Origin of the sequence: Streptosporangium sp. DT93, from assembly GCF_049844535.1 — a bacterium.
GTDB lineage: Bacteria > Actinomycetota > Actinomycetes > Streptosporangiales > Streptosporangiaceae > Streptosporangium.
Map to the genome: position 1 here is coordinate 254004 of NZ_JBNCLF010000005.1, position 56616 is coordinate 310619.

Annotated in this window: 50 protein-coding genes (2 of these 50 running past the window's edge); 26 read left to right on the forward strand and 24 right to left on the reverse strand. The window is 71.2% G+C overall.

The features are described 5' to 3' along the window. The 3 genes from ACLQ2R_RS13825 to ACLQ2R_RS13835 all read left to right on the forward strand — a co-directional run. Positions 1–247, forward strand: the final stretch of a protein-coding gene (locus ACLQ2R_RS13825; protein ID WP_425959873.1) for a hypothetical protein. 743 nt of this gene lie to the left of the window's left edge; only the last 247 of its 990 coding nucleotides appear in the window; the start codon falls outside the window, past its left edge; its stop codon occupies positions 245–247. A gap of 282 nt (positions 248–529) precedes the next feature. Next, the gene (locus ACLQ2R_RS13830) at positions 530–1447 is read left to right on the forward strand and encodes an ATP-binding cassette domain-containing protein (RefSeq protein ID WP_425959874.1); all 918 of its coding nucleotides are present in this window, start codon (positions 530–532) and stop codon (positions 1445–1447) included. Then, positions 1444–2400, forward strand: coding sequence for an ABC transporter permease subunit (locus ACLQ2R_RS13835; protein WP_425959875.1), 957 nt, complete (start codon positions 1444–1446; stop codon positions 2398–2400). Before ACLQ2R_RS13830 ends, ACLQ2R_RS13835 begins: the two co-directional genes overlap by 4 nt. 155 nt (positions 2401–2555) lie before the next feature. Here the strand turns inward: ACLQ2R_RS13835 and ACLQ2R_RS13840 are convergent, their stop codons facing one another. Together ACLQ2R_RS13840 and ACLQ2R_RS13845 are read right to left on the reverse strand one after the other, a co-directional pair. After that, positions 2556–3110 (reverse strand): hypothetical protein, encoded by a 555-nt coding sequence (locus ACLQ2R_RS13840; protein WP_425959876.1) that lies wholly within the window; start codon positions 3108–3110, stop codon positions 2556–2558. Then, complete coding sequence (locus tag ACLQ2R_RS13845) at positions 3107–3481, reverse strand: hypothetical protein (RefSeq protein ID WP_425959877.1); 375 nt, start codon at positions 3479–3481, stop codon at positions 3107–3109. Before ACLQ2R_RS13845 ends, ACLQ2R_RS13840 begins: the two co-directional genes overlap by 4 nt. Positions 3482–3769: 288 nt before the next feature. Here ACLQ2R_RS13845 and ACLQ2R_RS13850 point away from each other — a divergent pair, with 288 nt between their 5' ends. The 3 genes from ACLQ2R_RS13850 (at position 3770) to ACLQ2R_RS13860 (ending at position 5118) form a co-directional block, all read left to right on the forward strand. After that, positions 3770–4435 carry a maleylpyruvate isomerase family mycothiol-dependent enzyme gene (locus ACLQ2R_RS13850; RefSeq protein WP_425960046.1) on the forward strand — a complete coding sequence of 222 codons (666 nt, stop codon included), beginning with the start codon at positions 3770–3772 and terminating at the stop codon, positions 4433–4435. Positions 4436–4583: 148 nt separating this feature from the next. Then, positions 4584–4808 carry a hypothetical protein gene (locus ACLQ2R_RS13855; RefSeq protein ID WP_425959878.1) on the forward strand — a complete coding sequence of 75 codons (225 nt, stop codon included), beginning with the start codon at positions 4584–4586 and terminating at the stop codon, positions 4806–4808. Continuing rightward, on the forward strand, positions 4798–5118 hold the full coding sequence (locus ACLQ2R_RS13860) for a type II toxin-antitoxin system PemK/MazF family toxin (RefSeq protein ID WP_425959879.1): 321 nt from the start codon (positions 4798–4800) through the stop codon (positions 5116–5118). Before ACLQ2R_RS13855 ends, ACLQ2R_RS13860 begins: the two co-directional genes overlap by 11 nt. Positions 5119–5235: 117 nt before the next feature. Here the strand turns inward: ACLQ2R_RS13860 and ACLQ2R_RS13865 are convergent, their stop codons facing one another. After that, positions 5236–6666 (reverse strand): pyridoxal phosphate-dependent decarboxylase family protein, encoded by a 1431-nt coding sequence (locus ACLQ2R_RS13865; protein WP_425959880.1) that lies wholly within the window; start codon positions 6664–6666, stop codon positions 5236–5238. Positions 6667–7057: 391 nt separating this feature from the next. On the opposite strand from ACLQ2R_RS13865, the gene ACLQ2R_RS13870 reads away from it, so the two are divergent. Next, complete coding sequence (locus tag ACLQ2R_RS13870) at positions 7058–8314, forward strand: hypothetical protein (RefSeq protein WP_425959881.1); 1257 nt, start codon at positions 7058–7060, stop codon at positions 8312–8314. A 157-nt stretch (positions 8315–8471) separates the two neighbouring features. Here ACLQ2R_RS13870 and ACLQ2R_RS13875 read toward each other — a convergent pair whose 3' ends face one another. Genes ACLQ2R_RS13875 through ACLQ2R_RS13890 form a run of 4 tightly spaced genes read right to left on the reverse strand, consistent with a single transcriptional unit; the run spans position 8472 to position 12665 of the window. Then, on the reverse strand, positions 8472–9473 hold the full coding sequence (locus ACLQ2R_RS13875) for a LacI family DNA-binding transcriptional regulator (RefSeq protein ID WP_425959882.1): 1002 nt from the start codon (positions 9471–9473) through the stop codon (positions 8472–8474). A 53-nt stretch (positions 9474–9526) separates the two neighbouring features. Next, the gene (locus tag ACLQ2R_RS13880; protein WP_425959883.1) at positions 9527–10444 is read right to left on the reverse strand and encodes a carbohydrate ABC transporter permease; all 918 of its coding nucleotides are present in this window, start codon (positions 10442–10444) and stop codon (positions 9527–9529) included. Beyond that, positions 10444–11346 (reverse strand): carbohydrate ABC transporter permease, encoded by a 903-nt coding sequence (locus ACLQ2R_RS13885; RefSeq protein ID WP_386246020.1) that lies wholly within the window; start codon positions 11344–11346, stop codon positions 10444–10446. The genes ACLQ2R_RS13880 and ACLQ2R_RS13885 overlap by 1 nt, the downstream gene beginning before the upstream one ends. Further along, the gene (locus ACLQ2R_RS13890) at positions 11343–12665 is read right to left on the reverse strand and encodes an ABC transporter substrate-binding protein (protein ID WP_425959884.1); all 1323 of its coding nucleotides are present in this window, start codon (positions 12663–12665) and stop codon (positions 11343–11345) included. Before ACLQ2R_RS13890 ends, ACLQ2R_RS13885 begins: the two co-directional genes overlap by 4 nt. Before the next feature lie 357 nt (positions 12666–13022). Between ACLQ2R_RS13890 and ACLQ2R_RS13895 the strand changes: the two genes are divergently transcribed. Further along, positions 13023–15167 (forward strand): beta-galactosidase, encoded by a 2145-nt coding sequence (locus tag ACLQ2R_RS13895; RefSeq protein WP_425959885.1) that lies wholly within the window; start codon positions 13023–13025, stop codon positions 15165–15167. A 92-nt stretch (positions 15168–15259) separates the two neighbouring features. Beyond that, positions 15260–16786, forward strand: a complete 1527-nt coding sequence (locus ACLQ2R_RS13900; RefSeq protein ID WP_425959886.1) for a glycosyl hydrolase 53 family protein — start codon at positions 15260–15262, stop codon at positions 16784–16786. Between the two features lie 269 nt (positions 16787–17055). Here the strand turns inward: ACLQ2R_RS13900 and ACLQ2R_RS13905 are convergent, their stop codons facing one another. The 3 genes from ACLQ2R_RS13905 to ACLQ2R_RS13915 all read right to left on the reverse strand — a co-directional run bounded on the left by ACLQ2R_RS13905 (position 17056) and on the right by ACLQ2R_RS13915 (position 20215). Beyond that, complete coding sequence (locus tag ACLQ2R_RS13905; RefSeq protein ID WP_425959887.1) at positions 17056–18483, reverse strand: RICIN domain-containing protein; 1428 nt, start codon at positions 18481–18483, stop codon at positions 17056–17058. 266 nt (positions 18484–18749) lie between these two features. Then, positions 18750–19613 carry an NAD(+)/NADH kinase gene (locus ACLQ2R_RS13910; RefSeq protein ID WP_425959888.1) on the reverse strand — a complete coding sequence of 288 codons (864 nt, stop codon included), beginning with the start codon at positions 19611–19613 and terminating at the stop codon, positions 18750–18752. A gap of 134 nt (positions 19614–19747) precedes the next feature. Continuing rightward, entirely contained in the window at positions 19748–20215 is a 468-nt protein-coding gene (locus ACLQ2R_RS13915; RefSeq protein WP_425959889.1) for a hypothetical protein, read from the reverse strand. Positions 20216–20651: 436 nt separating this feature from the next. Between ACLQ2R_RS13915 and ACLQ2R_RS13920 the strand changes: the two genes are divergently transcribed. From ACLQ2R_RS13920 to ACLQ2R_RS13935, 4 genes are all read left to right on the forward strand, one after another. Next, positions 20652–21467 carry a sulfotransferase family protein gene (locus ACLQ2R_RS13920; protein WP_425959890.1) on the forward strand — a complete coding sequence of 272 codons (816 nt, stop codon included), beginning with the start codon at positions 20652–20654 and terminating at the stop codon, positions 21465–21467. Further along, on the forward strand, positions 21464–22660 hold the full coding sequence (locus ACLQ2R_RS13925) for a glycosyltransferase family 4 protein (RefSeq protein ID WP_425959891.1): 1197 nt from the start codon (positions 21464–21466) through the stop codon (positions 22658–22660). The genes ACLQ2R_RS13920 and ACLQ2R_RS13925 overlap by 4 nt, the downstream gene beginning before the upstream one ends. A 532-nt stretch (positions 22661–23192) precedes the next feature. Beyond that, on the forward strand, positions 23193–24587 hold the full coding sequence (locus tag ACLQ2R_RS13930; RefSeq protein WP_425959892.1) for a family 2B encapsulin nanocompartment shell protein: 1395 nt from the start codon (positions 23193–23195) through the stop codon (positions 24585–24587). A 40-nt stretch (positions 24588–24627) separates the two neighbouring features. Next, the gene (locus ACLQ2R_RS13935) at positions 24628–25677 is read left to right on the forward strand and encodes a family 2 encapsulin nanocompartment cargo protein polyprenyl transferase (protein ID WP_425959893.1); all 1050 of its coding nucleotides are present in this window, start codon (positions 24628–24630) and stop codon (positions 25675–25677) included. A 220-nt stretch (positions 25678–25897) separates the two neighbouring features. On the opposite strand, the gene ACLQ2R_RS13940 is transcribed toward ACLQ2R_RS13935, so the two are convergent. Beyond that, positions 25898–27085, reverse strand: coding sequence for an acyl-CoA dehydrogenase family protein (locus ACLQ2R_RS13940; protein WP_425959894.1), 1188 nt, complete (start codon positions 27083–27085; stop codon positions 25898–25900). 219 nt (positions 27086–27304) lie between these two features. After that, on the reverse strand, positions 27305–28042 hold the full coding sequence (locus tag ACLQ2R_RS13945; RefSeq protein WP_425959895.1) for a hypothetical protein: 738 nt from the start codon (positions 28040–28042) through the stop codon (positions 27305–27307). A 375-nt stretch (positions 28043–28417) separates the two neighbouring features. Here ACLQ2R_RS13945 and ACLQ2R_RS13950 point away from each other — a divergent pair, with 375 nt between their 5' ends. From ACLQ2R_RS13950 to hrpA, 7 genes are all read left to right on the forward strand, one after another. Continuing rightward, a complete protein-coding gene (locus ACLQ2R_RS13950; protein ID WP_425959896.1) occupies positions 28418–30055 on the forward strand; it encodes an ABC-F family ATP-binding cassette domain-containing protein in 1638 nt (545 codons plus the stop codon). Between the two features lie 214 nt (positions 30056–30269). Continuing rightward, positions 30270–31250, forward strand: coding sequence for a LacI family DNA-binding transcriptional regulator (locus ACLQ2R_RS13955; protein ID WP_425959897.1), 981 nt, complete (start codon positions 30270–30272; stop codon positions 31248–31250). A gap of 263 nt (positions 31251–31513) precedes the next feature. After that, positions 31514–32062, forward strand: a complete 549-nt coding sequence (locus ACLQ2R_RS13960) for a hypothetical protein (RefSeq protein WP_425959898.1) — start codon at positions 31514–31516, stop codon at positions 32060–32062. A 283-nt stretch (positions 32063–32345) separates the two neighbouring features. Next, a complete protein-coding gene (locus ACLQ2R_RS13965; protein WP_425959899.1) occupies positions 32346–33158 on the forward strand; it encodes a hypothetical protein in 813 nt (270 codons plus the stop codon). A gap of 138 nt (positions 33159–33296) precedes the next feature. Then, positions 33297–34055, forward strand: a complete 759-nt coding sequence (gene ppgK / locus ACLQ2R_RS13970; RefSeq protein WP_425959900.1) for a polyphosphate--glucose phosphotransferase — start codon at positions 33297–33299, stop codon at positions 34053–34055. Between the two features lie 416 nt (positions 34056–34471). Then, positions 34472–36775 (forward strand): glycoside hydrolase family 6 protein, encoded by a 2304-nt coding sequence (locus ACLQ2R_RS13975; protein WP_425959901.1) that lies wholly within the window; start codon positions 34472–34474, stop codon positions 36773–36775. A gap of 367 nt (positions 36776–37142) precedes the next feature. Further along, positions 37143–41039 carry an ATP-dependent RNA helicase HrpA gene (hrpA, locus tag ACLQ2R_RS13980; protein WP_425959902.1) on the forward strand — a complete coding sequence of 1299 codons (3897 nt, stop codon included), beginning with the start codon at positions 37143–37145 and terminating at the stop codon, positions 41037–41039. A 70-nt stretch (positions 41040–41109) separates the two neighbouring features. Here hrpA and ACLQ2R_RS13985 read toward each other — a convergent pair whose 3' ends face one another. Then, positions 41110–41733 carry a Uma2 family endonuclease gene (locus tag ACLQ2R_RS13985; RefSeq protein WP_425959903.1) on the reverse strand — a complete coding sequence of 208 codons (624 nt, stop codon included), beginning with the start codon at positions 41731–41733 and terminating at the stop codon, positions 41110–41112. Between the two features lie 119 nt (positions 41734–41852). On the opposite strand from ACLQ2R_RS13985, the gene ACLQ2R_RS13990 reads away from it, so the two are divergent. After that, complete coding sequence (locus ACLQ2R_RS13990) at positions 41853–42506, forward strand: HAD family hydrolase (RefSeq protein WP_425959904.1); 654 nt, start codon at positions 41853–41855, stop codon at positions 42504–42506. A gap of 48 nt (positions 42507–42554) precedes the next feature. Here the strand turns inward: ACLQ2R_RS13990 and ACLQ2R_RS13995 are convergent, their stop codons facing one another. From ACLQ2R_RS13995 to ACLQ2R_RS14020, 6 genes are all read right to left on the reverse strand, one after another. Next, positions 42555–43595 (reverse strand): pectate lyase family protein, encoded by a 1041-nt coding sequence (locus tag ACLQ2R_RS13995; RefSeq protein ID WP_425959905.1) that lies wholly within the window; start codon positions 43593–43595, stop codon positions 42555–42557. A 129-nt stretch (positions 43596–43724) separates the two neighbouring features. Next, positions 43725–44795: a pectate lyase family protein gene (locus tag ACLQ2R_RS14000; RefSeq protein ID WP_425959906.1), complete on the reverse strand. Its 1071-nt coding sequence runs from the start codon at positions 44793–44795 to the stop codon at positions 43725–43727. 11 nt (positions 44796–44806) lie between these two features. Then, positions 44807–45916: a pectate lyase family protein gene (locus ACLQ2R_RS14005; RefSeq protein ID WP_425959907.1), complete on the reverse strand. Its 1110-nt coding sequence runs from the start codon at positions 45914–45916 to the stop codon at positions 44807–44809. A gap of 617 nt (positions 45917–46533) precedes the next feature. Continuing rightward, a complete protein-coding gene (locus tag ACLQ2R_RS14010; RefSeq protein WP_425959908.1) occupies positions 46534–46863 on the reverse strand; it encodes a DUF5709 domain-containing protein in 330 nt (109 codons plus the stop codon). Positions 46864–46937: 74 nt separating this feature from the next. Beyond that, the gene (locus tag ACLQ2R_RS14015; RefSeq protein ID WP_425959909.1) at positions 46938–47432 is read right to left on the reverse strand and encodes an NUDIX domain-containing protein; all 495 of its coding nucleotides are present in this window, start codon (positions 47430–47432) and stop codon (positions 46938–46940) included. An 89-nt stretch (positions 47433–47521) separates the two neighbouring features. Then, positions 47522–48088 carry a GNAT family N-acetyltransferase gene (locus tag ACLQ2R_RS14020; RefSeq protein ID WP_425959910.1) on the reverse strand — a complete coding sequence of 189 codons (567 nt, stop codon included), beginning with the start codon at positions 48086–48088 and terminating at the stop codon, positions 47522–47524. A 180-nt stretch (positions 48089–48268) separates the two neighbouring features. Here ACLQ2R_RS14020 and ACLQ2R_RS14025 point away from each other — a divergent pair, with 180 nt between their 5' ends. Further along, entirely contained in the window at positions 48269–48727 is a 459-nt protein-coding gene (locus ACLQ2R_RS14025; protein ID WP_425959911.1) for a MarR family winged helix-turn-helix transcriptional regulator, read from the forward strand. Positions 48728–48766: 39 nt separating this feature from the next. Here ACLQ2R_RS14025 and ACLQ2R_RS14030 read toward each other — a convergent pair whose 3' ends face one another. Then, positions 48767–49639 (reverse strand): hypothetical protein, encoded by an 873-nt coding sequence (locus ACLQ2R_RS14030; protein WP_425959912.1) that lies wholly within the window; start codon positions 49637–49639, stop codon positions 48767–48769. Between the two features lie 315 nt (positions 49640–49954). Between ACLQ2R_RS14030 and ACLQ2R_RS14035 the strand changes: the two genes are divergently transcribed. After that, positions 49955–50998, forward strand: coding sequence for a hypothetical protein (locus tag ACLQ2R_RS14035; RefSeq protein ID WP_425959913.1), 1044 nt, complete (start codon positions 49955–49957; stop codon positions 50996–50998). Between the two features lie 140 nt (positions 50999–51138). On the opposite strand, the gene ACLQ2R_RS14040 is transcribed toward ACLQ2R_RS14035, so the two are convergent. Both ACLQ2R_RS14040 and ACLQ2R_RS14045 read right to left on the reverse strand, forming a co-directional pair. Next, on the reverse strand, positions 51139–52311 hold the full coding sequence (locus tag ACLQ2R_RS14040) for an alkaline phosphatase PhoX (protein WP_425959914.1): 1173 nt from the start codon (positions 52309–52311) through the stop codon (positions 51139–51141). 181 nt (positions 52312–52492) lie between these two features. After that, positions 52493–52843, reverse strand: coding sequence for a hypothetical protein (locus tag ACLQ2R_RS14045; RefSeq protein WP_425959915.1), 351 nt, complete (start codon positions 52841–52843; stop codon positions 52493–52495). 231 nt (positions 52844–53074) lie between these two features. On the opposite strand from ACLQ2R_RS14045, the gene ACLQ2R_RS14050 reads away from it, so the two are divergent. Together ACLQ2R_RS14050 and ACLQ2R_RS14055 are read left to right on the forward strand one after the other, a co-directional pair. Continuing rightward, the gene (locus tag ACLQ2R_RS14050) at positions 53075–53956 is read left to right on the forward strand and encodes a helix-turn-helix domain-containing protein (RefSeq protein WP_425959916.1); all 882 of its coding nucleotides are present in this window, start codon (positions 53075–53077) and stop codon (positions 53954–53956) included. A 5-nt stretch (positions 53957–53961) separates the two neighbouring features. Continuing rightward, the gene (locus ACLQ2R_RS14055) at positions 53962–54204 is read left to right on the forward strand and encodes a DUF397 domain-containing protein (RefSeq protein WP_425960047.1); all 243 of its coding nucleotides are present in this window, start codon (positions 53962–53964) and stop codon (positions 54202–54204) included. A 104-nt stretch (positions 54205–54308) separates the two neighbouring features. On the opposite strand, the gene ACLQ2R_RS14060 is transcribed toward ACLQ2R_RS14055, so the two are convergent. Together ACLQ2R_RS14060 and ACLQ2R_RS14065 are read right to left on the reverse strand one after the other, a co-directional pair. Then, positions 54309–54524: a hypothetical protein gene (locus tag ACLQ2R_RS14060; RefSeq protein ID WP_425959917.1), complete on the reverse strand. Its 216-nt coding sequence runs from the start codon at positions 54522–54524 to the stop codon at positions 54309–54311. Positions 54525–54705: 181 nt separating this feature from the next. Continuing rightward, positions 54706–56439 (reverse strand): ABC transporter ATP-binding protein, encoded by a 1734-nt coding sequence (locus ACLQ2R_RS14065; protein ID WP_425959918.1) that lies wholly within the window; start codon positions 56437–56439, stop codon positions 54706–54708. A gap of 123 nt (positions 56440–56562) precedes the next feature. Here ACLQ2R_RS14065 and ACLQ2R_RS14070 point away from each other — a divergent pair, with 123 nt between their 5' ends. Next, positions 56563–56616, forward strand: partial view of a MarR family winged helix-turn-helix transcriptional regulator gene (locus tag ACLQ2R_RS14070; RefSeq protein ID WP_425959919.1) — the 5' end (the start) only. 363 nt of this gene lie beyond the right edge of the window; only the first 54 of its 417 coding nucleotides appear in the window; its start codon is at positions 56563–56565; the stop codon falls past the right edge of the window.

A 56616-nucleotide genomic window follows, 5' to 3' on the forward strand; every position in this document is an offset into this window, starting at 1 on the left:
TGGCAGGACGGTCGTCTTTCTGATCATTTCCGTCCCGCCCGGGAACCCCGGGGGATTCGGCGAGGAGCGCACGAAGGAGAAGCCCGTCGGCGACGACTGGATCGTCTGGGAGGCGGAGGAGAACGCGAAGGGGGTCATCCGCCTACTCGTCACCGAAGAGCGCCACGACAGGAACCCCGTCTACGGCGGCCCGCGCGACGACGTCGTCATCGACCGGCCGGATCACCACCATCCGGAACCGACCTGACGGGAATCCGCCGCGCGGTTCCGCGGCCCGCCCGTCCGGCAGGTCGCGGAGCCACCGGCGCGGTGGCCCAGCATGGACCCGTCGGCGCGGTGACCGGGCCATCCGTGGTTCGAGCCGACGGCGGGGGCGCGTACCCGGCGCCGAAGCCCGGAGCGCGTGGCCGGAACCGGTGCCCGGAGCACGCGGTCCGAGCGCCCGGCCCGGGAACGGGGGGATAACCCGAAGGCATCCCGGCGGCGCTCCCGGTGGTGCCGTACGACCGGCCGGACGATCGTTGACAGGGTGATCGAAACCCAAGAACTGACCAAACGGTACGGGGGCCGGGCCGTGGTCGAGGACCTGTCCTTCAGCGTCCGGGCGGGCCGGGTCACCGGTTTCCTCGGACCCAACGGGGCGGGCAAGTCCACGACCATGCGGCTGATCCTCGGCCTGGACCACCCCGACTCCGGCCGGGCGACCATCTCCGGCCGCCCCTACCGCGAACTGGCCGCGCCCCTGCGCGCCGTCGGTGCTCTCCTCGACGCCAAGGCCGTCCACCCCGGCCGCAGCGCCTACGACCACCTGCTGCATCTCGCCAGGTCGCAGGCCCTGCCGCGCACCCGGGTCCAGGAGGTCCTGGAGATCGTCGGGCTCGGCCAGGTGGCGCGCAGGCGGGCGGGCGGGTTCTCCCTGGGCATGGGACAGCGGCTCGGCGTCGCCGCCGCCCTGCTCGGCGACCCCGGGGTCCTCGTCCTGGACGAGCCGGTCAACGGCCTCGACCCCGAGGGGGTCGTCTGGATCAGGGAACTCATGAGGAAGATGGCCGCCGAGGGCCGCACCGTCTTCGTCTCCAGCCACCTGATGAACGAGATGGCCGTCACCGCCGACCACGTGATCGTGATCGGCCGGGGCAGGGTCATCGCCGACTGCGGCATGGACGAGCTCCTCAGGCGCGACCCCAGGAGGTCGGTGCTGGTCCGTACCCCCGACGCCGGGCGGCTCGGCGCGCTGGTCGCCGCCGCGGGCGGCGACGTGACCGTCGGCGAGGACGGGGCGCTCTCGGTGGCCCGCATGGAGTCCGCGCGGATCAGCGAGCTGGCCCTGGACGCCGGGATCGTCCTGCACGAACTCACCCCCAGGCACGCCTCGCTGGAGGACGCCTTCATGGAACTCACCAGGGACAGCGTCGAGTACGCCGACGGCGACAGGAGCAGGGCATGACCACGACGACCCCGTCCACCACACCCGACGGCCCCGGCGGGTCCACCGGTTCCACCACGTCCGAGGGCCCCGGCCGGTCCACGCGTTCCACCACGTCCGACGCCGCAGGCCGGTCCGGCGAGTTCACCGGTTCCACCGGGACCGGCGCGCGCGCCGGGTTCGGCCACCTGATGGCCTCGGAGTGGGCGAAGATCCGCTCCGTCAGGTCCACCGTCTGGTCGCTGATCGTCATGATCGTGCTCACCGTCGGCTTCACCGTGCTGATGGCCGCGATCACGGTGATGAACTGGGCGACCGCGTCGGCGGCCCGGAAGTGGCAGATGGTGGGCGACCCGCTCACGCTGCTCGTCCAGCCCGGCGTCTCCTCCGGCCGGCTCGCGGTCTGCGTCCTCGGCGTGATGGTGATCGCCGGCGAGTACTCCACCGGGTCGATCCGGTCGAGCCTGCTGGCCGTGCCGGGCCGTACCCCGATGCTCGCCGCCAAGGCCGCCGTCCTCGGCCTGCTGGTCTTCGTGGTCACCGAGCTGATCGTCCTGCCGTCGTTCCTGATCGGGGCCGCGATCCTCGGTGAGCGGGTGGACGTCTCCCTCGCCGACCCCGAGGTGCTGCGCGCGGTGACGGGCGCCGGCCTCTACCTGGCCCTGCAGGCCCTGTTCGCGCTCGCCGTCGGCACGCTGCTGCGGCACACCGCCGCGGCGATCACCTGCGTCCTGGCCCTGGTGCTGGTGGTGCCCAACCTCCTCGTCATGCTGCCCGGCGAGGTGGGCAGGGCCGTCTACTCCTTCTTCCCCACCGTGGCGGGCCAGGCGATCCTCGTCGGCGACGCCCAGCAGGCAGCGTCCCCGGCGCCCCTGGCCTCCCTTTCCCCCTGGGCGGGGATCGCGGTCCTCGCGCTGTGGACCGCCGCGCTGCTGGCACTGGCCGCCCACCTGCTCAGGCGCCGCGACGCCTGAACCCGGGCGCCGCCCCCGTACGCGGGGCACACGGGCGGCCGGAGAACCTCAGCGCGGCGACGCGCGACGTCATCCTGCCGCCCTGCTCCCGGCGCGACAGGGCCCGGGCAGGACGATCCGGACACGATGTATCTCCGGGGAGGGCGGGATGAGGGTCAACTGTTTCGGATCATCTTGTCGCCGCCGAGGGCGAGGAGCAGGAACATGTCGAACTGATGCAGGTTCACCTTGTCCATCCGCCGGATCGCGTCGATTCCCGCTCGGGCGGTGTTGACATGGCCGAGCGCTCCGGAACGTGTGGCATCGAACGAAGGGTCGTAGTCGGCTCCGTGCCGGGCCTCCTGGAGCTCGCCGAAGGCACTGGCCAGGACGTCGAGGTCCGGCGGAACCGTTCCCGTGACGGGATCGATCAGGAGAAGCCTCACCACGGTGGGAGGCGTGCGGTTGGACGCGATCTCCTCCACCCACCGGGCCGCCTTCTTGAAGTTGCCGTGGGCGTACCACCGGCCGATGGCCTGCTGATGCTCCACCGGCCCGCTTCTGGTCGCCCGTCGTGCACCGTGCTGCACAAGCTCGTAGAAGAGCGCGTAGTACGCGGTGGACGTCGCGCGCCGGAGATAAGCCGTACGAGGGCGGCCGCGTCCCGCGGTGCGGCCGGCGAGCGTGTCGGCGAGATGGAGATGGTCCTCGGCCTTGAAATCTCGCCTCATCGACCGTCCTGCCGGTCTTCACCGAGAGCCCGGTCGATGTCGATCGTGTTGTCGCTTTCCGCCATCTCGTCGGTGCTCTCCCGATCCTTGAACTCCTGCTCGGTGAAGAGCGTGACGTACACGTGTTCGCTCAGGTTCTTCTCGGCCGCGAGCCGGTTCACCTGCCTGCGAAGCGTGTGCGTCAGATCAGCGGGCCAGCCGCCTTCGCCCGCTCCCTCCACAACGATCAGGGCTTTGAGCGCCGACTCCCCGTCCGCGTCCAGGTAGGGCTCGACGGACACCTTCCTGATCGATGACGGGCCGGGAACCTCCACCTGGCATACCGCTCGCGCCAGTTCTTCCAACACTTCGCCCCGGCGGTCAATGCTCATAACGCCCATCCTCGCACCCCCAGGCATGATCGACGCGTAGGACGCCCGGTGCTCATGCTGCCACGCCCGGTAACCGTTCGCCGGTCGTTCCCGTCGTCACGGGCTCTGCCGGACGGCATCGGGGACGGTGTATACGTTCATCGTCCGCCCGGTCGCCTCCGCGCGCGGTCACCCGTAGAAAAACAGCTCGCGGGCGACGATTCCGCCTCGCGGAGGGAGTCCTGTCCATGACCGTTCTCACCGACCGCCGAGAGGACCCTCGTGACCCACGACAGGACACCGTCCGACATGACCGCCCCGGAACCGGAGCCGGACTCCCGCCGCGCGTCCGGCCTCTGGCCGCTGGTCCACGCCGAGCGGGAGGCCCTGGCGGCCGACCTGGCGGATCTGGCCGACGAGCGGTGGGCGACGCCGTCCCTGTGCACCGGGCTGACCGTGCGCGAGGTGCTGGCGCACCTCACCTCGGGGGCGAGCCTCACCCCGCTGCGGTGGATGGCGGGCGTGATCCGCTGCCGGTTCGACTTCGACAGGCAGAACGCCATGCGGCTCGCCGAGGAGCTGGGCGCGACCGGGGCCGAGACGCACGACAGGTTCCGCCGCGTCGTCACGAGCACGACCAAGCCCCCCATCCCGGTCGTGGCGATGCTGGGTGAGACGGTCCTGCACGCGGAGGACATCCGGCGGCCGCTGGGCATCCGCCGCGACTACCCCATCGGGACCCTCACCCGCCTGGCCGAGTACTACCGGGGCAGCGACTTCGTCGTCCTCGCCAAGGGACGGATCAGCGGCCTGCGGCTCGCCGCCGACGACGGCCCCTTCGCGACCGGCTCCGGTCCGCTCGTGTCCGGCGCCACCCTGGCGCTCATGATGGCCATGACCGGGCGGATGGCGTACTGCGACGACCTCGACGGCGACGGCGTCGCGATCCTGCGCGAGCGCGGTGAGATGAAATGACCGGAAGCCCGCAATCCGGGCGGCGCTGACCGGTCGGGCGCTCCGCAGGGTCTCTTTCGCCGACCACCCGTCACACAGGGTGTTCTGGTGCTCACGGAATTCGGTCGAAGGCCTGCGCGACGCCTCGTCGTACAGTGAGGATATGGCCATGTTGACTGTCGACCTCGACGCCAGAGCGGAGAAGGCTCTGAACGAGCTGACCGCTGACGGCCGTTCCGCGAACGAAGCGGTTCGCGAAGCCCTTGTCATCGCCCAGCGACTCCATCGGATGGAGGAGGCGCGGATCGCGGCCGAGCGGCTGGCGAAGGATCCCGCCGACAAGGCCGAAGCTGAAGCGATCATGAAGGACACGGAGCACCTGCGTGCGTGGTGACGTGTACCGGCTGCGCGCTCCTCGTGACGCGGTGGCCCACGAGCAACGAGGCGAGCGCTACGCCGTGATCCTCCAGTCGGATTTCCTTTCCCACCTCTCCACCGTTCTCGTCGCGCCGACCTCGGCCAGCGCACCCCCGGCGCCCTTCCGCCCCGAGGTCGAGCTGCTCGGCAAACAGAGCCGGGTCATGGTCGAGCAGGCCGTTGCCGTCGCACCGCACCGTCTGGGTGACTTCGCCGGTCGCCTGAACCCCGCCGAGATCGGAGAGATCGACGAGGCTCCTCACACCGTCTTCGGGTTGCTCAGTTGAGCGAAGGCCGGAAGCGTGGGTCCGTCTTTCACCGTGGTCCGAGGCTCTGCGGGAAAAGGGATCATGACGGGAGGCGGACACCCACGAGCCGGAGCCGTTCGGCCGAGGACGGGCGGCTCACGGACGAGAGGCGATCTCCTGGAGGGTCTTCGCGATCCGTTCCACGTCGGCCCCGGTGGTGCGCCAGTTGCTGAACGCGGCGCGCAGGGCGGGCACCCCGTCCAGGACGGTCGTCGTCAGGAACGCCTCGCCCGATTCGGTGATCGCGCGGGCCACCTCCGCGATCCGGGCGGGGGAGGGGGAGCCGGTGAGGGTGAAGCAGACCACGTTGAGCCGTACCGGCGCCAGCAGGCGGTAGGCGGGCATCGCGGCGATCCGCTCACCGAGGTCGGTGGCGAGGGTGACGCAGTCGCGGACGATCCCCGCGTGCCCCTCGCGCCCGTACGCGGCCAGCGTGAACCAGGCCGGCAGGGCGCGCAGGCGGCGGGAGTTCTCCGGGGTCAGGTGCACGAAGTCGGGCTCGGGGTCCTCGCCCAGCGGGCCGAGGTAGGCGGCCGCGTTCTGGAAGACGCGGGTCTGCAGGTCGCGGCGGCGGGTGAACTGGACCGCGCTGTCGTAGGGCACGTTCAGCCACTTGTGCAGGTCCACGCAGACCGAGTCGGCCTCGCCCAGGCCCGCGACCAGGTGGGCGTGTCCGGCCGACAGCGCGGCGAAGGCCCCGAACGCGGCGTCCACGTGCAGCCAGAACGGGTACCGCTCGCGCAGGGCGGCGATCGCGCGCAGGTCGTCGAAGTCGACGGTGTTGACCGTTCCGGCGTTGGCGACCACGATCGCCGGGGTGCCGTCGAGGCGCTCCAGCTCCCGGGCGAGCAGGCCGACGTCCACCGCCTCCCGTCCCGGCAGGAGGCCGACGTGCCGGATCGCCGAGCGCCCCAGCCCGAGCACGGACAGCGCCTTGGCGATGCTGGAGTGCGGGCTTCCCGACAGCACCGTCACCGGCCCGAGCGCGACCACGCCCTCCTCGGCGACCGACACGCCGCGCCGCTCGCCCAGCCACTCCCTGGCGATCGCCAGGCCCGCCAGGTTGGACATGGTCGCGCCGCTGACGAACGTCCCCCGGTGCTCCGGCGGCAGGCCGAAGAGATCGCGCAGCCAGGTGACCGTCTCCCGTTCCAGGTCCGGGGCGAGGGAGTCCAGCCCCGAGGTGGGGTTCTGGTCGAGCGTGCCGGTCAGCCAGTCGCCCGCCAGCGCCGCGGGTGTCGCGCCGCCCGTGACGAACCCCAGGTAGCGCGGGCCGGGACCGGACGCGAAGCCCGGCTCCCAGCGCGCCGCGAACACCCCCATCGCCTCCTCCAGGCCGATCCCGGCCTCGGGAAGGGGTTCGGGGGAAGGTCGCACCGGCGCCCGCGCGGCCGGCCGGTCGTCCAGGCCGCCCAGGATGCGCACGGCGTACGCGCGCACGGCCTCCATCAGCTCCGGCGTGCGGGCGCGGTCGATCTCCAGGGGCGTACGGGTGCGCGGGACGGCCGCGGCGGGGCTGGCGTTCATATCTCGACCCTAGGAGGGGGGCGTGTCCGCTTCCTGGTCCAATCACGACAAAGTGGCCTGGTAGGCACCGAGGCGCAGCCGGGAGGCCGATGGACGTCCGCACCCGCCGGGAGGTCGCGGAACCGGCAGGGCGGGGGTGGGCGACCGGTGCCCGCAGGTCCGGTCGGGCCGGGGCGGGTGCCACCATCCCTGGCTCGGTGCCGCCCTCTGACTCGGTGCCGCTCTCCGGCTCGGTGCCGCCCTCTGACTCAGCGCCGTCCCTGACTCGGTGCCGTCGCAACTGTGGTCGCTTCTGTCACGCCGGTAGGCACCTGTTTCGCGAACAAGAGGCCGAAATTCTGGAATGATCGCCGGATATCCTGTCGGACATCAGAATGACGGACAGTGACAGATGCCCCCCATCGATGACATCACCGCCTTCGCCTCGGCCCAGCCGGTCCTGACGGCCATCGCCGGAGTGTTCGCGCTCCTTCTCCTGGTCGCGGCGTACTTCGTGTTCCGCGCCGTCCAGCGCGCGGCGGTCCGCTTCTACCACCGGCACGTCGCGCCCCGCCCCGCGGAGGACATCCTCACCATCGTCGCCGCCAGCATCGCGACCGGCGTCTCCGCGCAGGGCATGTGGCGCTTCTCCGGGGACGTGCTCGGCTTCGACGGCCCGCTGCGGCTGCTGCTCTTCGCCTTCATCGAGGTCGCCGTCATCACCAGCGCGGTCCGGGCCCGCCGCAACATGCGGGAGAACTTCTCGGCCGGCATCGACGGCGTCGCCGTGTGGGCGCTGACCGGACTGACCGCGGTGCTGTCGAGCATGGACGCCCGCAGCGTCGCCGAGGCCGTCTTCCGTCTCGCGGCGCCCCTGGTGGCGGCGTGGCTGTGGGAGCGCGGCATGGCGATCGAACGCCACCGCATCACCGGCCGTGCCCGCATCAACTGGAGGATCACCCCGGAGCGGGCGCTGGTCCGCGTCGGGCTGGCCGAGGTCAGCGACCGTACGGCGAGCGAGGTCGACGCGCACCGCAGGCTGACCCGGGTCGCGCTGGCCGCCAAGCGTGCCCGCGCGCTGCGCGCCTCCGGGGCGTCCGAGCGGAAGATGCGCTCTGCCCTGACCAAGCTGGACCGTGCCATGGACCGGGCGGTGGAGCATACCGGGCTGGCGGTCGACTCCGCGCGCCAGGAGGCCCTGCTCTCCCAGATCGGCGCCCTCTACAACACCTCCGCGCTGATCGACCTGAAGCCGCCCGTGCCGTGGAGCCCGGAGGCCGGGCAGCCGGGGGCGCGCGCCGCCGTGGCCGCCGGACCGGCGGGAGCGCGTTCGGCGGTCGACGACGACGAGGACGAGTTCCAGGTGCTGGACGTCCCGCCGCCGGTCGTCGACACCGCGCAGCGCGCGGCCCTGCTGCGGGCCGCCCGGGAGTACTGGGACAAGCAGATCGAGCGGAGGTTCGTGCCCCGGGCCACCGACATCGCGCACGAGACCGGGGTCTCGCTGGCCAGCGCCCGCGAGTACCGGGCACTGTGGAAGCTGGAGCCCAAGGCTCACGCGCTGCTGGAGGCGGCCTTCCACGAGCACGGGATCGTCGACACCGGCACCTTCCCGGCCATCGAGACCGAGCACGTGCTGACCGTCAACGGCTCCTCGCCCACCCGCTGAACCGTTCCGCCGGAGCCGTCCGACGGAGCCGCTCGCCGGACCCGTCAGACGGACCCGCCTGACGGGGGTTCCTGCCGAACTCGCCCGCAACCTGCCGAACTCGCCCGCAACCTGACAGGCTCGGCCTCCGTACCGGGCGGCCGGGCCCGTCCGCGGGTCAGGTCGACTCGCGGACGATCAGGTCGGTGGGCAGTATCACCGGCTCCACCCGCTCGGCGCCGTCGATCAGGGCCAGCAGCAGGCGGACGGTCTCCTCGGCGACCCGCTCCAGGGGCTGCCTGATCGTGGTGAGCGGCGGGTGGGTGGAGAGCGCCACCGCCGAGTCGTCGAAGCCGCCCACCGCGACGTCCTCGGGCACCCGCCGCCCGGCGGCGCGCAGCGCCGACAGCGCGCCCGCGGCCATCAGGTCGGAGGCGACGAACACCGCGTCGAGGTCGGGCGCACGTTCCAGCAGGCGGGCCATGGCGCGCTCCCCGCCGAGCTGGGTGTAGTCGCCGTGCTCGATGAGCCTCCTGCTCGCCTTCCGCCCCAGGACGTCGCCGAAGCCCTCCAGCCGCAGCGCGCCGCCGGGGGTGTCGAGCGGGCCGGTGATGGTGGCGATCCGCCTGCGGCCCCGCTCGACCAGGTAGCGGGTCATCTGCCGGGCACCCTCGCGGTCGTCGGCCGCCGCGTACGGGATCACGCTCTCCCGCCCGATGACGGCGCCCTGGGCGACGGCGGGCACCGAGATGTCCACCAGCGCGTCCACCAGCTTGTCGCCGGCGTGGGGGGAGACCAGGAACACCCCGTCGGCGTGGCCGCCGCGCACGTAGCGGACCACCCGGTCGCGGTCGCCGTCGTTCCCGGCGATCATCATCACCAGCGACACGTCCCGCTCGGCGAGCCGCCGGGTGGCGGTGCGCAGCAGCACGCTGTAGGTGGGGTCCTCGAACAGTCTCTCCTGCGGTTCCGACAGGACCATCACCACCGAGCCGGTCCGCTGGGTGACCAGGCTGCGGGCGGCGCGGTTGACGATGTACCCGGTCTCGGCGATGGCCCGCCTGACGGCGGCGTGCGAGGCCGGGCTGACGTAGCGGTCGTCGTTGAGGACCCGGGAGACCGTTCCCCGGGAGACCCCCGCCACCGCCGCGACGTCGTGAATGGTCGGACGCTTCGCCATGGTGTCATTGTCCCCTCGCCAGGCGGTCCGCCGACCGCCGGGCGCCTCGGTCGTCAGGCTTTCACGGCCCCGCCGGCCAGGTCGGTCCGCCAGTAGCGTTGCATGGTCAGGAAGAGCGCGATCAGCGGGATGATCGACAGCAGGGTGCCGGTGAGGATCAGGTTGTACAGCGAGGGCTGGTTGGCCCCGGCGGCCAGCAGCGTGTAGAGGCCCACGGTCAGCGGGAACCGCTGGTCGTCGCCCAGCATGATGAACGGCAGCAGGAAGTTGTTCCAGATCGCGACGAACTGGAACAGGAAGACGGTCACCATGCCCGGCAGCATCAGCGGCAGGGCCACCCGCCGCAGCAGCAGCAGGTGCCCGGCGCCGTCGATGCGTCCCGCCTCCAGCAGGACGTCCGGGACGGCCGCCCCCGCGTAGACGCGCGCGAGATAGATGCCGTACGGGCTCAGGATCTGCGGCAGCAGGACCGACCAGTAGGTGTCGGCGAGCCCGACCCGGGCGAACAGCAGGTACTGCGGGATGGCCAGCACCACCGACGGCACCAGGACACCGCCGAGCAGCAGGTTGAAGATGACGTTCCGGCCGGGGAAGCGGTACTTGGCCAGGGCGTAGCCGGAGACCGCGGAGACGGCGGTGGACAGCAGGGCGCCGCCTCCGGCGTACAGCAGCGTGTTGAGCATCCACAGCCAGAACACGCCGTCGCGGTAGGCGGCCAGGTCGGCGAGGTTGGACAGCAGGCCGGTGCCGGGCGCGAAGGTCGGGGTGGAGAACAGCTCCGCCTTGGACTTGGTGGCGGCCACCAGCACCCAGCCGACCGGCAGCAGGCAGTACAGCGCGCCCAGCAGCAGGATCGCGGTCGGGACGATGCCGACCGGCCGTCGCCCGGGCGGGGCGGCGCGGTGGGGTGCGGCCGCCCTTCCCGGCCGCCCGGGCCTCCCGGGCCTCTCGGGCAGGGTGGTCGCGGCCATCAGCCCTCCCCTCCGAAGGCGCGGTCCCGGACCAGGCGCAGGAAGCCGAACGACAGGACGAGGGAGATCGCCGCGATGACGATCGAGGTGGCGGCGGCCGAGTAGAGGTCGCCGGTGACGAAGGCGTCGCGGTAGACCTTCATGAGCGGGCTCCAGGTCGAGCTGATCGTGTTCGTCAGGGGCCGCAGGGTGGTCGGCTCGGTGAACACCTGGACGGTGGCGATGATGGAGAACACCGTGGTCAGGATGATCGCGGGCAGCAGGATCGGGATCTTGATCCGGAGCGCCACCTGCAGCTCGCTCGCCCCGTCCATCCTGGCGGCCTCGTAGTAGCTCCTGGGCACGGCCCGCAGCGCGGTGTAGAGCACCAGCATGTTGAAGCCGACGCCGCCCCAGACCGCCACGTTGGCCATGGAGAAGACCACCGCTCCGGTGCCGAGCAGGTCGACGTCGAGCACCTGGCGGATCGGGCTGAGGCTCGGCAGGTACAGAAAGCCCCAGATCAGGGTGGCCGCCACGCCCGGCACCGCGTACGGCAGGAAGACGGAGATCCTGGAGAAGCGGGCCAGGCGCACGTGCGCGGAGTCCAGCAGCAGCGCGAACAGCAGGGCCAGGCCGAGCATGACGGCGAGCACCAGCAGGCCGTAGCCCAGCACGCGCAGCCAGCCCGCCCACAGCTCGCCGTCGCGCAGGGTCGCGGTGTAGTTGTCGAGACCCGCGTAGACCTCGCGGCGCGACCCCTTGCCCAGGCCCAGCCCGGACACCTTGGTGCGGCGCAGGCTCAGGTAGGCGGTGTAGGCGACGGGGACGGCCATGAAGAGCGTGAACAGCGCCAGGGCGGGGGCGAGGAAGAGGTAGGGGACGGCGCTCGCGGTGCGGGCGCCGCCGTGCGGACGTGTCATGGGGCGATCTGGAATCCGGACTTCTGCATGTCGGCGACCGTCGCCTCCTGCATCTTCCCGACGGCGTCGGAGAAGACCGACCCGTCCTGGAGGGCCTTGTCGAAGGCGTCCTTGAAGGCGTTGTACGTCACGTTGACGTTGGGCCCGAAGGTGAACCCGCGCGCGGTGGCGGAGATCGCGGCGGCCTGCTGCCAGAAGTCGGGCTGGTTCGAGAAGTACTCCGGGGCCTCGCCGAGCAGGGTGCCGCCCTTGGTGGCGGCCGGGTAGACGGCCCCCTCCTTGACCAGCAGGGCCAGGGCCTCGGGGTCGGTGTTCAGCCAGGTCGCGAACTTCGCGGCGGCGGCCCGGTTGGGGGACTTGGCGGCGATCGCGGTGGAGGAGCCGCCCCAGAAGCCGCTGGCGTTCTCGCCGGCGCTCCACTGCGGCAGCGGGGCGATCGCCCACTTTCCCTTGCCCTTGGGTGCGTTGCTGGAGAGCACGCCGGGACCCCACACGGCCGACGGCCAGGTCAGCAGCCCGCCGTCGTTGAGCGCCTTGTTCCACTCGGGGGTGAAGTAGGGCTGGTCGTCGACGACGCCCTCCTTGACCAGGCCACCCCAGAAGTCGGCGACCTTCTTCGTCGGCTCGTCGTCGATCGCGACCTTCCAGGACTCGCCGCTGATCGACCACCACCGGGCGCCGGCCTGCTGGGCGAGGCCGACGAAGGAGCCGGGGTCCTTGCTGGAGAAGGTGCCGAGATAGGCCTTGGGGTCCTTCTTCCGTACGGCGCGGGCGGCCTCGGCGTACTCGTCCCAGGTCTTGGGCACCTCGATGCCGTACTTCTCGAACAGGTCGCGGCGGTAGTAGAGCATCATCGGGCCGCTGTCCTGGGGGAGGGCGTAGACGGCGTCGGTGCCGAGCGTGACCAGGCCCCAGATCCCCTCGCCGAACTCGCCCTTGGACCCCCCGGCCTCGGCGCCGATGTCGGCCACCGCGTCGGCGGCGACGAAGGAGGGCAGCATCTGGTACTCGGCCTGGACCAGGTCCGGGGGGTTGCCGGCCTTGGCGGCGGTCAGGAACTTGGCGGCGGCGTCGTCGCCCCCGGCCTGCTTGCTGATCGTGACCTGGACGTCGGGGTTCGCGGCGTTCCACACCGCCGCGATCTTGTCCATGTTGGGGACCCAGCTCCAGTACGTGAGCTTGACCGGCCCGGCGGGGGCCGAGCCCTGCGGACTCTGCGCGGCCGGGGCGGCCGGGTCCTGGGCGGCGCCGGAACACCCGGCGGCCAGGGCGGCGGCGAGGACCGTGGCCGCCGCGACGACGAGCCGTTTCGTATGCATGTGTTCCTCCGTGTCGGGCGGTCAGGGGAGAACGTGCCGGGGTGGCCGGGAGAGAGCGTGCCGGACGGTTCGGGGAGAACGGGTCGGACGATTCGGAGTGAGCGAGCGGGCCGGACGGTTCGGGGCGAGTGGGCCGGGGTGGTCGGGGAGAAGCGGGCCGGGCTACGGGGACGTTCCGGACCATGTCTGTGAACGTTCACAGACTGAAATCCCGCGAGACGTGCTGTCAATGACCGTTACATTCTTGTTAATCCCTGGTGCTTACGAAGGTCCGTGATCCTTCCCCGCAGACCTCTTCCCCGGGTGCCGGTCCTGCATTACTGTGCACGTTCACAGAAGACATCCGAGGGGGAGGCGTTGACCGGATATCCCGTCCTGCCGGAGGGCATCGCGTACGGCGGGGACTACAACCCCGAGCAGTGGCCGGAGGAGGTCTGGCGCGAGGACGTCCGGCTGATGCGCGAGGCCGGGGTGAACCTGGTCAGCCTCGGCATCTTCAACTGGAGCCAGATCGAGCCCGCCGAGGGCGTTCACGACTTCGACCGGCTGGACCGGATCATCGACCTGCTGGACGCCGCGGGCGTCCACGTCGACCTGGCGACGCCGACCTCGTCCCCGCCCGCCTGGTTCAGGAGGGCCCACCCCGGCGCGCGCCTCGTCGACCGGGAGGGCCGCGTCATCGCCGGCGGCTCCCGGCACAGCTTCTGCCCCAGCTCACCGGAGTACGCCGCCGCCTCCGAGCGGATCGCCGCCGAGCTCGCCGCCCGCTACGCCGCCCACCCGGCGGTCGTCATGTGGCACGTGCACAACGAGTACGGCTGGGCGAACGCGCGCTGCTACTGCGAGACCTCGGCCGAGGCGTTCCGCGACTGGCTGCGCGAGCGGCACGGGGACGTGGCAGCCCTCAACGCCGCGTGGGGCACCGCGTTCTGGGGGCTGACCTACGGCTCGTTCGAGGAGGTGGAGCCGCCCAGGCTCGCACCGGTGGGCCTGCTGACCGCCCTGCAGCTCGACTACGCCCGCTTCTCCGTGGACGCGCACATCGCCAACTTCCGCCGCGAGCGCGACGCGATCCGCCGGTTCGGCGACCTGCCGGTCACCACCAACTTCATGATCCCCAACTGCGAGCCGATGGACTACTGGCGGTGGGCGGACGAGGTGGACGTCGTCTCCAACGACCACTACCTCGACGCCGGGCGCGCCGACGGCCACATCGAGCTCGCCATGGCGGCCGACCTCACCCGCTCGGTGGCGGGCGGGCGTCCCTGGATGCTCATGGAGCACTCCACCGGCGCCGTCAACTGGCAGCCGCGCAACCTCGCCAAGCGTCCCGGGGAGATGCGGCGCAACAGCCTCGCCCACGTCGCCCGGGGGTCGGACTCGGTGCTGTTCTTCCAGTGGCGGGCCTCGCGCCACGGCGCCGAGAAGTTCCACTCGGCGATGCTGCCGCACGCCGGGACCGGCTCGGAGCTGTGGGGCGACGTGGTCGCCCTCGGCGCCGACCTGCGCGCCCTGGCGGGGGTGCGCGGCTCCCGGGTCGAGGCCGAGGTCGCGCTGGTGTGGGACTGGGAGGCGTACTGGGCGCTGGAGCTGGAGTGGCGGCCCTCGGTGGACCTGAGGTTCCGCGAGCGGGTGGAGGCCTACTACGAGGCGCTGTGGCGCGAGCACGTGACCGTCGACTTCGTCCACCCCCGCGCCGACCTGTCGGCGTACCGGCTGGTGGTCGCGCCGAGCTCCTACCTGCTCACCGAGGCGGCGGGCAAGAACCTGCGCCGCTACGTCGAGGGGGGCGGTCACCTGGTCGTCTCCTACTTCTCCGGGATCGTCGACGAGAACGACACCATCCACCCGGGCGCCCACCCCGGTGCGCTGCGCGACGTGCTCGGCCTGTCGGTGGAGGAGTTCCACCCGCTGCCGGAGAACGGCACGGTCGGCGTCGGCGCCGCGAGTGTCGATGCCGGCACCGATGCCGACACCGACACCGACGCCGGGAGCGGGAACGCGGGTCTCGGTGGTCGGGGGCACGACGGGATCGCGGGCCGGACGAACGGCCGGATCTGGTCGGAGCGGGTCCGTCTCGCCGGGGCGCGCGCCGTGGGCGTCTTCACCGGCGGGCCGGACGCGGGCCACCCCGCGGTGACCCGTCACGAGCTGGGCGCGGGCACCGCCTGGTACGTCGCGACCGCCCTCGACCCGTCTCCCGACGCGGCTTCCGGCCTGGATCCCCTCCCGCCCCCCGTTCCCGAAGCGGGCGGCGGGGATCTGCGGACGCTGCTGCGCGCGGTGCTCGACCGGGCGGGCGTGTCCCGCCCGCGCGACCTGCCCGACAGCCTCGAACTCGTCCGCCGGGGCCGTCACCTCTTCCTGCTCAACCACGGAGACGAGCCGGTCACCGTCGCGGGGGTGAACGGGACCGGCCTCCTCGACGGCGCGGAGCACGCCGGGTCGGCGACCGTACCGGCCGGAGGCGTCGCCGTCGTCGAGCTCGCGGGAAACACATGATCTCCCCTCGTGCCGCGCCGGCAACCTGACCGCGGCGCGTCACCGGGGGCCTCGGGGGACCGTCCGACCACCCCTTCCCAGAGTGAGGACCCATGAAGAAGATCCTGGTGGCGCTGCTGACCTGCGCCGCCGCGGTCCTGGCGCCGTTACCGGCCCAGGCCGCCTCGACGATCGTCAACGGCGGCTTCGAGACGGGCGGTGCCGTCGCGGCGCCGTCCGGATGGAGCACCACCGGCACCGCCGCCGCCGACTACTCCGAGGCCGGCGGGCATGCCGGCTCCCTGCGCCTGTCCCACTGGTCCGCGAACGCCTACACCGTCGAGACCCACCAGACGCTGACCGGCCTGACCTCGGGCACCTACACGCTCCGGGCCTGGGTCAGGGCCGGGGCGATGAGCCAGAGCTGGATCGCGCTGAGGAACTGCGGCCCGGCGGAGAAGCGCACCTACCTGCCGGTCGGCTCCTCCGAGTGGATCAGGATCGCGGTCACCCAGACCGTGACCGTCGGCAGGTGCACCGTCGGCCTCGCCTCCTCGGCGGCGGCCGGCGGCTGGGCCAACTTCGACGACGTGACCTTCACCCCGGGCGCCGCGACGCTCGCCGTCAGGGGAGGCGACACCTCCAGCCTGGCCAAGTCCGAGGCCCTCGGCGGCAGGTACCACACCGCCTCGGGCACCCGCGGGGACGCCCTGGGGATCCTGCGCTCGGCCGGCATGAACCTCGTCCGGCTCAAGGTGTGGGTGAACCCGGCCGACGGCTACAACGACAAGGCGCACGTGCTGGCCGTGGCCAGGCGCGTCAAGGCCCAGGGGATGGGCCTGCTGGTCGACTTCCACTACTCCGACACCTGGGCCGACCCCGGCAAGCAGTACAAGCCCGCCGCGTGGACCGGCCGCACGTTCGCGCAGCTCAAGACCGCCGTGTACGACCACACCTACGACGTGCTGAACGCCCTCAAGGCGCAGGGCACGACCGCCGACATGGTCCAGGTCGGCAACGAGATCAACGACGGCATGCTCTGGGAGGAGGGCCGCAGCGCGAACTTCGGCAACCTCGCCCAGCTCCTGAACTCCGGCTACGACGCGGTCAAGGCGGTGTCGTCCTCGACGAGGGTCGTGCTGCACCTGGCCGAGGGCGGCGACAACGCGCTGTTCCGCTGGTGGTTCGACAGCGCCGCGGCGGGCGGTGTCCGCTACGACGTGATCGGCGTGTCCTACTACCCCTACTGGCACGGCACGCTGGGCGAGTTCCAGACCAACATCGACGACATCGCCTCCCGGTACGGCAGGCCCGTCCTGCTGGCCGAGACCGCCTACCCCTTCACCACCGGCAACGACGACGGACTGACCAACATCATCACCGCGGCGACGCCCTACCCCGGCTACCCGGCCTCCCCGGCGGGCCAGTCGGCGATGCTCCGCGACGTGGCGAGCATCGTGCAGGCCGTGCCGAACGGCCGGGGGCTCGGCTTCGTCTACTGGGAGCCCGCCTGGACGGCGGTGACCGGCAACGGCTGGGACCCGGCCGACCCGTCCTCGGGCAACGGCTGGGAGAACCAGGCGCTGTTCGACTTCGCCGACCGGGCCCTGCCCGCGCTGGCGCAGTTCGCCCCCCGCTGAACCACCGCCCCCGGCCCTCGCCGAGCCGCGCCGCCTTTCGGAACGGGTCCCGGGAACGCGTGTGACCGGGTCCTGTTGGGGACCCGGTCACACGCGGGGATCGTCGCCTCGTCCGGCCCGCCGGGTCCTCGGACCCGGCCGGTCCGGTGTGAGGCCTGAGACGCGAGGCGGGGTGGGGCGGCCGGGCCGCCCCACCCCGCCCCGCGCGTCCCGCTCCGGATCGGCCCCGGTCAGGGAGGCCGGTCCGGGACGAACAGGGACGGGCGGGGTCAGACGGAGATCCGGCCGGCGCCGGCGCCCGAGGTCACGATCGACTTGACGCCGGAGGCGGTGTCGAGGGAGTAGGAGTAGGGGATGGAGGCCACGCTGCCGCCGGCCTGGCCGCTGCCGGAGCCGACGAAGTGGTTGTTGCGGGCGACCAGGGTGCCCGGGCCGGAGTCGCCCTCACCGAGGTGGTAGGGGTCGTCGGTGTTCTCGAAGTAGTTGCCCTCGACCAGGACGCCCGCGCCCTCGGTCGAGGCCACCCCGTAGCCGCTGACGCCGCCGTAGTAGTTGTTGTAGACGTGCACCGGGTTGCCGAAGCGCACGCGCGGGTGGCGCTGGGTGGTGGCGTCGAACCAGTTGTGGTGGTAGGTCACCCGCAGGTGCCCCCTGTCCTCGCTGCCGTTGCCGTCGTCGTGGCCGAGCAGCATGGACTTGTTGTGGTTGGTCACCTTGTTCCAGGAGACGGTGACGTAGTCACTGGCCCGCTTGACGTCCACCGCGCCGTCGTAGCCGTTGCTGAAGGTGTTGTGGTCGATCCAGACCCGGGTGGAGTACTGGACCTGGATGCCGTCGTCGTTCCAGTCGCGGAAACTGATGTTGCGGACGATGACGTTGGACGCGTTGGAGATGTTGAGGCCGCAGCCCGCGATCGTGGCGCCCGAGTTGCCGAGGACGGTCTTGTTCGAGCCGACCTTGAGCATCCCGGAGCAGGAGATCGTGCCCGAGACCCGGATGACCGCCGCGCTGCTCGACGACAGGGCGCTGCTCAGCGCCGAGGAGCTGGTGACCGTGGTCGTGGGGGCGTTGCCGCCGCCGGTGGTGCCGCCGCCCTGGGTCGCCCAGCCGGCCAGGCCGGTCTGGGGAGGATTGACGGTGGGCGTGACGGTCGGGGTCGGGGTCGGGTCGGGGTTGCCGCCGCCGGCCGGGACGAGCCGCCACTGCTTGGTGGCCGCCGAGTCGCAGGAGTTCTGCTGGACCAGGGCGCCGGAGGAGGTGGAGTTGTCCTTGGTGTTCAGGCACTTGCCGCCGTTGCCGTTGATCACCCGGTAGGTGGACCCGGACTGGCTCAGGTTCCAGTTCTGCGAGCTGCCGCCCGAGCAGCTCTGCTGCTGGACGGCCTTGCCGGCGGAGGTGCTCGCGTCCTGGACGCCCGCGCACAGGCCGCTGTGCGTGGCCTTGAGCGTGCCGCCGCCGCCGGTGACGGCCCAGGTCTGGCCCGCGCCGCCGCAGCCGTTCTGGGTGAGCTGGACCCCGCCGGCCGAGCTGGCGCCCGGCACGGTCAGGCACAGGCCGCTGGCGTTGTTGACCAGTGTGTAGTTCCCGGCGGCGGGCGCGGCGGAGGCCGCCGAGACCCCGGCCGCCGCTCCCGAGAGCGTCAGAGCCGCCACGGCGATCGCCGCACCGGCCGCCTTCCTGCTGATTCCGTGGAACACGGTCACGCTCCTTGCTGGTCGGGCAGGCCGGCGCGGCCTGCGCTTCGGGTCCCCCAGCGAGTACTCGCTGCTCACAGCTCGCGATCCACGCCTGTGAACGAACGTATCCACACGGTAGGTAAGCGCTTTCCCGATGTCAACAGGGCGGTGGAAGTTTCCTGACGGGGCTTGTCGGGAGGGGGTGCAGGTGGCAGTGGGCCGGGTGAGGCGGACGTACGGAGAGGGCGCCGCCCGGGACGCGCGGGGCGCCCGGGGGTGTGCGGAGGTCAGTCGACCTCGGCGCTGCCGTTCACGCGGAGCTTGCGGCGGGCGCGCTCGTAGAAGCTCGTCGTGCCGAGCCGGACCACCCAGGCCGCGGCCCGCATCGCCGTGACGGTGAGCTCGTCCCCGGACGACAGGTGCGCCCTGACCGCGCCGTCCACCTCCACGGCCAGCCTGCCGCTGGTCGGCAGCAGTTCGAGGGCGACCCTCTCGTCGGCCGAGAGCACGATGGCCCGGTTGAACGACGAGTGCGCCGCGGCGGGGACCACCAGGAACCCCTCCACGTTCGGCGAGACGATGGGGCCGCCCGCGGAGAAGCTGTAGGCGGTCGACCCGGTGGGGGTGGCCACAATCACCGCGTCGGCGGCGTACCGGACGAACGGGTGGCCCTCCACGGTGATCGCCACCGCCGAGAGCCCGTCGCCGGGGATCCGCACCAGGGCGATGTCGTTGAACGCGGTCATCATGGTGCCGTCGGGCAGGGTCACGCACACCGCCATACGCGGCTCGACCGTGTAGTCGTGGTTGTCGATGGCCGACAGCGCCGGGGGCAGCTCGTCGATGTCGATCTCCGCGAGGAACCCCAGCTTGCCGAGGTTGACGCCCAGGACCGGGGTTTTGCGGCCCGAGATGAGGCGCATGGTGCGCAGCATCGTGCCGTCGCCGCCGAGGCTGACGAGCAGGTCGGCGCGCTCGATCAGGGTCTCGGTGTCGACCGAGACCGCGCTGCAGTCGATGCGCCCCACCTCGTCGGGGAGCCCCATCACCGTGACGTCACGGCCCCGGGCCCACTCGACGATCGTGTCGATGGCCACCTTCGAATCGCGCTGCGGGTGCAGAACCAGCCCCACGGTCTTGACCATCCCCATGTCCCACACTGTACGGGGATCCGCCCGCCGCCCCGTACGCCGCCGGGGGCGGACCGGGCCGGGGCGGGCGGGACAGGCGGGCGGGGCGAGGGAGTGGGCAGGGTGACGGGCAAGGACCCGGTTCCCCCGGGGACTCAGTTCTGGCGGCGTCTCTTCAGCCGCGCCTCGTGGACGTGGCGCCGCCCGCCCGCCAGTTCCTCCCTGACCCGCCGCTCGACGTCGGCGAAGACGTCGTAGTAGCCGTCCTCGTACTCCTCCACGATCTGGAAGGTCCAGCGGCCGGGCAGCACGTCCCGGCCGATCAGCTCGCGGGTCACCAGCTCGGCCGTGTCCGCCCGGCCCGCGGCGCGCAGCAGCTCCACCGCCTCGTCGAGCTGGAAGTCGGCGTGCCCGGTCAGCTGGTGGAAGGAGTACAGGTGACCGCGGGCCCGCTCGGTGGTCTCCAGCGCCTCGGAGAGCTTGCCCAGCGCCTCGGCGGTCGCGTCGTCGACGTCCGGCGCCCGTTTCTCCGACGGATCCGCCCGGCTCGCGGACGGGTCCGGGTACGCGATCTCCGACGGTTCCTGGCCCGAGGGCGTCCCCGGACGTACGTCGTCGGTCACTGACATCTCCTCCTCGTGGGGGCGTGGCGGGCCCGGGACGGCGAGGCGTCGTGCCGCGCGGCCGGTACCGGGGTGCCCGGAGCCGGCCGGCGTCGGCCGCTCCCGGCCGCCGTCGGTCGCTGTGCCGTCTGAGCTGTGGAAACGTGCCACTACCCCGGCCGGAGCCGGTGAATCGCCCGCCGGCGCGTGATCCGGCCCGGTGCGCGGGCCGCAGGTGTCCCCGGGGACGCACTTCCGGAACACAGAGGTGATGTTGGGTGAACACACAGTGAAATGCCAGGAAAGGCGGATAGCCTGCATCGCCATGAACTGGCAGCGTAAGGCCAACGATGCCCTTGTTCGGCTGACCGGATTCCAGCTTAACCGAGTAGGGAAAGAGGGATCAACGACGGGCGTGCGATCCCCGGCCCCGAGACCCTCAGCCCCGAGACCCTCGGTGGCCGAGGAGCCGTTCAGGCCGCCCGCCGACCCCGCGACCGACCGCCTGCTGGTCGCCCCGATCTTCATCCTCTCGCCGGTCAGGTCCGGCTCCACCCTGCTGCGCTCCCTGCTCAACGCCCACTCCACGCTGCACGCCCCGCACGAACTGCACGTCCGCAGGCTGAGGGTCGAGTTCGGCACCTCGCTGGCGGAGAGGGCGATGGGGGCGCTCGGGCACGACCGGGCCGACCTGGAGCACCTGCTGTGGGACCGGGTCCTCCACCGGGAGCTGGTCAGGAGCGGTAAGACGTCCATCGTGGACAAGACGCCGGCCAACGCCTTCGCCCACCGGCGGATCGCCGCCTGCTGGCCGGACGCGCGGTTCGTCTTCCTGCTGCGCCATCCGGCGTCCGTGGCGCGGTCGTGGCACGAGGCCGGTGGGGGCAGGAGGACGCCGGAGGAGGCGGCACTGGACGCCCTGCGCTACATGAAGGCCGTCCAGCGGGCGCGCGGGGCGCTGTCCGGATGCACCGTGCGCTACGAGGACCTGACCGCCGACCCGGAGACGCAGGCGCGCCGCCTGTGCGACTTCCTCGGCATCGGCTGGGAGCCGGAGATGCTGGCGTACGGCGAGCAGGCCGTGCTGGAGAAGGGACTCGGCGACTGGAAGGACAAGATCCGCTCGGGGACCGTGCAGCCCGGGCGCGACCTGCCGGGTCCGGACGAGATCCCCGAGGCGCTCAGGCCGATGTGCCGGAGCTGGGGATACCTGCCGCCCGGGGGAGGCCCCGAGGAGGGCTCCGAGGGGAGTTTCGCGGGGGAGCGGGCATGACGGCGCCGCGCCCGGGGGCGATGCGCATCCGCTACCTGCTCCTGCACGCCTACGGCATGGGCGGGACGATCCGGACGGTGATCAACCAGGCGAACGCGATGGCCGCCGCGGGACACGACGTCGAGATCGCCAGCGTGGTGCGCCGCAGGGAGAGGCCGCAGTTCCCGATCGACGGGCGCGTCCGCCTCCTGACCCTCTCCGACCAGCGCCGCGCCCGGCCCGTCGACTCGACGGCGCGCCGGGCCTGGCGGCGGATCCGCGGCAAGATCGTGCCCGCGGGCGAGTTCGCCGCCTCCTACTTCACCGAGCGCGTGGAACGGTCCGTCATCGACTACGTCTCCGCCCTGGAGGGCGGCGTCCTGGTCACCACGCGCCCCGCGCTGAACCTCGTCTCCGCCCGCCGCGGCCCGGCCGGCGTCGTCAGGGTCGCGCAGGAGCACATGAACCTCGCCACCCATCCCGAGGCGGTCCGCGCGCAGATCGCCCGCCACTACGGCGCCCTCGACACGGTGGCGGTGCTCACCGGGACCGACCGCCGGGAGTACCAGGCGCTGCTGCCCGGCACCCCGGTGGTGCGCATCCCCAACGCGGTCGTCGCCGGGCCGGCGGCGGCCGGCGAGCCGCCCGGCCGCGAGGGCGGGGTCGTGGTCGCGGCCGGGCGCCTCGTCGGGCAGAAGGGCTTCGACCTGCTGATCCCGGCGTTCGGCAAGGTCGCCGAGCGCCACCCGGACTGGCGGCTGCGCATCTACGGCACCGGCCCGAGGAGGCAGGCGCTGCGGGCACTCCTGGCCGAGCACGGGCTGGCGGACGTCGTCGGCCTGATGGGAAGGACCGAGCGCCTGGACGAGGAGATGGCCAAGGCCTCCTTCTACGTGCTGAGCTCCCGGTTCGAGGGGTTGCCGATGGTGATGATCGAGGCGATGAGCCAGGCGCTGCCCGTCGTGGCCTTCGACTGCCCCACCGGCCCGGCCGACGTGCTCACCCCCGAGGTCGACGGGCTGCTCGTTCCGCCCGGGGACGTCGACGCGCTGGCGGCGGCGATGATCCGGCTCGTCGAGGACCCCGGCCTGCGGCGCCGGTTGGGCGCCGCCGCGGCCGTCACCGCGCGCGAGTACGCCCCCGGCGTCATCATGCCGCTCTGGGAGAACCTGTTCTCGGAACTGCTGGAACGCCGCCGGGAGAAACCACTCTGAGCGCCTTTGGGCCTTTGGGCCTTTCCGAAAATCACCCCGACCGGCTCCGCGCACACCCGTACATACCCATTCGCATCCGCGCACACCCGCGCACACCCGTGCGCCTCCTTGCGTGTCCGCGTACGTCGCGCGCGGCCGCGGTAGCGAATGGGGCCGTGCCACGGAAGCGGTCACGAACCCGGGTGGTATGGCCCGGTTTCAGGAGCTGTTCCGGAAATTACGCTCGATCATCCGACTAGCCGTACTTCTCCTAAAGAGATCGTTCACGTGTGCTCTGGCGGTATTGATAAAACATATTTAATTTTTCCGGTTTTATGATCTGAGTCTTTACCGAAATCCGACCGGATCGTATTCGCTGCTTGACAATTCATTTAACGGCCACCCAAAATGTGAGGCGTCCACGACGGCGGGCCGTATTCGGTTCCGCGCGTCGGGGGGTCGACGATTCCGCCTTTTCCGGCACCATTGATCGCCGTTTTCCCCTGGTCGATTCATGCCTTCTTCTCCCTGTCGGTACGAGTACGGATCGGTGGTGTGTGTTGTGACGGAGCCCGAGGTCGGCCGGTCGCAGCTCAGTCTGAGCACGGAAGCCGCGCGCAATCTGGCGACGACGACCAAGTCGACCCCCCAGATGCAGGAGATCACCTCGCGGTGGCTGCTGCGGATGCTGCCCTGGGTGCAGGTGTCGGGCGGCACCTACCGGGTCAACCGGCGGCTGAGCTACACGCTCGGTGACGGCCGGGTGAGCTTCACCAACACCGGGTCACAGGTGGCGGTCATCCCCGCCGAGCTCTGCGAGCTGCCCCTGCTGCGCGGGTTCGACGACTCCGGCGTGCTCGACGCGCTGGCGGGCCGTTTCGTCCAGCGGGACTTCCAGGCCGGGGACGTGCTCGTGGAGGCGGGACGGCCCGCCGACGAGGTGATCCTCATCGCGCACGGCAAGGTCAACAAGCTCGGCACCGGGCCGTACGGCGACGAGATCGTGCTGACGGTGCTGGCGGCGGGCGACCACTTCGGCGACGAGACGCTGACGGTGACGGAGGACACCTGGCCGTTCACCGCCAAGGCGGTCACCGGCGGCACGGCGATGGTCCTGCCCCAGCAGGCGTTCCTGGAGGTGGCCGAGCAGTCCGAGCGGCTCCGCGAGCACCTGCTGCTGCGGGAGGCCGCCGCTCGGGGCCCGCAGAACAAGTACGGCGAGGCCGCCGTCGAGGTGGCCGCCGGGCACGCCGGGGAGCCCGACCTGCCGGGCACGTTCGTCGACTACGAGCTCATCCCGCGCGAGTACCAGCTGAGCGTGGCCCAGACGGTCCTGCGGGTGCACAGCCGGGTGGCCGACCTCTACAACGACCCGATGGACCAGGTCGAGCAGCAGCTCCGGCTGACGATCGAGGTACTGCGCGAGCGGCAGGAGCACGAGCTGATCAACAACCGGGAGTTCGGGCTGCTGCACAACGCCGACCTCAAGCAGCGGATCCACACCCGCACCGGGCCGCCGACCCCCGACGACCTCGACGACCTGCTCAGCCGCCGCAGGAGCACCAGCTTCTTCCTGGCCCACCCGCACGCCATCGCGGCGTTCGGCCGCGAGTGCAACGCGCGCGGTCTCTACCCGCAGGGTGTCGACGTCGGGGGCAGCGGGGTGCCCGCCTGGCGGGGCGTCCCGATCTTCTCCTGCAGCAAGATCCCCATCACCGCGACCCGCACCACCTCGATCCTGGCCATGCGGGTCGGCGAGGACAACCAGGGGGTCGTCGGCCTGCACCAGACCGGCATCCCCGACGAGTACCAGCCCAGCCTGTCGGTCCGGTTCATGGGGATCAGCGAGAAGGCGATCATCTCCTACCTGGTCAGCGCCTACTACTCCGCGGCCGTCCTGGTGCCCGACGCGCTCGGCATCCTGGAGGACGTCGAGATCGGCCACTGAAGCAGGGGAAAGGGGACGGAGCCGGACGAGGAGAGAGAGCATGACGACCGTCGAGACGACCGGGACGGCCAGGGACGGGCGTTCCGCGAGCGAGGTGCTGGTCTGGAGCCGGAGCCTGGTCGAGGCCACCCTGCGACCGGCCGCCGACACGCTGCCCGCCTCGATGAGGCGCATCGCCGGCTATCACTTCGGCTGGTGGGACGAGCGGGGCGAGCCGTCCGAGGCGGGCGGTGGCAAGGCGTTCCGCCCGGCGCTGGCCCTGCTGTCCGCCGAGGCCGCCGGCGGCGGCGCGGCCTCGGCGCTCCGACCGGCCGCGGCCGTCGAGCTGGCGCACGACTTCTCCCTCCTGCACGACGACGTGATGGACGGCGACCGGACCCGCCGTCACCGTCCCACGGCCTGGGCCGTGTTCGGGATCAGCCCGGCCATCCTGGCCGGTGACGCGCTGCTGACGCTGGCCTTCGACGTCCTGGCGAGCGGAGGCGGCCCGATCACGGCCGAGGCGACGCGGATCTTCAGCGCCGCCGTCCAGGAGCTCCTGGACGGCCAGAACGCGGACGTCGCCTTCGAGGGGCGCCGGGACGTCGGCCCGGCCGAGTGCCTGGCGATGGCCGCGGGCAAGACCGGGGCCCTGCTGGGGTGCGCCTGCGCGCTCGGCGCCCTGTTCGGGGGCGGCGACCCCGGGCAGGTCGAGCACCTGGGCGCCTTCGGCAGGGATCTTGGGCTGGCGTTCCAGCTTGTCGACGACCTGCTGGGCATCTGGGGCGACCCCGAGGTGACCGGCAAGCCGGTCCACTCCGACCTGCGCAGCCGCAAGAAGTCCATCCCGGTCGTCGCGGCCCTCACCTCCGGCACACCGGCGGGGGGCGAGCTGGCCGGGCTCTACCACCGGCCGGAAGAGCTGTCCGGCTCCGAGCTGGCCCGCGCGGCCGACCTGGTGGAGGCCGCGGGAGGGCGGGACTGGACCAGGCTGGAGGCCGACGAGCTGCTCGCCCGGGCACTGCGCCACCTCGACGCGGCCGGCGCGCCGGCCCGGCCGGCCGCCGAGCTCGCCATGCTGGCCCGCCTCGTCACCCGCCGCGACCACTGAGCAGTCGACCACTGAGCCGTCACCCGTCACCCGTCACCAGTCACACGTCCCGGGCCGTCGTCGTCGCGACCACCGAGCCGTCGCTCACCGCACCCCCGGGCGGTCACCCGTCAGGGCGACGTCAGAGAAACGGCCCCGGCAGGCGGAGCGCCGGGGCCGTCCTTCAGGCAAGGACCCGTCCTTCAGGCAAGGACCCGTCCTTCAGGCAAAAACCCGTCCCTCACACGAAGGCGCCGATGCCGGTGATCGCCCGCCCCACGATCAGGGTGTTGATCTCGCGGGTCCCCTCGTAGGAGTAGATCGCCTCGGAGTCCGCCACGAACCGGCCGACGTCGTAGTCGAGGACGATGCCGTTGCCGCCCAGCACCTCCCGGGCCCACCCCACGGCCTCGCGCATCCGTGCCGTGCAGAACGCCTTGGCCATGGCCGAGTGCTCGTCGGAGTAGACGCCCTCGTCCTGCAGTTGCGCCAGCCGCACCACCATGCCCAGCGAGCAGGTGACGTTGCCCAGCATCCGGACGAGGAGATCCTGTACGAGCTGGAAGCCGGCGATCGGCCGGCCGAACTGCTCGCGCGTCCTGGCGTACTCCAGCGCGAGCTCGTAGGCGCCCATCATGCAGCCGACCGCCTGCCAGGCCACACCGCCACGGGTCTGCCGCAGGATCGCGCCGGTGTCGCGGAAGGTGTTCGCGTTCTGCAGGCGGTTGATCTCCGGAACCAGGCAGTTGGTGAGCGTGATGTCGGCGTTCTGCACCGTACGCAGGGCTATCTTGTTCTCGATCTTCGTCGCGGCGAAGCCGGGCGTGCCCTTCTCCACGACGAAACCCTTGACCTGGCCGTCGGCCTCGTCCTTGGCCCAGACCACGATCAGGTCGGCGAAGGTGGCGTTGCCGATCCAGCGCTTGGCACCGTTGAGCACCCACATGTCACCCTCGCGCCGGGCGGTGGTGCGCAGGCCCGCCGCGACGTCCGAACCGCCCTCGGGCTCGGTCAGCGCGAACGCCCCGATCTTCTCCATGGCGGCCATCTGCGGCAGCCACCGCTCCCGCTGCTCCTCCGAGCCCAGCCGGTCCACGCTGCCCATCGCCAGGCCGTTGTGGACGCCGAAGAACGTCCCCATGGACGGATCCACCCGGTTCAGCTCCAGCACCACGAACCCGGTCAGCAGGCTTCGTGCCCCCCGGTACGGCAGGCCCGCGATGTCGAGCTTGGCGAATCCCGGTATGACCTGGTGGGGAAAGCGGGCGTTGGTCCACGCCTCGTTCGCGACGGGAGCCACCTCCCGCGCCATGAACTCCCTCACCCGGAGCACGATCTCCTTCTCGGAGTCGTCAAGGAGCGCGGAGTAGTCGTAGAAATCGCCGGTCATCATCGCCGTGGCTTCCCTCCGGTCGTCGTACCCGCTCATCTGCCCAGGAGGCGTGGGGTCAAGCAGTGAGACCCCTCACAGGCGAGGGCGGGGACCGGTGCGGGCAGGCGTGGCGGGTCCGGAGGGGGAGGCGGAGACGCCGGAAGCCCGGGTCGCCCCGGGCTTCCGTGTACGTCGCCCGCCCCTGCGGCCGTGTGTCTCACGGCCGCATGGGCGGCGTCACGCGGTGGTGCCGCTTCAGGCAGCGGCACCCGTTCTCTAGCGGCGCCAGTGGCTGTACACGCGCACCCGGTCGGCCCGGCTGCGGCTGTCCTCGAGCTCGTCGTTCCCGTCGAAGATCGCGCGGTACTCACCGCTCTTGGTGGCGCGGGCCTTGGCGTAGAACGCGCCCCGGCGGCCGGTCTCGTCGGAGGTCACGTACTTCCAGGCGCTGGAGCCGCGCTTGCGGAAGTAGATCTCCACCTCCTCGCCGCGCACGCCCTCCCAGCCGCGGTCGTCGACCTGGAGACGGCCGGTGAAGTACACCCAGCGGCCCTTGCGCACGGAGTCCGGGTTGGCGGAGAACCGGTAGACGCGGGTCTCGGCCTTCTCGGCCTTCTTGTGCTCGACGGAGAAGTTGACCTCGTCGGTCACCTTCTTGCCGTCCTTGTCGTACGCGTCGGCGATCGCGACCCAGCGGCCCTGGAAGTCGTCCTCGTCGAAGCTGGTCGTGAAGCGCCAGAGGTCACCCTGGTGGAGGACCCTGGGCTCACGCGCGTCCTGCGTACGGAGCTGGTCGGAGACCGGCTTGAGGCGGAGCTCGACACGGGTGGCCTCGGTGGTGCGCACCTCGATCGTGACCCTGGTGTCGTCGTCCCCGTGGACGACGACCGGGTTCGGGCTGACGTTGTCGATGCGCACACTGAGAGCGACTCGCTCCGCGGAGGCCGTCCCGGCGGACATGAGCAGGGACCCGCTCACAGCCGCGGACAGCAGACCGATGGCGATTCGTTTCATCAAGACGCTTTCCTCTTCTCCCCGTTCGGCAGGCGCGGTCAGGATTGGCCACGCCCGCCCTATAAGACGCGACTTCGACGTCCCGTGTTGCCCCAAATCCTGAAAAAGATGTTCTTAGGTTTCTGTAAGGTAACGTTTCCCTGCGAGAATCGGCAGGTCAGTCGTTGATCACCGACCTTTCAAGATTTTTTAATAATGAGCGTAGTTTGTCCGTTTTGTCGGGAATACGGATGGGATCACCGTCGAGCGGGGCCGGAGTGGCCCGTGGGGCGGACCGGCGGCCGGAGGCCGGGACCGGAGCGGGCGCCGGGACGGGGTGCCGGAGCCGGGGCGACGGATGCGGGACGGGGTGCCGGAGCCGGATAGCGTTCACCCATGAGTGCCACCATCGTCGCCAAGGACCTGGCCGCCGGACACGGCGACCGGGCGTTGTTCTCCGGGCTCGACCTGGTGGTCGCCCCCGGTGACGTCGTCGGCCTGGTCGGGGTGAACGGCGCGGGCAAGTCCACCCTGATGCGGATCCTGGCCGGACTGCTCCCGGCCGAGCAGGGGTCGGTGCGGCTCAGCCCGCCCTCGGCGTCGGTCGGCTACCTGCCCCAGGAGCGCGAGCGCCGCGAGGGGGAGACGATCGCCGGCTTCCTGGCCCGCCGTACCGGGGTGGCCGCCGCGCAGATCGCGCTGGACGCCGCCACCCAGGGGCTGGTCGACGGGACCCCGGGCGCCGACGACGCGTACGCCGCCGGGCTGGAGCGCTGGCTCGCCCTGGGCGGCGCCGACCTGGAGGACCGGGCCGAGGGGGTCGTCGCCGAGCTCGGGCTGGCCGTGGAGCTCGACCGGCCGATGACGGCGCTATCGGGCGGTCAGGCCGCGCGGGCGGGCATGGCCTCCCTGCTGCTCAGCCGCTACGACGTCTTCCTGCTGGACGAGCCCACCAACGACCTCGACCTGGTCGGCCTGGAGCGGCTGGAACGCTTCGTCACCGGCCTGCGGGCCGGGACGGTCCTGGTCAGCCACGACCGCGAGTTCCTGGCCAGGACCGTGAACCGGGTGGTCGAGCTCGACCTCGCCCAGCAGCTCGTCCGGGTGCACGGCGGCGGCTACGAGGCCTACCTCGCCGAGCGCGAGGTCGCCCGCAGGCACGCCCGCGACGAGTACGAGGAGTACGCCGGCACCGTCGCCTCCCTCAAGCAGCGCGCCGGGATGCAGCGGGCGTGGATGGAGAAGGGCGTCAAGAACGCGCGGCGCAAGGCGACCGACAACGACAAGATCGGCCGCAATCTCCGTACCGAGACGAGCGAGAAGCAGGCCGCCAAGGCGCGGCAGACCGAGCGGCTGATCGAGCGGATGGACGAGGTCGAGGAGCCCCGCAAGGAGTGGGAGCTCCGGATGGAGATCGCGGTGGCCCCCCGTTCGGGGGTCGTGGTCGCGACGCTGCGCGACGCCGTGGTCCGGCGCGGCACGTTCACCCTCGGCCCGGTGAACCTGGAGATCGGCTGGGCCGACCGGGTGGCGGTCACCGGCGCCAACGGCTCGGGCAAGTCCACGCTGCTGGCCGCGCTGCTGGGCCGGCTCCCCCTGGCGGAGGGGAACGCCTCGCTCGGTCCCGGCGTGGTCGTCGGCGAGGTGGACCAGGCGCGCGGCCTGTTCCTGGGCGACGAGGCCCTGGTGGACGCCTTCGGTGCCGCCGTGCCGGAGATGGCCCCGGCCGAGGTCCGTACGCTGCTCGCGAAGTTCGGGCTCCGTTCCGCGCACGTGCCGCGCCCGGCGGCCACCCTGTCGCCGGGGGAGCGGACCCGGGCCGCCCTGGCCCTGCTGCAGGCGCGGGGGGTGAACCTGCTCGTGCTCGACGAGCCGACCAACCACCTCGACCTCGCCGCGATCGAGCAGCTGGAGTCGGCGCTTGCCTCCTACCCCGGTACGCTGCTGCTGGTCACCCACGACCGGCGGATGCTCGACGCGGTGCACACCACCCGGCGCGTGCACGTCGACGGGGGCGTGATCACCGAGGACTGAGCCACCGGATCGCTCGACGCCGACCGTTGGGCGAGGACCGGGCCGGTCACCGAGAGTTGAGGACCGCCCGTCACGGGCCATCACGGGCCGCCACGGCCCGCAGGCGGCTTCCAGCGGACCCGGGCGGACCCCTCACGCAGGTGATTCTTGACTGACTGACGTAACTTTCGCAAGCAGCCGCAAGTAATTACTTCTTTTGCCTTATAGTTTCATCATGACGCGACGGCTTGCAGAAGTGGCCAAGAAGGTCGGGATGAGCGAGGCGACGGTCAGTCGCGTGCTCAACGGGAAGCCCGGGGTCTCCGAGGCGACCCGCGAGGCGGTGCTGACCGCCCTCGACGTGCTCGGCTACGAGCGGCCGACGCAGTTGCGGGGGGACAGGGCGCGGCTGGTCGGGCTCGTGCTGCCCGAGCTGCAGAACCCCATCTTCCCGGCGTTCGCCGAGGTGGTCGGCGGGGCGCTGGCCCAGCAGGGGTTCACCTCGGTGCTGTGCACCAGGACCCTGGGCGGCGTCTCCGAGGCCGAGTACGTCGACCTGCTGCTCCAGCAGCAGGTGTCCGGCGTGGTCTTCGCCGGGGGCCTGTTCGCCCAGGCCGACGCCTCCCACGAGCACTACGAGCTGCTCAGGGAGCGGCGCCTGCCGACCGTGCTGGTGAACGCCGCGGTGGCGCACCTGGCGTTCCCGCAGGTCTCCTGCGACGACGTGGCCGCCGCGGAGATGGCGCTCGGCCACCTGCGGTCGCTGGGTCACGAACGGATCGGCATGGTGCTCGGGCCTCCCGACCACGTGCCCTCCCGGCGCAAGCTGGACGCGGCCGGGCTCGACCCGGAGTTCGTCGAGCACACCATGTTCTCCCTGGAGGGAGGGCACGCGGCGGCCGCGCGGCTGATCCGCAAGGGGGTCACCGGTGTCATCTGCGCCAGCGACGTGATGGCCCTGGGCGCGATCAGGGCGGCCCGCAGGGCGGGGCTCTCGGTGCCCGACGACGTCTCGGTGATCGGGTACGACGACTCCGCGCTGATGAACTGCACCGACCCGCCGCTGACGACGCTGCGCCAGCCGATCGACGCGATGGGCCGCGCGGTCGTCGACCTGCTCGCCGCCCAGATCGACAAGGCACTGGTCCCGGCGGACGAGCTGCTCTTCGAGCCGGAGCTGGTGGTCAGGGCCTCCACCGGGCCGGTGAAGCGCTAGCGGATCATCGGCGCGTTTTTGCGGCTGATTCCCCTTATTTTTCAGCTTCTGGTCTCTCTTTGTCTGATCGATCTTTCGTGCACTCCCTCTTCCCGCGGACGATTCACCGTCAAAAGGGAGATGGTCGGTTTATGTCTCCTGACTGATGTTTTACCTCCATCGTCACCGTCGGTAATATCCTGTGCCCTAAAGTGATCGCTGCGGGCAGGGAGTGATCTCTGTTCCTCCCCTCGACGACGCATCCGGACGTTCGAGGGAAGACCATGCGCAGAAGACTCACAGTGCTCGTCTCGGCGAGCGCGGGCACGTTCATGTTCCTGCTGGCGGCGCCCGCCGTGGCCGCGCCGACGGACGAGACCATCGTCACGTTCGCCGTCGAGGCGGGCTCGCTGGACATCGTGGCGCCGGCGGGCCCGATCGACCTGGGCTCGGCGCCTCCCGGCGGCACGCTCACCGGGCAGATCGGCCCGGTCTCCGTCTCCGACACCCGCGGCGGCGCCACGTCGGAGTGGACGGCGTCGGTGTACGCGACGAACTTCATCGACACCGCGCTGACGATCCCTCCCACCGCGATCGACTACTGGTCGGGGCCGGAGACCGCCACCACCGGCGGCGGCACCTTCGTCCCCGGGCAGCTCAACGCCCTCGCCGCCGACCCGCTCAACCTGATCGCCACCCCGCTCGTGGCCTTCGGCCACACCGGAGGCACCGGCGGCAGCACGGCGACGTGGAACCCGACCCTGATCGTGAACATCCCGATCACGGCCCAGCTCGGCGACTACACCGGAACGGTGACACATTCGGTGGCGTGACCGTCTCGCGGCCCCGCTCGCGCCGCCGCTGCTGCTGATCGCCCTCTTCTCGGGCGTCCACGGCGGCAGGGCCTGCGCGAGCGGGGCCGCCGACGACACCCCCCGCGGCACGATCGGCATCCGCCTGCTGGAGGCGCCGGTCAGCCGCCACGACGACCCCCGGGCGCTGTCGTACATCGTCGACCATCTGCGTCCCGGCACCACGATCGAACGCCGGCTGGAGATCTCCAACACCTCCTCCGAGGCCCGGCACGTCGAGCTGTACCCGGCCGCCGCCGACGTCGTGCGCGACAGGTTCCACATGCCGCCCGGCCGCGCCGAGAACGAGCTGACCGGCTGGACGTCCCTGAACCGCTCCGCGCTCGACCTGCCCCCGGGAGGGACGGGGACGGCCAAGGTCACGATCGAGGTGCCGGAGACGGCGTCGCGCGGTGAACGCTACGGCGTCGTCTGGGCGCAGGTCGGCACCCGGCTGGACCCGTCCCGGCCCGTGCGCATCGTCAACCGGGTCGGCATCCGCGTCTACCTCGACATCGGGCGCGGCGGCGAGCCGCCGTCGAACTTCCGGATCGAGAACCTCACCCCCGCCCGCGCCCCGGACGGCGCCCCGCGACTGGCGGCCCTGGTCCGCAACACGGGCGGGCGGACCCTGGACATGAGCGGCACGCTGTGGCTCTCGGAGGGGCCCGGTGGCCTGCAGGCCGGGCCCTTCGCCGCGGACCGGGGGGTCACGCTGGTGCCCGGCTCCGCCGCCCCGGTGGCGGTGACGCTGGACCGCCGGCTGCCGAACGGCCCCTGGAAGGGGAAGCTGACCCTGATGAGCGGCATGGTGAAGAAGACGGTCACCGCGACCTTCACCTTCCCCGACGAGGGCCAGGGCCTCCCGGTCGAGCCCGACCGGGACCTCCTCACCCTGGCCGGGCTGATCGCGGGCCTGGTGACGCTGCCGGCCGCCGCCGCCGTCCTGGTGATGCGCCGCAGGCGCCGCGCCGCGACGGCGCCGGGCCGTCCCCCCGCGCGGGGCGGGGGCCCGCCTCGCGGCGAGGGAATTCGGCGCTCCCGTACGGCGGGGACCCACCGGCGTTCCGGTGGGTGACGCGGAGCCCCGGCCCGCCCGGCCGCCGTCGCCGGTGTCGCACGCGGTCGTACGCCGTTCGCCGTCCGGCCCCACCGCTCGTCCCTGACGGGCATCAGCCGACCGTCAGGGGGAAGGAGGACCGGTCAGGAGGTGCACATGGAAGCGCTGGGAATCGACATCGGCGGATCGGGTATCAAGGGCGCGCCGGTGGACGTCGCCAAGGGGCGGCTGACGCGGGAACGGCTGCGCATCCCCACACCCGACCCCGCCGAGCCCGAGGCGGTGGCCGAGGTGGTGGCGAAGATCGTCGAGCACTTCGAATGGAAGGGGCCCGTGGGGGTGACCTTCCCCGGGATCGTGGTCGACGGGGTCGCCAGATCGGCCGCCAACGTGGACAAGGCCTGGATCGGCACGGACGCGCAGGAGCTGTTCTCGCGGGTCACCGGGCAGACCACGACCGTGCTCAACGACGCCGACGCGGCCGGTCTGGCCGAGGTGGCGGCGGGCGCGGCCAAGGACAGGCCCGGGGTGGTGATGCTCCTGACCTTCGGGACCGGGATCGGCAGCGCCCTGCTGATGGACGGCCACCTGGTGCCCAACACCGAGCTGGGTCACCTGGAGATCAGGGGCAAGGAGGCCGAGAAGCGCGCCTCCGACCACGCCCGCGAGTCGCACGACCTCGACTGGGAGGAGTGGGCCGAGAAGGTCCAGGAGTACCTCGAACACGTCGAGATGCTGTTCTCCCCGTCGCTGTTCATCATCGGCGGGGGGGTCAGCAAGAAGGCGGAGAAGTTCCTGCCGCACATCAAGATCCGCACCCCGATCGTCCCGGCGGGCCTCCAGAACGAGGCCGGCATCGTGGGCGCGGCGATGGCCGCGACGGAGGCGGCCGCGCGACCGGCGACGGGGACGTAGCGGCGGCGGGCCCGGGCCCCGGGGAGACGGCGGTTCGCGATCGAGGGAGGCGGCGGCGGCCCGGGGCCCGGGGATGCGGCGGGCCGAGGCCGGGAAGGCGGCGATCCGGGGTCCCGTGAGGCGGCGGTTCGAGGCCGAGCGGGCGGCGATCCGTGGTCCGGGAGGGCGGCGATCCGGGCCCGGGGAGGTGGCGATCCTGGCTCGGCAGGACCGTTCCGCCTGGGGCGCGGACGCACCGGCGGGGACCCGTACCGGAGGCGGCTCTGAAACTTTCATCTGTTCCGAAACGTGTTCGGTGAGGTCAGGGGCAAGGAAGGTCGTCTCCGGACGTCCCCGGGCACGCAACACCCTGTACACACGCCGGAAACATCCGGACTATGGGAGCGCTCCCACCCTCGTCCTGGAGATGATCCCGAATGACAGTAACTTCGCGTCGCCACGCCTGGCGTAATCGGGCGGCGACCACGGCGGCACTGTTGGTGGCCGCCGCCGGCCTCGCCACCGGGCAGGCCGCCACCGCGCACGCCGCAGTCGCCTGCGACGTCGCGTATACGACCAATGACTGGCAGGGCGGATTCACCGCCAACGTCACCCTGAAGAACCTCGGTGACCCGCTGACCGGCTGGACCCTCGGCTTCGCCTTCACCGCCGGGCAGACGCTCCAGCAGGGCTGGTCGGCCACCTGGGCTCAGTCGGGCACCCAGGTCACCGCGAAGAACCTCGCCTGGAACGGCTCTCTCGCCACCGGCGCCTCCACCAGCATGGGCTTCAACGGAATCTCCACCGGGAGCAACCCCAAGCCCACGGCCTTCACGGTCAACGGCGTCACCTGTGGCGGGGGCAACCCCACCAACCAGCCCCCCACGGTCGCGCTGACCAGCCCGGCCTCGGGCGCCTCCTACCAGTCGGGCGCCGCCGTGCCGCTCGCGGCGACCGCGAGCGACGACGGCTCGGTCAGCAAGGTCGAGTTCTACGTCGACGGCACGCTGGTCAACACCGACACCACCGCGCCGTACTCCTACTCCGCGACCGGCCTGGCCTCCGGTGCGCACACCGCCAAGGCCAAGGCCTACGACAACGCCTCCCCGGCGCTGTCCACCGAGACCTCCGCGGTGCCCTTCACCGTCGGCGGCGGCAACCCGACCCCGTCGATCGTCGCCTCCGCGACCTCGGTCAGCGTTCCCGAGGGAAGCTCCAGGACCGTCGGCTTCAAGCTCAGCCAGGCGCCGACCGGCAACGTCTCGGTCGCCCTGGCCAAGACCGGTGACGCCGACCTCACCATCTCGCCCTCCACGCTGTCGTTCACCACGGCCAACTGGAACACGGCGCAGAACGTGACCGTCTCGGCCGCCCAGGACGCCGACCAGGCCAACGGCACCGCCACCATCGCGGCGACCGCCAGCGGTCACACCGCCGCCTCCGTCACCGCGACCGAGGCCGACGACGACGGCACCAACCCCAACCCGGTCCACGTCGACAACCCCTACGCCGGCGCCGACGGCTACGTGAACCCGGACTGGTCCTCCAAGGCCGCCGCCGAGCCCGGTGGCGACGCGATCGCCAACGTCTCCACCGCCATCTGGCTGGACCGCATCGCCGCGATCGCCGGCTCCTCCTCGGTCATGGGCCTGCGCGCCCACCTGGACGAGGCCGTGGAGCAGGACGCGGCCAACGGCAGCAAGCCGCTGACGATCCAGTTCGTCATCTACAACCTGCCCAACCGTGACTGCTCGGCGCTCGCCTCCAACGGTGAGCTGATCATCTCCCAGAACGGTCTGAACAGGTACAAGACCGAGTACATCGACCCGATCGCCGCGGTCATGGGCGAGTCGAAGTACGCGGGCCTGCGGATCTCCACGGTCGTCGAGATCGACTCCCTGCCGAACCTGGTCACCAACCTCGACCTGGCCAAGTGCCAGGAGGCCAAGGACAGCGGCGCCTACGTCAACGGCGTCCGCTACGCCCTCGACAAGCTGCACGCGATCAAGAACGTCTACACCTACATCGACGCCGGTCACCACGGCTGGCTGGGCTGGGACTCCAACATGGGCCCGTCCGCCGACCTGTTCGCGACCACCGTCGCCGGCACCGCCGCGGGCTACAGCAGCGTGGACGGCTTCATCACCAACACCTCCAACTACTCGGCGCTGCGTGAGCCGCACTTCACCATCAACACCACCGTCGGCGGCCAGACCATCCGCCAGTCCAAGTGGGTCGACTGGAACTTCTACGTCGACGAGCTCGGCTTCGCCCAGGCGTTCAGGAACCTGCTGATCCAGAAGGGCTTCAACTCCAACATCGGCATGCTGATCGACACCTCCCGCAACGGCTGGGGAGGCGCGGGCCGCCCGGCCGCTCCCAGCACCTCCAACGTGCTGGACACCTTCGTCAACGAGTCGCGCATCGACCGCCGGATCCACGCCGGCAACTGGTGCAACCAGAGCGGTGCCGGCCTGGGCGAGCGCCCGCAGGCCAGCCCCGCCGCCGGTCTGGACGCCTACGTCTGGATCAAGCCTCCGGGTGAGTCCGACGGTGCCAGCAAGGAGATCCCGAACAACGAGGGCAAGGGCTTCGACCGGATGTGCGACCCGACCTACGGCGGTAACCCCCGCAACGGCAACAACCCGAGCGGCGCCCTGCCGGACGCTCCCATCGCCGGCCAGTGGTTCTCCGCCCAGTTCCGTCAGCTCCTGCAGAACGCCTACCCGGCGCTCCCGTAGTCGGCTGATCCCGGGCCCCACCCCCCACGGGGGCCCGGGAACGGGGTGAGAACCCCGCAACCCGAGGCCCCGCCCTCCCCCACCCGGGGAGGGCGGGGCCTCTCCCTGTGCCCGCCACCCGCCGCACGGCGCTCCCGGGCTCCGCCGCCCGGTCGTCGCACGGTCGCCGGGTCGCCGGGTCGCCGGGTCGCCGTCCGGTCGTCGCACGGCCGCCGGATATCCGGATGCGCCGGCGCGGCGACTCGGGCAGCATGGACGGTCGGGCCCGTTCGCGGGCTCCGGCCCGGGTGCGGATCCTCGGCCCGTGCGCCCTCGCGGGGCACGGGGGAGTCTTCACTCGCGGGCCGAAAGTATCCTGGGTCTCAGTATGGGAACGCCTCCTTTGACATCTCCGCTCTCCGAGCTGCACGCGCGCCTGCCCGAGCTCACGCTCCGTGACCAGCGGCGCCTGCGCCGCAGGCTCGACGGCGCGCGCAAGGTCAGGAACCGTGCCGCGCAGCAGAAGATCGCCGCGGAGATCACCTCCGACATCGAGCGGGCCGAGCAACGCGTCGCCCGCCGCCGCGACGGCGTCCCCGCCATCACCTATCCCGAGGCGCTGCCCGTCAGCAAGCGCCGCGACGACATCCTGGAGGCGATCCGCGACAACCAGGTCGTGATCGTCGCCGGTGAGACCGGTTCCGGCAAGACCACCCAGCTGCCGAAGATCTGCCTGGAGCTGGGCCGGGGCGTCAGGGGCCTCATCGGGCACACCCAGCCCCGCCGCATCGCCGCCCGTACCGTGGCCGAGCGCGTCGCCGAGGAGCTCGACACCCCGCTCGGCGAGGCCGTCGGCTACAAGGTGCGCTTCACCGACCAGGTGAGCGAGGGCACCCTGGTCAAGGTCATGACGGACGGCATCCTGCTGGCCGAGCTGCAGCACGACCGCGACCTCGACCAGTACGACACGCTGATCGTCGACGAGGCGCACGAGCGCAGCCTCAACATCGACTTCATCCTGGGCTACCTCAAGCAGCTCCTGCCGCGCCGCCCCGACCTGAAGATCGTCATCACCTCGGCCACCATCGACCCCGAGCGCTTCTCCAAGCACTTCGGCGACGCCCCGATCATCGAGGTCTCCGGCCGCACCTACCCCGTGGAGGTGCGCTACCGGCCGGTCGCCGAGGACGACGACCAGATCCAGGCGATCGGCAACGCCGTCGACGAGCTCTGCGCCGAGGGACCCGGCGACATCCTGGTCTTCCTCAGCGGCGAGCGGGAGATCCGCGACACCGCCGAGGCGCTGTCCAAACGCAAGGACGCCGAGATCCTGCCGCTGTACGCGCGGCTGTCGGCCGGCGAGCAGCACCGGGTCTTCCAGCGCCACACCGGCCGCCGGGTCGTGCTGGCCACCAACGTGGCCGAGACCTCGCTGACCGTGCCCGGCATCAAGTACGTCGTCGACCCCGGGTTCGCCCGCATCTCCCGCTACAGCCACCGCACCAAGGTCCAGCGCCTGCCCATCGAGGCGATCTCCCAGGCCTCGGCCAACCAGCGCAAGGGCCGCTGCGGCCGCGTCTCCGAGGGCGTCTGCATCCGGCTGTACGAGGAGGACGACTTCCTCACCCGGCCGGAGTTCACCGACCCGGAGATCCTGCGCACCAACCTCGCCTCGGTCATCCTGCAGATGACCTCGATCGGCCTGGGCGACATCGCGGCCTTCCCGTTCGTGGAGCCGCCCGACCAGCGTCAGGTCAGGGACGGCTACGACCTGCTGCTGGAGCTGGGCGCCTTCGACCAGGCCAGGCAGATGACGCCGCTGGGCCGCAAGCTGGCCGGGCTGCCGGTGGACCCGCGCCTGGCCAGGATGGTGCTGGAGGCCGACCGCAACGGCTGCGTCCGCGAGGTCATGGTCATCGCCGCCGCCCTGTCGATCCAGGACCCCCGGGAACGCCCGGCCGACAAGCAGCAGGTCGCCGACGAGCACCACCGCCGCTTCGCCGACAAGGAGTCGGACTTCGTCTCCTACCTCAACCTCTGGGAGTACGTCCAGGAGCAGCAGAGGGAGCTCTCCTCCAGCGCGTTCCGGCGTCTGTGCAAGGCCGAGTTCCTCAACTACATGCGCGTCCGCGAGTGGCAGGACGTCTTCGGCCAGCTCCGCCAGACCGCCAAGTCCCTCGGCGTCCTGCCCGGGACGACGCCCGGCGACGAGCAGAAGATCCACATGTCCCTGCTGTCGGGGCTGCTCTCGCACGTCGGCGTCAAGGACATCGACAAGAAGACCGCCGACGCCGGGGGCGGGCGCCGCCCGCCGAACGAGCCGCGCAGGCCGATGACGGAGTACATCGGCGCCCGCAACGCCCGGTTCGCCATCTTCCCCGGCTCGGCGCTCGCCAAGAAACAGCCGCTGTGGGTGATGTCCGCCGAGCTGGTGGAGACCTCCCGGCTCTGGGCCCGCGTCAACGCCAAGATCGAACCGGAATGGGTCGAGCCGCTCGCCCAGCACCTGATCAAACGCACCTACTCCGAGCCGCACTGGGAGAAGAAGCAGGGCTCGGTGATGGCGTACGAGAAGGTCACCCTGTACGGGGTGCCGATCATCGCCCAGCGCAAGATCAACTATGGTCGTATCGACCCCGAGCTGAGCCGGGAGCTGTTCATCCGGCACGCCCTGGTCGAGGGCGACTGGGAGACCCACCACGCGTTCTTCGCCGAGAACCGCACGCTGCTCGAAGAGGTCGAGGAGCTGGAGGAGCGGGCCCGGCGCCGCGACATCCTCGTCGACGACGAGACGCTCTTCGACTTCTACGACCAGCGCGTCCCCGCCGACGTCGTCTCCGGGCGCCACTTCGACTCCTGGTGGAAGAGGACCAGGACCGAACAGCCCGACCTGCTGAGCTTCGAGAAGTCGATGCTGATCAGCGAGGCGGCCGGCGACGTCAGCAAGCGCGACTACCCCGACGTCTGGCGCCAGGGCGGCCTGCGCTTCCCCCTCACCTACCAGTTCGAGCCCGGCACCGACGCCGACGGCGTCACCGCGCACATCCCGCTCGCGCTGCTCAACCAGGTCAACGTCGAGGGCTTCGACTGGCAGATCCCCGGGCTGCGCGAGGAACTGCTCACCGCGCTGATCCGGAGCCTGCCCAAGCAGATCCGGCGCAACTTCGTGCCCGCCCCCAACTACGCCAAGCAGGTCCTGACCCGCGCCGAACCCACCAGGGAGCCGCTGCTCGCGGTGCTGGAACGCGAGCTGCTGAACCTCACCGGCATCCAGGTGCCGCGCGAGGCCTGGCAGCCCGACCTGGTCCCCGACCACCTCAAGATCACCTTCCGGGTGGTCGACGGCCGCAAGAAGAACCTGGCCGAGAGCAAGGACCTGGCCGACCTCAAGCGGCGGCTCGCCCCCAAGCTCCGCCAGACCCTCTCCCGGGCCGCCGACGGCCTGGAGAGATCCGGCCTGACCGGCTGGGCCATGGACGCGCTGCCCAGGACGTTCGAGCAGGGCAGGATGAAGGCCTACCCCGCGCTCGCCGACGAGGGCGCCACCGTGGCCGTGCGGATGTTCGAGACCGAGGCCGAGCAGCGCCGCGCCATGTGGGTGGGCACCCGCAGGATGCTGCTGCTGAACATCCCCTCACCGGCCAAGAGCATCCTGGGGTCCCTCGGCAACCAGTCCAAGCTCGCGCTGAGCCGCAGCCCCCACTCCGGGGCCGCCGCCCTGTTCGACGACTGCGTCACCTGCGCCGCCGACCGCCTCATGAGCGAGTACGGCGGCCCGGTCTGGGACAAGGCGGCCTACGCCGCCCTGCACGACAAGGTCCGCGCCGAGCTGTACGACACCTCGGCCGAGGTGGTCGCCAGGGTCGAGAGCATCCTCAAGGTCTGGCACACCGTCTCCACGCTGCTGCCCGCCTCCCGCTCCACCCCCGCCGTCGAGGACATCCGCGAGCAGGTGGCGGGCCTGGTCTATCCGGGATTCGTCACCGAGACCGGCTACGCGCGCCTGCCCGACCTGCTGCGCTACCTCAAGGGGGCCGAGCGGCGGCTGGAGAAGGTGCACGACGACGCGTTCCGCGACCGGGAACGGATGGACAGGGTCCACGACGTCGAGGACGACTACCACGAGCTGGTCGAGAAGCTTCCGCCCGCCCGCCGCGGCGACGACGACGTCCGCCAGATCCGCTGGATGATCGAGGAACTGCGGGTCAGCTACTTCGCCCAGACCCTCGGCACCCCGTACTCGATCTCCGACAAGCGCATCCGCAAGGCGATGGAGAAGCTCTGAGTCCCGCGCGGGAGACGTGCGAACCGGCGCCGCCGGGGGCGGAGGGGGGCCGGGGCGGCGGGGGCGGAGGTCAGAGGAAGATCGAGGTGTCGAGGTCGAAGTCGACGGGGGAGGGGATCCGGAGCGGCTTGCCCATCTGCGTGTGGGTGGTGGTCCGGTAGGTGCCCTCCTCGGGGTCGCTGAGGACCGTGACCATCGGCGGGGAGGCGACCGGATCGACGATCATCATGATCGGGACCCCGCAGCCCGCGTAGATCCTGGGCTTGACGGCGCGGTCCATCTCCATGCTCCCGGGCGAGACGATCTCCGCGACCAGGACGAGCCCCGAGGAGAGGATCTCGCGATCACCCCAGAGGGGGGCGTTCACGGGGACCACGCAGTAGTCGGGGATCATCGTGTCGCGCGGACCCTCGATGCAGATGTCGACGTTTCCCGCGAAGCTCTCCCAGCCCTGCTTCTCCAGGGCGGGTTGCAGGGCGAAGGCGAGACGCATGGCGATTCGGCCGTGCTGTGGAATGCCGGATGGGCTCACGATGAGGTTCCCGTCGATGATCTCGGCGCGAAGGCGCAGGGCAGGGGGAAGGGACTCGAAGAGCTCCCTCGGCGTGCGAGGCGGTGGACGGTCCTCCGACGCCTCCGGCTGAGCGGGCGGCTGGGGCGCGGTGCGCTGGGTGGATCGCTGAGGCGCTGTCATCACCATCGACCTGTATCCCTTCGTGTCCGAACATGCACCCTGAGTATTCCACGCGGGGGCGGGAGGGCAGAGGGGATACGGGCGTATACGATCGTGGGCCCGAGCGGAGGGGGAAGATCGTGGTCCGGGCGCTGGTGTTCGACGTGGGCGAGACGCTGATCGACGAGACGCGCATCTGGTCGCGCTGGGCCGACAGGCTGGGCGTCACCCGGTTCACCATGCTCGGCGTGCTGGGCGGCATGGCCGCGCTCGACCGGTCGTTCGAGGAGGCCTTCCGGCTGCTGCGGCCGGGGTTCGACGTCGAGGCCGAGCAGGAGGCGTGGAAGCGCGACGACCCCGGCGGCCTGCGGGTGAACTTCGACGCCGAGGACCTCTACCCGGACGTCCGCCCCGCGCTCGCCGCGCTGCGCGGCCTCGGCCACCAGCTGATCATCGCCGGAAACCAGCCGCCGCAGGCACGTGACGCGCTGCTGGCGATGGACCTGCCGGTCGACGCGATCCACACCTCCGACGGCTGGGGCGTCTCCAAGCCCGCCCCGGAGTTCTTCGCCCGCGTCGCCGAGGTGTCCGGGCGCGAGCCCGGCGAGATCCTCTACGTGGGCGACCGGCTGGACAACGACGTCCTGCCGGCCCGCGCGGCGGGCATGCGGACCGCGCTGATCCGCAGGGGGCCGTGGGGACACCTGCACGCCGCCCGCCCCGGGGCCTGCGGGGCGGGCGGCGCGGATCACATCGTCGACGACCTGCACGCCCTGGTCGCGATCCTCACCTGAGGGCCGCGCCGACGGCTGCGGGGTGTCACCTCAGGGCCGTGCCGGCGGTTACAGGGTGCTCCACTGGGCGCCGATGCCGGCGCCCGAGCGCACCGACGCCGGGACGCCGGACGGCGCGTCGACCGTGTACGCGTAGAAGGTGCGCGGCTCGACGACCGTTCCCGCCGTCTCGGGCGTCCCGGAGTTCACGAAGATGTTGTTGCGCTGCACCGCCCGGCCCGGCCCGCTGTCGGCGTAGCCGCTCGCCGAGTACAGCGGGTGCGGCACGTCCTGGAAGTAGTTGCCCTCCACGACCACGCCGGCGTTCTCGGTGGAGGCGACGCCGTACAGCTCGTTGCCGAGGAAGTAGTTGTTGAGGACGTGCACCGGCTCGCCGAAGCGGATGCGCGGGTGGCGCTGGCGGCTGTTGTCGAAGAAGTTGTGGTGGATCGTCACCTTGAGGTGGCCGACGTCGGTGCCGGAGGCGCCGTCGGAGTGGCTGATCAGCATGCTCTTGTCGGCGTGGTCGAAGTGGTTCCACGACACGGTGACGTAGTCGGCGCCGCGCACCACGTCGATCGAGCCGTCGACCGCGCCGGAGAAGGTGTTGTGGTCGATCCAGATGTGGTGCGACTGCTGCCCGACGTTGACGGCGTCGTCCTCGGCGTCGGTGAAGCGGATGTTGCGCACGATCACGTTGTACGAGCGGTAGAAGTCCAGGCCGCCGCCGGTGATGTGGCCTGAGGTGCCCACCCCGATGATGGTCTTGTTGGGCCGCACCCCCTGCTTGCTGGAGATCTCGATGGTGCCCGCCACCCGGATGATCAGGGTTTCCTTGCTGTCGATGTACTCCAGGAACGAGTCGGCGTCGGTCACGGTGACCGTACGGCCTCCGGCGCCGCCGGTGGTGCCGTTCTGGCCGAGGGCGTTGACCGACGCGAAGCCGATCGGCGCCGCCGCCATGGCGGAACCGGCGGCCGTGGGGGCGGCCGCGGAGGTGGCGCTCGCGCCGGCCGGAACGGAGGAGAGGGCGGCGGCCAGGACGGCGCCGGCCGCGACGGCGCGCAGAGCCGCGCGCCGGGAGAGGGGGCCGGTGGGGGGCTGGGACATGGCGTCTGCCTTTCGGAGGCGGGGAGCGTAAGGCGTACGGGGAGGTGGGGGTGTGGGGGGAGGGCGGGCGAGGGGCCGCCGGCCGCCGGGGCGGGGGCGGGGGGTTCCGGAGGGCGGCGGCCCGGCCCGTCAGCAGCCGATCTTTCCGACGCCCGCGCCGGCGGACACCTTCGCCGGGACGGTCGCGGGGTCGTCGACGGTGTAGGAGTAGTACGTGCGCGGCTCGACGACCGTGCCGGCCGTCTGCGGGGTGCCGGAGCCGACGTAGAGGTTGTTGCGCTCGACCACCCGGCCGGGCCCGCTCTTGTCGTAGCCGACGTAGATCGGGTGGGCGACGTTCTGGAAGTAGTTGCCCTCGACGAGCAGGCCGGCGTTCTCGGTGGACGCGACGCCGTACAGCGCGTTGTTCCGGTAGTAGTTGTTGAGGACGTGGACCGGCTCGGCGAAGCGCACCCGGGGGTGGCGCTGGTCGGTGCCGTCGAAGAAGTTGTGGTGGTAGGTCACGCGGAGCTTGCCGATGTCGGCCGTGTAGCCGTCGGAGTGGCCCAGCAGCGCCGACTTGCTGTGGTCGTGGAAGTGGTTCCACGAGACCGTGACGAAGTCCGACTCGCGCTTGATGTCGAGCAGGCCGTCGTAGCCGTCGGAGAGGTCGTTGTGGTCGATCCACACGTGGTGGGCCTTGTTGGTGACGCTGATCGAGTCGTCCGACGCCCCGCTGAACCGGATGTTCCTGATGATGACGTTGTTGCCCGGCCGGGTGGTCGAGCCGAGCTGGAGGCCGCCGCCGGTGATCTCCGCGGTCGTGCCCACGCCCAGGATGCTCTTGTTCGCGACCACGGTCAGCATGCCGGAGACCTGGATCCGGCCGGAGACCTGGATGACGTACGCTCCCGCCCGGCCGACGTAGTCCTTCAGGGCGGCGGCCGTGGTCACGGTGACGACGGGGCCTCCGGCGCCGCCGGTGGTGCCGTTCTGGCCCGAGGCGTCGACCGACGCGAAGCCCTGGGGCGATCCGGTGCAGGCCGCCGAGAGGGCTCCGGCGGCGCCCGCCGCGCCGGACCCCGAGGCCCGGTCCGATCCGGAGATGTCGGCGTGGGCCGCGCCGCCCGCGCCCGCGAGCGCGGCGACCAGGAGGGCCGCCGCGGCGACGGTGCGGTGACGGCGCCTTGCGGCGGGACGGGCGAGGTCGTCAGTGATCATTTTCGTCTCCATCAGATCTTCCCGACGCCGGCACCGGCGGGCACGATGGTCGGTACCGCGGACGCCGGATCCGGGGCGTAGGAGTAGTAGGTGCGCGGCTCGGTCACCGTGCCCCGGGTCTCGATGGCGTGGTTGCAGTCGACCAGGATGTTGCCGCGCTCGACGAGGCGTCCGAGGTCGCCGCTGAACTCGACCCGGCCCGGGTTGTTGACGCTGTGGAAGTAGTTGTTCTCGACCAGCACGCCGGCGTCGTAGGTGGACGCGATGCCGTAGCTGTTGTCGCGGTAGTAGTTGTTGTAGACGTGCACGACGTCGGCGAAGCGGACTCGGGGGTGGCGCTGGTCGGAGGCGTCGAAGAAGTTGTGGTGGTAGGTGACGTGAAGGCGGCCGATGTCCTGCGGGCCGGCGTCCTCGTCGTGGGAGAGCAGCAGCGTCTTGTCGTGGTCGTGGAACCTGTTCCACGAGACGGTCACGAAGTCGGAGCCGCGCTTGATGTCGACCGCGCCGTCGTCACCGTCGGAGAAGTCGTTGTGGTCGATCCAGACGTGGTGGCTGAACATCTGCACGTTGATCATGTCGTCGGTGGCGCCGGAGAACGCGATGTTGCGGACGATGATGTTGTGCACGGCGTTCGCCGGGGGAGAGGTGACGGAGTCGCTGACCGGCAGGCCGATGTTCAGCCCGCCGCCGACCAGCGCGGCGTTCGCGCCGACCCCGATGATCGTCTTGTCCGAGGTGACGTTGTGCATGCCGTCGCTGGAGCCCTTGGGCAGGGTGATCCGCCCGCTCACCCGGATGACGTACGGCCCCGGGCGGGAGATGTGGTCGAGGAACTGCGCGGTCGTGGTCGCGGTGACCGTGGGTCCTCCGGCGCCGCCGGTGGTGCCGTTCTGGCCGAGGGCGTTGACGGTGGCGAAGCCGACCATGGCGTTCACAGGATCCGCGACGCGGGCCTCGCTCTGCGCGGTGGCGGTGGTGGTACCGGTCAGCGCGGCGATCAGCAGGGCGATCGCGCCGAGGACGAGCGCCGCGCGCGGGCCGTGCGCGAGGGTGGCGAAGGGGACGGCGGCCGGGGACGGCCCGGGCGGTGCCTGCGGGGGAGAAGTGGTGGGGAGAGACATGTGTTCTCTGCTCTCTGCACGCCGCGGTCGCGGCGGCATGCGGTCAGGCGGCGGCGTCATGCCGGGAGAGGAGTACGGGGGCCGCGAGGGGCGGCTCGCCGGCGTGCCGGCGGTGATCCCGGGAGGTCGCGCGGGGTCTCGGGGGGTACGGAGACGGCGGGCGCGCCGGGAACGGCGGGGGAGGTCCGGTCGCGAGGCCGTGCTCGCCCACCGGGGCCGGTCGCCCGGAAGGTGAGCCCGCGGCGTCGCGGGACGCGAGGCGGGGACGGTCACCGCGCTCGGGAAAGGGAGGTTCGGATCAGAGGGCGACCATTGCACCACCACCTCGTGACGAGGGGACACCTCCGGGCGGATGCTCCGGAAAGCGCTTTCCCGACACCGGGAGTTTATGTTTCCAACAGATGTCTGTCAACGCTCCGGGGTGTTCCGTGCGGTTCGCCCGGGAGCGCCGTGCGGGGCGGGCGGCTTCCTGGGGCACGGGACCTCTGTGCCGTGGGAGCCCGTCCTGGGACGCCGAACCTCCCGGGGCGGAGGGCCCCGGACACGGGACGCCCCCGGGACCCGGCGGTGAGGCGGGGCCCGGGGACGTCCGGGGGAACGATCGGTTCAGCGCGGGATCAGACGTCCCGGTACTCGATGTCGGGCTCGATGTGGACGGCACGCTCCTCGGCGGAAAGATCGTCGTCGTCCGGGCCCACGTCCGTGGCGTACTCCTCGGACGTCTCGTCCGGGCTCGCGCCCTCGTCGGGCGCCACCAGGCGGAAGTCGTCGCGCGGGGGCCTTTCGTGGTCCGGCGCCTCCCGCCGGAGGCGCTCGTCAAGGGTGTCGCGGTGCTCGTCGTCGTGCTCGACGATCTCGTGGTTGATCCCGCGGTCGTCGGTCCACTCCGCGACCTCGATCGCCTGCTCGTCGCTCAGACCCTCGCGGTCTGGGGGTAGTTCGGTCATACCGCAGCCCTACCCGTTTGCCGCCGCGAATCACCAGGTCAACGGTTCGCCGGAATCATGGATCTTCGTCCTCGTCATTCGGCGGTCTCGGCGGGGCCTCCCGGCAGGTAGTGGGGCCGCCCCTCCGCGCGGGCGAGACGCGCCGCGCCCAGGCGTGCGGAGAGGCTCGACGGCAGGAGCGCGACGGCCTCGTCCCAGGGCAGGAACGCCATGTCGTCCAGCTCCTCGACCTGGAGCCGTATCCGGGAGGGATCGGCCAGGACGCCGCCGTCGAACAGGAAGTTGACCAGCGGCCGGGGGCGCTCCTGCAGCGGCGGCGACCAGTGGACCACGAGGAGCCCGCCCGGCTCGACGGACACGCCGAGCTCCTCGGCGATCTCGCGCGCGGCGCAGTCGTGGGGGGCCTCGCCCTCCTCGGCGATCCCCCCGGGGAAGTTCCAGCCGGGCCGGTAGTTGGGCTTGACCAGCAGCACCCGGTCGTCGGCGTCGGTGAGCAGCATGCTGGCCGAGACGAACACGCTGGGCAGGGTCGCGAACCACTCGGCGGGTTCGATGAAGGTCTCGCTCATCCGGATCACGCTACCGCCGCGGGGGCCGTCCCTGGAGCACGGCCCGCCGCCCCTTCCGCCCCGTCCCGCCCGTTCGCCCGGCGTGCTGTTCAGGCGAGCCTTTTGACCAGCAGTTCGAACTCCAGGTCCTCGCGGGTCGGCACGCCGAAGCGCTCGTCGCCGTACGGGAACGCCGACCTCTCGCCGGTGCGGGTGTAGCCGCGGCGCACGTACCAGGCCAGGAGCTCCTCGCGGGCCGAGATCACCGTCATCCGCATCTCGGTCACGCCCCACTCGTCGCGGGCGAGCCGTTCGGCCCGCTCCAGGAGCGTCCTGCCGAGGCCGCCGCCCTGCAGGGTGGGACGTACGGCGAACATCCCGAAGTAGGCGTGTTCCTCCCGGCGTTCCAGCTGGCAGCAGGCGACCGTCTCGTCGCCGGACTCCGCGAGGAGCATGAGGCCGCCCGGCTCCCGCAGCACGTCCGCCACGGCCTCGGCGTCGGTCCGCTGCCCTTCCAGCAGATCCGCCTCGGTCGTCCAGCCGGCCCGGCTCGACTCGCCCCGGTACGCCGACTCGATCAGGGAGACCAGGGCCGGGACGTCCTCGGCGGTGGCGACGCGGAAGGTCTGCCGCGCGGCCCCGGAGGCGTCGCCGGAGGGAATCGTTCCTTTCACCATGACGTGAGATCGTACGCGCGGACGTCGGGTGCCCCGGAACCAGGCCGGGGTGACCTCGGCGCGGGTGAACTCACGCCCGCGCATCGGTCACCGACCGGCGTGGTCCTGGAACCCGGCCGGTGCGGCCGACGGTGACGAGGACTGTGGGTCCTGCCAACGATCCTGTTAGGGTGACCGTTCATGGAGTCGCCTCCGAGCCGCCTGTCCTCCAAGCCGAGCTGGCTGATCACCCAGCTGGCCGTGCACGCGCGGCGGCTGGTGTTCGCGGGATTCGCCGAGACCGACGCGCGCGGGTACCACTACCGTCTGCTGGCCGCCCTGCAGGAGTTCGGGCCGATGAGCCAGGCCACGCTGGGACGCAGGTGCAGCGTCGACCGCAGCGACGTCGTGAACGCGGTCAACGAGCTGGCGGGTCGGGGGCTCGTTGAGCGTGCCCCCGACCCCGCCGACCGCAGGCGCAACACGGTGACGATCACCGAGGCGGGCCGGCAGCGGCTGCATCGGATGGACCGGGTGCTCGACGGGGTGCAGGAGGACCTGCTCGCCCCGCTCTCGGCCGGCGAGCGCCGGCAACTGGTCACGCTGCTCGGCCGGCTGCTCGACCACCACGCCGGGCAGGTCCCGGACGACGCCCCCTGAGGCGGCGGCGAGCTCAGGGGGCGGGCTCAGGGGGCGGGCTCAGGGGGCGGGCTCGGCGACGACGGGGAGGTCGCGGCGGGCCCGTTCCAGGTCGGTCTCCCAGATCCACAGGCGGCGGGCGGGCGGCACCCGGTGGTAGCCGTACGGGCCGGTCTCCCGCATGGTCCCCAGGTCCACGCACACCCGCTGGAACGCCTGCCGGATCGCCGCGTCCGGGCCGTCGCGCAGGTCGCCGGAGCCGAGCTTGACGCAGGCCCGGTACTCGTACCCCAGCAGCAGGTCCTCGCCGAACCGCGCCCACGCCCCGCGCCGCTCGGCCCAGGCCGCCTCCGCCTCGGCCAGCAGCAGGTTCAGGTCGGCGGTCGAGGGGAGGGAGGGGTAGATGAGGAAGGTTGCCGCCCAGCCGGAGGCGATCATGTCGAGGTTGAAGGTGCGCCGCCGGGGGTCGCCGCGCGGCGGCAGCGGGTCGGCGGCGGTGCCGGTGAACCAGGGCGCGGTGTAGGCCAGCAGGCGGCCGTTGCCCTCGATGAGCTCCCCGGTGGCGATCACGGCCAGCTTGCGCTGTGAGCCGTCGGGGCGGGTCAGCCGGGCGGTCACCGCCGCCTGGTGCTCGGCCGCGGCCGCCTTGCCCGCGGCCTGGTGCCGCGCGGCCGCGTCGGGGGTGATCCTGGACGCCAGGTACGCGCGCAGATCCTCGGGCAGGGCGTCGTAGGTGCCGTCCAGCAGCCGGACCCGGGCGCGCTCCAGGGCCGCCTGCGCGGTGGGAGGGCTGCCGCCGTACGCGCTCTCCGGGGTGTCGATCGACACCATCCGGATCGCCATGGCGATGGTGGGGGTGTCCCCGTCGGTGACACCCAGCAGGCGGTAGTCGTTGGCGGGTCTGCTCGTCCCGGTGAAACCCAGATCGACCATCGTGCTCTCCAGAACGGGATGCCGTCGAAGGCGCGGTCATGGACCCCGTACGCCGGCGTCCTCGCGGTCCGGACCAGGGCGTTGCGCACGGAGAGGCCGGCCCGCAGGAAAGGTCGCGACCGACTCGCGTACGTTCTTGTTTATATTTTCCCGGTTCTTCGCTATTTACCAGACCTTTCTCGGTATCAATCCTAGAAGAGTGATATGAGGGTTGATTTTCTAATTGTCCAACTGTGCTGGAATCCATCCAAAGTTGGTCGTAAGCCGTTCTTGTGATTGATGTGGCGGGAGCCCTCCCGGCCTAGCGTCGTCCTCGTGACCGTGAACGCTCCCGGCGACCCGTCCCGGCCGTCTCCCGCCCCCCACCTCGCCCCGAAGCGGGGGCAGGGGACGATGCGGCGGATCGCCCCCGCCCTGGGGCTGTTCCCGCTGTCCCCGCTGGTCGCCGAGTACCTGCTCGGCAACGTCCCCGCCTCCGAGCTGTGGGGTCTGCTCCTCCTCGCGCCGATGTACGGCGGCGGCGCGATCCTCGTCCGCGAGACGGCACGGCGCACCGGGCGCGGCTGGCCGACGATCCTGCTGCTGGGGTGCGCGTACGGCCTGCTGGAGGCGGGCCTGATCGACCAGACCCTCTTCAACCCGGCCCCGCTGTTCGAGGACGACGCCTCGCACGCCACCTTCGTCCCGGCGCTGGGCATCAGCGGCACCAACGCCGTCGGCTTCGTCGCCGGGCACGCGATCTGGAGCATCGGCGTCCCGATCGTCCTCGCCGAGAGCCTGGTGCCCCGTCGCGCCGCCGTTCCCTGGCTGGGCAGGTTCGGCCTGGCCGTCACCGGGGTCGTGTTCGTCCTGGGATCGCTGCTCATCTTCGGCGGCATCCACGACGAGAGCGGGTTCATGGCGTCGGCGCCGCAGCGGGTCGCGGCCGCCGTCCTGGTGGTCCTGCTGGTCGTCGCCGCGTTCCTGGCGGGACGTCCCCGGCCGCCGGTGTCCCGGTGGGCACCGGCCCCGTGGCAGGCCGGGGCGGCGGTGTTCGTCGCGTCCGCGGTGTTCGCCGCCCGGCCGGAGAACTGGTGGGGGGTCCCCATGGGCGTCGCGCTGCTCGCCGCGGCGGCGGTCGTGATCGTCCGGTGGTCACGGAGCCGGGACTGGGGCGCGGCGCACCGGCTCGCATGCGCGGGCGGCGCCCTGCTGACCTACTCGATCCTGGGCTTCCTGCTGCTGATGCTCCACGACGTCGCGACCACCGCCAACCTGGTCGCCCAGGTGTTCCTCGTCCTCGGCGCGCTCGCCCTCTTCCTGACGGCGCGCGGGACCGTGCGCGCGGCGTCCGGCGCGACGGTACGCGAAGCGCCGTGAGCGTCACGGGCATCGCGGGCGTCGCGGGCGCCGTGAGCGTCACGGGCTCCGCGGGCTCCGCGGGCTCCGCGGGCGTCGCGGGCGCCGTGAGCCCTGCCGCCGGCGCCCGGCCCGGGGGCCCGGGCGCCGGCGGCAGGACGTCAGGGCCGGGTGCGGAACGGCCCGGTCACCTCGTAGGTGATCCCGCCGGTGCCTGCGGTGGACCCGGAGGTGCCGCGCTGGGAGGAGAAGTACAGGCGCGAGCCGTCAGGGGAGAACGCCGGGCCGGTGATCTCCGAGGACGACTGGCCGGGCAGCCGCAGGAACGGCGCCACGATCCCCTCGCCGGTGATGACGTTGATCTCCATGTTGCCGCCGTCCTCGGCGACGAACAGGTCGCGGCTGGTGGGCGCGCCGGTGATGTTGTCCACCCCGGTCAGCGGGGCCGTCCCGCCGGTCACCAGCGAGTCGTCGTAGGCCAGGTCGAGGCTGGAGGCGGTGGCGTCGTACGCCCAGACCCGGTTGTCGCCCTTGGTGGTGAAGTAGCAGACGCCGCGGTCGTACCAGCAGCCCTCGCCGCCTTGGAAGTGCTTGGCGGCCGACACCTGCTTGCGCGTCGCGGTCGGGAAGCCGTCACGGTCGGGGATGTCCTGCCAGGTCACCGGCCCGGTCACCTGCTCGGCCGGGGCACAGAGCACCTGGAGCCTGCCGGTGCGCAGGTCCCCCCAGGTGTCGGGCAGGAACCGGTAGAAGCAGCCGTCGCTCTCGTCCTCGGTGAGGTAGACGACCTGCCGCACCGGGTCGCAGGCGGCGGCCTCGTGCTTGAAGCGGCCCATCCGGGTGCGCGCCTCGGCGGAACGCCCACCGGCGGGCCAGGTCTCGAAGACCCGCCCCAGGGGGACCTCCTCGCACGAGAGCCAGGTGCCCCACGGCGTGGCGCCGCCCGCGCAGTTGACGTTGCTCCCGGACAGGATGCGGTAGGCCGAGGTGATGGAGCCGTCCGCGGCGAAGCGCACGGCCGAGGCCCCGCCGATGAGGGGGACCTCCGAGTTGGACACGTAGATCCAGCCGCTGCCGTCGGGGAAGCACGCCCCGCCGTCCGGAGCCGGGTGCCAGGTGTACCCGGCGACGCGCCTGCCGGAACGGGCGATCACGCGGCTGGTGAACCCCGCGGGGAGCTCGACACCGTTCGCGTCCACGGGCAGCAGGCCGCCGTAGGGGCTGGGACCTGGCTGGGCGACGGCGCCGAACGCCTCTCCCCACAGCGCTCCGGAGAACGCCGCGCCTCCCACCCCGACGACGGTCGCGCGTAACAGCGTTCGACGATCCATCATTTGCCTCCGAGTCGGCCGGTACATGGTCATCAGCCGGAACGTAAATCCTCCGGGCGACCTTGGCCACCCCCCGGCGTGAACGGAGGGTGTCCTTTTGGATCTCGTCCTGCCCGTCTCCACTGCCCGGCGTCGGGCGGACGGCCGGTCCGGCCAGGTCGTCGCCGTACGACGACGCGGCCCATCAACCGCCGGCCTCCCCGAGCCAGACGAGGTCGGAACGAAGCCTATGCGCGGCGCTGTCGGCGCTTCGCCAGCTGCCGAACCCCCGGGCGGTCACGCCGACGGTGGCCGCCTCCCCACCCGGCAGCGCCAGCCCGTACGCCACCACCTCCGCGACACCCTCTTCGTCATGGTCACCGAACTCCTGAACCAGCGCGAACACGCGAGGCAGACCACCGGCCAGCGCCCTTACATCCTCTTTGGTGAGACCCGCGTGCTCGTGAAAGACATTGCTGTCGCTTCCGTTCGCCACTTCTGGAGGGTATGCGCCGTGGTAGACAGTCGGGTGGTCGGAACCGTTGAAGTGCTCCATCTCGGGTGTTTCCTTTCCGGCCGCTGTGGTCGGGGTGGGCGTGGCCTCCAAGCGAAGCCCGCCCCGACCTTTCTACATACTGATGTTGGTGTCCCCATAACTCATGATGGGCTGGCAACTGTCGCCTTTGTGTACTCCTTGTGATGGCTCGATTACTTTCGGTATGGTGGCACAATTGTAGGGGCTCGACAAGTTGTCTGGCCTCATCGATTGTGTCGCGCCTGGATTTGCGTGACCGTCTCGGAAGGGATGGACATGGCCGCTCCAAAGTGGATCACGTTGCGTTCCCAGTGGCTTGGTCAGCAGCTTCGAGACCTGAGGGAGGCCAATGATCTTCTCCTCAAGGATGTGGCCGAGTATCTGCAACGTGATCCGGGTACCGTCAGTCGCTTCGAGTCCGGCGGATATCCCATTCGGAGACCGGATCTGTTCGCACTTCTCGACTTGTACGGCGTTGCGGACGGCCATCGGCGTGAGGCACTGCTGAAGTTGAGCCAGGAGGTCTGGCAGAAGGGCTGGTGGGACGGCTATGCCGGTGAGGTCGTCGGCTGGTTGATCGACTACGTCTGGTTGGAGTCGAGGGCCAGGGAAATTCGTACATTTGATACCACATTGCTGCCGGGTTTGTTGCAGACCGAGGCTTATGCGCGTGCTGTGATTGCTGCAGCCGATTTTGACGTGGACGTCGAACAAAGAACACGCTGGCTCGAACTTCGCATGGCCCGTCAGGGGATTCTCAACGGTGATGCTCCGCCACGACTGTCGGCGATCATTGACGAGGGTGTGCTTCGGCGCCAGGTCGGTAGCGCGGGATGCATGGCAACGCAACTCCGGCATCTGGCCGGATGTGCCGTCCAGTCGAACATCGAGGTTCGTGTCCTCCCCTTCAGTGCCGGAGCGCATGCTAGCCCGACCGGTGCGTTCCGGATTCTCAAGGTGGAGGATCCTTTTCCCGAGGTCGCCTACGCGGACACCCCGAAGGGGGCTGTCTATATCGAATCGCCAGATACTCATCGCTTGGTGCGGATATACGATGAATTGCGGAAACTCGCCCTCACATGTGAAGAGTCGGCCGAGCTGATCTCCGCGACGGCAGAGGAGTTGTCGAGGTGAACGCGATGGAAGAGACCAAGGCGATCGGCCCTGATGGGCCGACCGGTGTCGCCTGGCGTATCAGCACGCGGAGTGAGAACGGTGGCGGGAACTGCGTCGAGGCCGGGCCGCTGGGTGACGGGAGTGGGCGGGTCGCCGTACGGCACAGTCGTCACCCTGACGGCGAGGTGATCGTCTATACCCGCGCGGAGTGGGAGGCGTTCATCGGGGGCGTCAAGGACGGGGAGTTCGACTTCCCCATCACGTGAGACCTGCCATGGCGCTTCACGCGGCGACCGGCCGACGCGTGCTCGGTTGTTCCGGCGTGATCGCCGGTGATCGCGTCGGCCTCGCTGGAGGTCGGCGAGAGCGTTCAGCCGTCCTTGGCGAGGCCGGGCGGGGTGTGGTGGAACACCGGGACGGGTGGTCGATCATGGTCGGAGAACAGGAAGGGCAACCCCGCGACGATATCGCCGTGCAGCTCCGTGAGGGACGGTGCGGATATGCCGCCCGCCACGCCGTGCACGGTCGCGAGCCAGAGCGTGCCGGTCCTGGTGATGTGAACGTCAATGCTGTCCTGAGTGTCCATCGGTCCTCCAGCCGGTCATCGCCGAACATGGGCACGAGCCCTCATCCGGGATTTTCCACGACGTGCGGTGTCTCACGCGAGTACAGCAGGATGATCGCGCGTGCCGCGACGCGGTCGTCGGTGTTTCACGGAGAGGGAGACGCTCTCTCCTGTCCCCTCGGCCCGTTCCGGCGTGACCCGGTCAGGCGGTGGTGAGGGAGTGGTCGCGGTTGACGAGGGCGGCGTAGGGGCCGTCGGCCGCGAGGAGCTCTTCGTGGGTGCCGCGCTCGACGACGCGGCCGTGGTCGAGGACCGCGATCTGGTCGGCGTCGCGGATCGTGGACAGCCGGTGGGCGATCGTGATGGTGGTGCGACCGCGCGACAGGGTGTCCAGGGCCTCCTGGACGGCGCGCTCGGTCTGGGTGTCGAGGGCGCTGGTGGCCTCGTCGAGGATGAGCACGGGCGGGTTGCGCAGCAGTGTCCTGGCGATGGCCAGCCGCTGCTTCTCGCCTCCGGAGAAGCGGTAGCCGCGTTCGCCGACCACGGTGTCGTACCCCTCGGGCAGCGACGCGATGTGGTCGTGGATCCGGGCGGCCCGCGCGGCGGCGACGAGCTCCTCGTCGGTGGCCGACGGCTTGGCGAAGCGCAGGTTGTCGGCGATCGAGGAGTGGAACAGGTAGGTCTCCTGCGACACCACGCCGACCGTCTCCGACAGGGCCTCGAAGGTCAGCTCGCGCACGTCCACCCCGTCGACGGTGATCCGGCCGCCGGTCACGTCGTACAGGCGGGGCAGCAGGTAGCTCAGCGTGGTCTTGCCCGAGCCGGTCTCGCCGACCACGGCCAGGGTGGTGCCGGCCGGGACGGTGAGGTCCACGTCCGACAGGGCCGGGGTCTCGCCGTAGGAGAAGTCGACGTGCTCGAAGCGGATCTCGCCGCGCACGCTCTCCGGCGTACGGGTGCCGGGGTGGATGTCCACCTCCAGGTCCAGGTACTCGAAGATCCGCGCGAACAGCGCCAGCGAGCTCTGCACGTCGACGCCGAGCCGCAGCAGCGAGACGGCGGGCCGGAACAGGCCCGTCTGCAGGGTGGTGAAGGCGACCACGGTGCCGATGGAGACGACCGAGGTCAGGCCGGTGGACCAGTAGATCACCGCGGGCATCGCCGCCATGATGATCTGGATGGTGGACTGCCGCCAGCGCCCGGCCATGCTGGAGCGGACCTCCAGGTCGGCCAGCTCGTCGGAGGCGACGGAGAACCGGCCGGCCAGCTCGGGGCCACGCCCCATGGTCCGGCCGAGCAGGATGCCGCTGATCGACAGCGACTCCTGGACCATCGACGACAGGGCGGCCATCTTCCGCTGCCGCTCGGAGGTGATCCTGCGGCGCTCCCGGCCGACCCTGCGGCTGATCGCCACGAAGACGGGCAGCAGCGCCAGCGAGATGAGGGTCAGCCGCCAGTCCAGCACCAGCATCGCGATGATCGACGCCACCACGGTGGTCAGGTTGGAGACGATCGAGGCGGCGGTGGAGGTCACCACCTGCTGCATGCCGCCGATGTCGCTGGCGATGCGCGACTGCACCTCGCCGGTACGGGTGCGGGTGAAGAAGGCCAGGGACATGCGCTGCAGGTGGCCGTAGACGGCGGTGCGCAGGTCGTGCATGACGCGCTGGCCGACCCCGGTGGAGACCATCGTCTGGATCACGTCGAGCACGCTGGTGACGACGGCCACCGTGACCATGCCGAGCGCGAGCAGCGTCAGCAGGCCGGTCCTGCCGTTGGGGATGGCGTCGTCGAGCACCTCGCGGAGCATGAACGGCGAGGCCAGCGAGACGAGCGAGGACACCCCGATGAGGGCGCCCACGAAGGCCAGTCGTCCCCGGTAAGGGCGGAACAGGCCGACGACGCGCCGCAGGGGCGCGCGAGGTTCGTCGTGCATATGCGGTGTTTCGTGCCGTGGGGCACTCCTGGTTGGTTCCGTCATGGAACTCCTTTCTGATGTTTGCTCAAACAGAGGTTAACTCGCATTCATTCCCGGGCGCACTGGGATAAGTTCGGCGCTGTGGAGACGGAACTGGCCGACCTCGTGCACGGCGTCGGCCGCCGGTTGCGGCGC

Coding starts and splice junctions, on each gene's coding strand:
- ACLQ2R_RS13840 (WP_425959876.1), bottom strand. CDS start 3,110: ATGAGGCGAGATTTCAAGGCCGAGGACCATCTCCATCTCGCCGACACG.
- ACLQ2R_RS13985 (WP_425959903.1), bottom strand. CDS start 41,733: ATGACAGCGCCTCAGCGATCCACCCAGCGCACCGCGCCCCAGCCGCCC.
- ACLQ2R_RS14000 (WP_425959906.1), bottom strand. CDS start 44,795: ATGATCACTGACGACCTCGCCCGTCCCGCCGCAAGGCGCCGTCACCGC.
- ACLQ2R_RS14065 (WP_425959918.1), bottom strand. CDS start 56,439: ATGCACGACGAACCTCGCGCGCCCCTGCGGCGCGTCGTCGGCCTGTTC.
- ACLQ2R_RS13935 (WP_425959893.1), top strand. CDS start 24,628: ATGACGACCGTCGAGACGACCGGGACGGCCAGGGACGGGCGTTCCGCG.
- ACLQ2R_RS14060 (WP_425959917.1), bottom strand. CDS start 54,524: ATGGACACTCAGGACAGCATTGACGTTCACATCACCAGGACCGGCACG.
- ACLQ2R_RS13845 (WP_425959877.1), bottom strand. CDS start 3,481: ATGAGCATTGACCGCCGGGGCGAAGTGTTGGAAGAACTGGCGCGAGCG.
- ACLQ2R_RS13835 (WP_425959875.1), top strand. CDS start 1,444: ATGACCACGACGACCCCGTCCACCACACCCGACGGCCCCGGCGGGTCC.
- ACLQ2R_RS13960 (WP_425959898.1), top strand. CDS start 31,514: ATGCGCAGAAGACTCACAGTGCTCGTCTCGGCGAGCGCGGGCACGTTC.
- ACLQ2R_RS13925 (WP_425959891.1), top strand. CDS start 21,464: ATGACGGCGCCGCGCCCGGGGGCGATGCGCATCCGCTACCTGCTCCTG.
- hrpA (WP_425959902.1), top strand. CDS start 37,143: ATGGGAACGCCTCCTTTGACATCTCCGCTCTCCGAGCTGCACGCGCGC.
- ACLQ2R_RS14005 (WP_425959907.1), bottom strand. CDS start 45,916: ATGTCTCTCCCCACCACTTCTCCCCCGCAGGCACCGCCCGGGCCGTCC.
- ACLQ2R_RS14045 (WP_425959915.1), bottom strand. CDS start 52,843: ATGGAGCACTTCAACGGTTCCGACCACCCGACTGTCTACCACGGCGCA.
- ACLQ2R_RS14040 (WP_425959914.1), bottom strand. CDS start 52,311: ATGATGGATCGTCGAACGCTGTTACGCGCGACCGTCGTCGGGGTGGGA.
- ACLQ2R_RS13880 (WP_425959883.1), bottom strand. CDS start 10,444: ATGGCCGCGACCACCCTGCCCGAGAGGCCCGGGAGGCCCGGGCGGCCG.
- ACLQ2R_RS14015 (WP_425959909.1), bottom strand. CDS start 47,432: ATGAGCGAGACCTTCATCGAACCCGCCGAGTGGTTCGCGACCCTGCCC.
- ACLQ2R_RS14020 (WP_425959910.1), bottom strand. CDS start 48,088: ATGGTGAAAGGAACGATTCCCTCCGGCGACGCCTCCGGGGCCGCGCGG.
- ACLQ2R_RS14030 (WP_425959912.1), bottom strand. CDS start 49,639: ATGGTCGATCTGGGTTTCACCGGGACGAGCAGACCCGCCAACGACTAC.
- ACLQ2R_RS14025 (WP_425959911.1), top strand. CDS start 48,269: ATGGAGTCGCCTCCGAGCCGCCTGTCCTCCAAGCCGAGCTGGCTGATC.
- ACLQ2R_RS13885 (WP_386246020.1), bottom strand. CDS start 11,346: ATGACACGTCCGCACGGCGGCGCCCGCACCGCGAGCGCCGTCCCCTAC.
- ACLQ2R_RS13940 (WP_425959894.1), bottom strand. CDS start 27,085: ATGAGCGGGTACGACGACCGGAGGGAAGCCACGGCGATGATGACCGGC.
- ACLQ2R_RS13890 (WP_425959884.1), bottom strand. CDS start 12,665: ATGCATACGAAACGGCTCGTCGTCGCGGCGGCCACGGTCCTCGCCGCC.
- ACLQ2R_RS13945 (WP_425959895.1), bottom strand. CDS start 28,042: ATGAAACGAATCGCCATCGGTCTGCTGTCCGCGGCTGTGAGCGGGTCC.
- ACLQ2R_RS13975 (WP_425959901.1), top strand. CDS start 34,472: ATGACAGTAACTTCGCGTCGCCACGCCTGGCGTAATCGGGCGGCGACC.
- ACLQ2R_RS13850 (WP_425960046.1), top strand. CDS start 3,770: ATGACCGCCCCGGAACCGGAGCCGGACTCCCGCCGCGCGTCCGGCCTC.
- ACLQ2R_RS13900 (WP_425959886.1), top strand. CDS start 15,260: ATGAAGAAGATCCTGGTGGCGCTGCTGACCTGCGCCGCCGCGGTCCTG.
- ACLQ2R_RS13955 (WP_425959897.1), top strand. CDS start 30,270: ATGACGCGACGGCTTGCAGAAGTGGCCAAGAAGGTCGGGATGAGCGAG.
- ACLQ2R_RS13950 (WP_425959896.1), top strand. CDS start 28,418: ATGAGTGCCACCATCGTCGCCAAGGACCTGGCCGCCGGACACGGCGAC.
- ACLQ2R_RS13865 (WP_425959880.1), bottom strand. CDS start 6,666: ATGAACGCCAGCCCCGCCGCGGCCGTCCCGCGCACCCGTACGCCCCTG.
- ACLQ2R_RS13995 (WP_425959905.1), bottom strand. CDS start 43,595: ATGTCCCAGCCCCCCACCGGCCCCCTCTCCCGGCGCGCGGCTCTGCGC.
- ACLQ2R_RS13870 (WP_425959881.1), top strand. CDS start 7,058: ATGCCCCCCATCGATGACATCACCGCCTTCGCCTCGGCCCAGCCGGTC.
- ACLQ2R_RS14055 (WP_425960047.1), top strand. CDS start 53,962: ATGGAAGAGACCAAGGCGATCGGCCCTGATGGGCCGACCGGTGTCGCC.
- ACLQ2R_RS14010 (WP_425959908.1), bottom strand. CDS start 46,863: ATGACCGAACTACCCCCAGACCGCGAGGGTCTGAGCGACGAGCAGGCG.
- ppgK (WP_425959900.1), top strand. CDS start 33,297: ATGGAAGCGCTGGGAATCGACATCGGCGGATCGGGTATCAAGGGCGCG.
- ACLQ2R_RS13855 (WP_425959878.1), top strand. CDS start 4,584: ATGTTGACTGTCGACCTCGACGCCAGAGCGGAGAAGGCTCTGAACGAG.
- ACLQ2R_RS13910 (WP_425959888.1), bottom strand. CDS start 19,613: ATGGGGATGGTCAAGACCGTGGGGCTGGTTCTGCACCCGCAGCGCGAT.
- ACLQ2R_RS13875 (WP_425959882.1), bottom strand. CDS start 9,473: ATGGCGAAGCGTCCGACCATTCACGACGTCGCGGCGGTGGCGGGGGTC.